General features: G+C 65.2%; 56 protein-coding genes, 2 tRNA genes and 1 pseudogene (1 of these 59 running past the window's edge). 23 read left to right on the forward strand and 36 right to left on the reverse strand.

All coding sequences use genetic code 11. The features are described from left to right. Positions 1 to 117: 117 nt before the first annotated feature. The 3 genes from ASG67_RS05240 to ASG67_RS05250 form a co-directional block, all read right to left on the reverse strand. Positions 118 to 822, reverse strand: coding sequence for a hypothetical protein (locus ASG67_RS05240; RefSeq protein WP_156460662.1), 705 nt, complete (start codon positions 820 to 822; stop codon positions 118 to 120). A 77-nt stretch (positions 823 to 899) separates the two neighbouring features. After that, the gene (locus ASG67_RS05245; RefSeq protein ID WP_321163527.1) at positions 900 to 2,504 is read right to left on the reverse strand and encodes a site-specific integrase; all 1,605 of its coding nucleotides are present in this window, start codon (positions 2,502 to 2,504) and stop codon (positions 900 to 902) included. Next, positions 2,501 to 2,574: transfer RNA gene (locus ASG67_RS05250), tRNA-Gly, on the reverse strand. Before ASG67_RS05250 ends, ASG67_RS05245 begins: the two co-directional genes overlap by 4 nt. Positions 2,575 to 2,704: 130 nt before the next feature. Here ASG67_RS05250 and ASG67_RS05255 point away from each other — a divergent pair. The 8 genes from ASG67_RS05255 to ASG67_RS05290 all read left to right on the forward strand — a co-directional run bounded on the left by ASG67_RS05255 (position 2,705) and on the right by ASG67_RS05290 (position 12,350). Next, on the forward strand, positions 2,705 to 3,538 hold the full coding sequence (locus tag ASG67_RS05255; RefSeq protein WP_235535058.1) for an ImuA family protein: 834 nt from the start codon (positions 2,705 to 2,707) through the stop codon (positions 3,536 to 3,538). Continuing rightward, a complete protein-coding gene (locus ASG67_RS05260; protein ID WP_056526830.1) occupies positions 3,498 to 4,994 on the forward strand; it encodes a Y-family DNA polymerase in 1,497 nt (498 codons plus the stop codon). Before ASG67_RS05255 ends, ASG67_RS05260 begins: the two co-directional genes overlap by 41 nt. Beyond that, entirely contained in the window at positions 4,945 to 8,331 is a 3,387-nt protein-coding gene (locus ASG67_RS05265; RefSeq protein ID WP_200940731.1) for an error-prone DNA polymerase, read from the forward strand. The genes ASG67_RS05260 and ASG67_RS05265 overlap by 50 nt, the downstream gene beginning before the upstream one ends. 81 nt (positions 8,332 to 8,412) lie before the next feature. Continuing rightward, entirely contained in the window at positions 8,413 to 9,306 is an 894-nt protein-coding gene (locus tag ASG67_RS05270; protein ID WP_056526609.1) for a tetratricopeptide repeat protein, read from the forward strand. Continuing rightward, positions 9,303 to 9,941, forward strand: a complete 639-nt coding sequence (locus ASG67_RS05275) for an LON peptidase substrate-binding domain-containing protein (protein WP_056526610.1) — start codon at positions 9,303 to 9,305, stop codon at positions 9,939 to 9,941. Before ASG67_RS05270 ends, ASG67_RS05275 begins: the two co-directional genes overlap by 4 nt. 11 nt (positions 9,942 to 9,952) lie before the next feature. Continuing rightward, the gene (locus ASG67_RS05280) at positions 9,953 to 10,138 is read left to right on the forward strand and encodes a Trm112 family protein (RefSeq protein WP_056526612.1); all 186 of its coding nucleotides are present in this window, start codon (positions 9,953 to 9,955) and stop codon (positions 10,136 to 10,138) included. A gap of 107 nt (positions 10,139 to 10,245) precedes the next feature. Then, positions 10,246 to 11,994 (forward strand): hypothetical protein, encoded by a 1,749-nt coding sequence (locus ASG67_RS05285; RefSeq protein ID WP_156460663.1) that lies wholly within the window; start codon positions 10,246 to 10,248, stop codon positions 11,992 to 11,994. After that, a complete protein-coding gene (locus tag ASG67_RS05290) occupies positions 11,994 to 12,350 on the forward strand; it encodes a hypothetical protein (protein ID WP_156460664.1) in 357 nt (118 codons plus the stop codon). The genes ASG67_RS05285 and ASG67_RS05290 overlap by 1 nt, the downstream gene beginning before the upstream one ends. 12 nt (positions 12,351 to 12,362) lie before the next feature. Here ASG67_RS05290 and ASG67_RS05295 read toward each other — a convergent pair whose 3' ends face one another. Together ASG67_RS05295 and ASG67_RS05300 are read right to left on the reverse strand one after the other, a co-directional pair. Then, positions 12,363 to 12,713 (reverse strand): PilZ domain-containing protein, encoded by a 351-nt coding sequence (locus ASG67_RS05295; RefSeq protein ID WP_056526620.1) that lies wholly within the window; start codon positions 12,711 to 12,713, stop codon positions 12,363 to 12,365. Positions 12,714 to 12,780: 67 nt separating this feature from the next. After that, complete coding sequence (locus ASG67_RS05300) at positions 12,781 to 13,995, reverse strand: UbiH/UbiF/VisC/COQ6 family ubiquinone biosynthesis hydroxylase (protein WP_056526623.1); 1,215 nt, start codon at positions 13,993 to 13,995, stop codon at positions 12,781 to 12,783. A 156-nt stretch (positions 13,996 to 14,151) separates the two neighbouring features. On the opposite strand from ASG67_RS05300, the gene ASG67_RS05305 reads away from it, so the two are divergent. The 5 genes from ASG67_RS05305 to ribA all read left to right on the forward strand — a co-directional run bounded on the left by ASG67_RS05305 (position 14,152) and on the right by ribA (position 20,788). Further along, positions 14,152 to 16,482 (forward strand): DNA translocase FtsK, encoded by a 2,331-nt coding sequence (locus ASG67_RS05305; RefSeq protein WP_056526627.1) that lies wholly within the window; start codon positions 14,152 to 14,154, stop codon positions 16,480 to 16,482. 47 nt (positions 16,483 to 16,529) lie between these two features. Then, the gene (locus ASG67_RS05310; RefSeq protein ID WP_056526833.1) at positions 16,530 to 17,996 is read left to right on the forward strand and encodes a carbohydrate porin; all 1,467 of its coding nucleotides are present in this window, start codon (positions 16,530 to 16,532) and stop codon (positions 17,994 to 17,996) included. 80 nt (positions 17,997 to 18,076) lie between these two features. Further along, positions 18,077 to 18,685 (forward strand): LolA family protein, encoded by a 609-nt coding sequence (locus tag ASG67_RS05315; protein ID WP_056526631.1) that lies wholly within the window; start codon positions 18,077 to 18,079, stop codon positions 18,683 to 18,685. Between the two features lie 262 nt (positions 18,686 to 18,947). After that, positions 18,948 to 19,730: an exodeoxyribonuclease III gene (locus tag ASG67_RS05320; RefSeq protein ID WP_056526633.1), complete on the forward strand. Its 783-nt coding sequence runs from the start codon at positions 18,948 to 18,950 to the stop codon at positions 19,728 to 19,730. A 35-nt stretch (positions 19,731 to 19,765) separates the two neighbouring features. Continuing rightward, positions 19,766 to 20,788, forward strand: a complete 1,023-nt coding sequence (gene ribA / locus ASG67_RS05325; RefSeq protein WP_056526836.1) for a GTP cyclohydrolase II — start codon at positions 19,766 to 19,768, stop codon at positions 20,786 to 20,788. Between the two features lie 13 nt (positions 20,789 to 20,801). Here ribA and ASG67_RS05330 read toward each other — a convergent pair whose 3' ends face one another. Genes ASG67_RS05330 through ASG67_RS05415 form a run of 18 tightly spaced genes read right to left on the reverse strand, consistent with a single transcriptional unit; the run spans position 20,802 to position 36,463 of the window. Beyond that, complete coding sequence (locus ASG67_RS05330) at positions 20,802 to 21,203, reverse strand: flagellar protein FliS (RefSeq protein WP_056526635.1); 402 nt, start codon at positions 21,201 to 21,203, stop codon at positions 20,802 to 20,804. Next, entirely contained in the window at positions 21,203 to 22,645 is a 1,443-nt protein-coding gene (gene fliD / locus ASG67_RS05335) for a flagellar filament capping protein FliD (protein ID WP_056526638.1), read from the reverse strand. Before fliD ends, ASG67_RS05330 begins: the two co-directional genes overlap by 1 nt. Before the next feature lie 47 nt (positions 22,646 to 22,692). Then, a complete protein-coding gene (locus ASG67_RS05340; RefSeq protein ID WP_056526643.1) occupies positions 22,693 to 23,823 on the reverse strand; it encodes a flagellar biosynthesis protein FlhB in 1,131 nt (376 codons plus the stop codon). Continuing rightward, positions 23,823 to 24,596 carry a flagellar biosynthetic protein FliR gene (gene fliR / locus ASG67_RS05345; protein WP_056526646.1) on the reverse strand — a complete coding sequence of 258 codons (774 nt, stop codon included), beginning with the start codon at positions 24,594 to 24,596 and terminating at the stop codon, positions 23,823 to 23,825. Before fliR ends, ASG67_RS05340 begins: the two co-directional genes overlap by 1 nt. Before the next feature lie 6 nt (positions 24,597 to 24,602). After that, complete coding sequence (gene fliQ / locus ASG67_RS05350) at positions 24,603 to 24,872, reverse strand: flagellar biosynthesis protein FliQ (RefSeq protein WP_056526649.1); 270 nt, start codon at positions 24,870 to 24,872, stop codon at positions 24,603 to 24,605. 4 nt (positions 24,873 to 24,876) lie between these two features. After that, on the reverse strand, positions 24,877 to 25,758 hold the full coding sequence (fliP, locus tag ASG67_RS05355) for a flagellar type III secretion system pore protein FliP (protein WP_056526652.1): 882 nt from the start codon (positions 25,756 to 25,758) through the stop codon (positions 24,877 to 24,879). Then, positions 25,755 to 26,009, reverse strand: a complete 255-nt coding sequence (locus ASG67_RS05360) for a flagellar biosynthetic protein FliO (RefSeq protein ID WP_056526653.1) — start codon at positions 26,007 to 26,009, stop codon at positions 25,755 to 25,757. The genes fliP and ASG67_RS05360 overlap by 4 nt, the downstream gene beginning before the upstream one ends. A gap of 5 nt (positions 26,010 to 26,014) precedes the next feature. Next, positions 26,015 to 26,317 (reverse strand): flagellar motor switch protein FliN, encoded by a 303-nt coding sequence (gene fliN / locus ASG67_RS05365; protein WP_056526655.1) that lies wholly within the window; start codon positions 26,315 to 26,317, stop codon positions 26,015 to 26,017. Next, positions 26,314 to 27,183, reverse strand: coding sequence for a FliM/FliN family flagellar motor switch protein (locus tag ASG67_RS05370; RefSeq protein ID WP_235535059.1), 870 nt, complete (start codon positions 27,181 to 27,183; stop codon positions 26,314 to 26,316). Before ASG67_RS05370 ends, fliN begins: the two co-directional genes overlap by 4 nt. A 54-nt stretch (positions 27,184 to 27,237) precedes the next feature. Beyond that, a complete protein-coding gene (gene fliL, locus ASG67_RS05375) occupies positions 27,238 to 27,891 on the reverse strand; it encodes a flagellar basal body-associated protein FliL (protein ID WP_056526662.1) in 654 nt (217 codons plus the stop codon). 14 nt (positions 27,892 to 27,905) lie between these two features. Beyond that, a complete protein-coding gene (locus tag ASG67_RS05380) occupies positions 27,906 to 29,684 on the reverse strand; it encodes a flagellar hook-length control protein FliK (RefSeq protein WP_082543330.1) in 1,779 nt (592 codons plus the stop codon). Positions 29,685 to 29,724: 40 nt separating this feature from the next. Continuing rightward, the gene (locus ASG67_RS05385) at positions 29,725 to 30,147 is read right to left on the reverse strand and encodes a hypothetical protein (protein ID WP_056526669.1); all 423 of its coding nucleotides are present in this window, start codon (positions 30,145 to 30,147) and stop codon (positions 29,725 to 29,727) included. After that, positions 30,144 to 31,463 (reverse strand): FliI/YscN family ATPase, encoded by a 1,320-nt coding sequence (locus tag ASG67_RS05390; RefSeq protein ID WP_056526672.1) that lies wholly within the window; start codon positions 31,461 to 31,463, stop codon positions 30,144 to 30,146. The genes ASG67_RS05385 and ASG67_RS05390 overlap by 4 nt, the downstream gene beginning before the upstream one ends. Then, a complete protein-coding gene (locus ASG67_RS05395) occupies positions 31,463 to 32,164 on the reverse strand; it encodes a flagellar biosynthesis protein FliH (protein ID WP_056526675.1) in 702 nt (233 codons plus the stop codon). Before ASG67_RS05395 ends, ASG67_RS05390 begins: the two co-directional genes overlap by 1 nt. Continuing rightward, the gene (gene fliG / locus ASG67_RS05400; RefSeq protein WP_056526839.1) at positions 32,157 to 33,149 is read right to left on the reverse strand and encodes a flagellar motor switch protein FliG; all 993 of its coding nucleotides are present in this window, start codon (positions 33,147 to 33,149) and stop codon (positions 32,157 to 32,159) included. Before fliG ends, ASG67_RS05395 begins: the two co-directional genes overlap by 8 nt. A gap of 11 nt (positions 33,150 to 33,160) precedes the next feature. Continuing rightward, a complete protein-coding gene (gene fliF / locus ASG67_RS05405) occupies positions 33,161 to 34,822 on the reverse strand; it encodes a flagellar basal-body MS-ring/collar protein FliF (RefSeq protein WP_056526678.1) in 1,662 nt (553 codons plus the stop codon). Positions 34,823 to 34,826: 4 nt separating this feature from the next. After that, positions 34,827 to 35,183: a flagellar hook-basal body complex protein FliE gene (gene fliE, locus ASG67_RS05410; protein ID WP_056526681.1), complete on the reverse strand. Its 357-nt coding sequence runs from the start codon at positions 35,181 to 35,183 to the stop codon at positions 34,827 to 34,829. Further along, positions 35,180 to 36,463 carry a sigma-54 interaction domain-containing protein gene (locus ASG67_RS05415; protein ID WP_056526683.1) on the reverse strand — a complete coding sequence of 428 codons (1,284 nt, stop codon included), beginning with the start codon at positions 36,461 to 36,463 and terminating at the stop codon, positions 35,180 to 35,182. The genes fliE and ASG67_RS05415 overlap by 4 nt, the downstream gene beginning before the upstream one ends. Positions 36,464 to 36,739: 276 nt before the next feature. On the opposite strand from ASG67_RS05415, the gene ASG67_RS05420 reads away from it, so the two are divergent. Further along, positions 36,740 to 37,567 carry a flagellin gene (locus ASG67_RS05420; RefSeq protein WP_056526686.1) on the forward strand — a complete coding sequence of 276 codons (828 nt, stop codon included), beginning with the start codon at positions 36,740 to 36,742 and terminating at the stop codon, positions 37,565 to 37,567. Between the two features lie 99 nt (positions 37,568 to 37,666). Here ASG67_RS05420 and nhaA read toward each other — a convergent pair whose 3' ends face one another. From nhaA to dapB, 4 genes are all read right to left on the reverse strand, one after another. Then, the gene (nhaA, locus tag ASG67_RS05425) at positions 37,667 to 38,857 is read right to left on the reverse strand and encodes a Na+/H+ antiporter NhaA (RefSeq protein WP_056526842.1); all 1,191 of its coding nucleotides are present in this window, start codon (positions 38,855 to 38,857) and stop codon (positions 37,667 to 37,669) included. Positions 38,858 to 38,920: 63 nt separating this feature from the next. Next, positions 38,921 to 38,997, reverse strand: a tRNA-Arg gene (locus ASG67_RS05430). Positions 38,998 to 39,043: 46 nt separating this feature from the next. Next, positions 39,044 to 39,709 carry an endonuclease III gene (gene nth / locus ASG67_RS05435; protein ID WP_056526689.1) on the reverse strand — a complete coding sequence of 222 codons (666 nt, stop codon included), beginning with the start codon at positions 39,707 to 39,709 and terminating at the stop codon, positions 39,044 to 39,046. 10 nt (positions 39,710 to 39,719) lie between these two features. Then, positions 39,720 to 40,448 (reverse strand): 4-hydroxy-tetrahydrodipicolinate reductase, encoded by a 729-nt coding sequence (gene dapB, locus ASG67_RS05440; protein ID WP_056526692.1) that lies wholly within the window; start codon positions 40,446 to 40,448, stop codon positions 39,720 to 39,722. A 226-nt stretch (positions 40,449 to 40,674) separates the two neighbouring features. Between dapB and ASG67_RS19350 the strand changes: the two genes are divergently transcribed. Then, complete coding sequence (locus tag ASG67_RS19350) at positions 40,675 to 41,103, forward strand: RagB/SusD family nutrient uptake outer membrane protein (protein WP_235535060.1); 429 nt, start codon at positions 40,675 to 40,677, stop codon at positions 41,101 to 41,103. 27 nt (positions 41,104 to 41,130) lie between these two features. Then, positions 41,131 to 41,934, forward strand: a complete 804-nt coding sequence (locus ASG67_RS05445) for a hypothetical protein (protein WP_235535061.1) — start codon at positions 41,131 to 41,133, stop codon at positions 41,932 to 41,934. Positions 41,935 to 42,207: 273 nt separating this feature from the next. Here ASG67_RS05445 and ASG67_RS05450 read toward each other — a convergent pair whose 3' ends face one another. Continuing rightward, positions 42,208 to 43,119: a helix-turn-helix domain-containing protein gene (locus tag ASG67_RS05450; RefSeq protein WP_156460665.1), complete on the reverse strand. Its 912-nt coding sequence runs from the start codon at positions 43,117 to 43,119 to the stop codon at positions 42,208 to 42,210. A 642-nt stretch (positions 43,120 to 43,761) separates the two neighbouring features. On the opposite strand from ASG67_RS05450, the pseudogene ASG67_RS19780 reads away from it, so the two are divergent. After that, positions 43,762 to 43,875 (forward strand): annotated as a pseudogene (locus tag ASG67_RS19780) (PEPxxWA-CTERM sorting domain-containing protein); the annotation flags it as partial. Positions 43,876 to 44,205: 330 nt separating this feature from the next. Then, on the forward strand, positions 44,206 to 44,559 hold the full coding sequence (locus ASG67_RS05460; RefSeq protein ID WP_056526701.1) for a hypothetical protein: 354 nt from the start codon (positions 44,206 to 44,208) through the stop codon (positions 44,557 to 44,559). A 65-nt stretch (positions 44,560 to 44,624) separates the two neighbouring features. Here ASG67_RS05460 and ASG67_RS05465 read toward each other — a convergent pair whose 3' ends face one another. Further along, the gene (locus tag ASG67_RS05465) at positions 44,625 to 45,122 is read right to left on the reverse strand and encodes a hypothetical protein (RefSeq protein WP_056526704.1); all 498 of its coding nucleotides are present in this window, start codon (positions 45,120 to 45,122) and stop codon (positions 44,625 to 44,627) included. A gap of 35 nt (positions 45,123 to 45,157) precedes the next feature. Here ASG67_RS05465 and ASG67_RS05470 point away from each other — a divergent pair, with 35 nt between their 5' ends. Continuing rightward, the gene (locus tag ASG67_RS05470) at positions 45,158 to 45,895 is read left to right on the forward strand and encodes an NAD-dependent deacylase (protein WP_056526707.1); all 738 of its coding nucleotides are present in this window, start codon (positions 45,158 to 45,160) and stop codon (positions 45,893 to 45,895) included. Positions 45,896 to 45,982: 87 nt separating this feature from the next. Here the strand turns inward: ASG67_RS05470 and era are convergent, their stop codons facing one another. The 3 genes from era to lepB are packed head-to-tail and all read right to left on the reverse strand — an operon-like array spanning position 45,983 to position 48,422. Next, a complete protein-coding gene (era, locus tag ASG67_RS05475) occupies positions 45,983 to 46,921 on the reverse strand; it encodes a GTPase Era (RefSeq protein ID WP_056526710.1) in 939 nt (312 codons plus the stop codon). Next, positions 46,918 to 47,586 carry a ribonuclease III gene (gene rnc / locus ASG67_RS05480; protein WP_056526844.1) on the reverse strand — a complete coding sequence of 223 codons (669 nt, stop codon included), beginning with the start codon at positions 47,584 to 47,586 and terminating at the stop codon, positions 46,918 to 46,920. The genes era and rnc overlap by 4 nt, the downstream gene beginning before the upstream one ends. Then, positions 47,583 to 48,422, reverse strand: a complete 840-nt coding sequence (gene lepB / locus ASG67_RS05485; protein ID WP_056526847.1) for a signal peptidase I — start codon at positions 48,420 to 48,422, stop codon at positions 47,583 to 47,585. Before lepB ends, rnc begins: the two co-directional genes overlap by 4 nt. A gap of 154 nt (positions 48,423 to 48,576) precedes the next feature. On the opposite strand from lepB, the gene pgi reads away from it, so the two are divergent. The 3 genes from pgi to ASG67_RS18750 all read left to right on the forward strand — a co-directional run bounded on the left by pgi (position 48,577) and on the right by ASG67_RS18750 (position 50,800). Next, positions 48,577 to 50,067, forward strand: coding sequence for a glucose-6-phosphate isomerase (pgi, locus tag ASG67_RS05490; RefSeq protein WP_056526712.1), 1,491 nt, complete (start codon positions 48,577 to 48,579; stop codon positions 50,065 to 50,067). Next, positions 50,067 to 50,465, forward strand: a complete 399-nt coding sequence (locus tag ASG67_RS05495) for a DUF4174 domain-containing protein (RefSeq protein ID WP_056526715.1) — start codon at positions 50,067 to 50,069, stop codon at positions 50,463 to 50,465. The genes pgi and ASG67_RS05495 overlap by 1 nt, the downstream gene beginning before the upstream one ends. A gap of 182 nt (positions 50,466 to 50,647) precedes the next feature. Next, positions 50,648 to 50,800 (forward strand): hypothetical protein, encoded by a 153-nt coding sequence (locus tag ASG67_RS18750; protein ID WP_156460667.1) that lies wholly within the window; start codon positions 50,648 to 50,650, stop codon positions 50,798 to 50,800. Here the strand turns inward: ASG67_RS18750 and ASG67_RS05500 are convergent. Continuing rightward, entirely contained in the window at positions 50,797 to 51,453 is a 657-nt protein-coding gene (locus ASG67_RS05500) for a PAS domain-containing protein (protein WP_056526718.1), read from the reverse strand. The genes ASG67_RS18750 and ASG67_RS05500 overlap by 4 nt on opposite strands. 191 nt (positions 51,454 to 51,644) lie before the next feature. Between ASG67_RS05500 and gorA the strand changes: the two genes are divergently transcribed. Continuing rightward, entirely contained in the window at positions 51,645 to 52,994 is a 1,350-nt protein-coding gene (gene gorA / locus ASG67_RS05505; RefSeq protein ID WP_056526722.1) for a glutathione-disulfide reductase, read from the forward strand. 200 nt (positions 52,995 to 53,194) lie between these two features. Here gorA and rarD read toward each other — a convergent pair whose 3' ends face one another. The 3 genes from rarD to ASG67_RS05520 form a co-directional block, all read right to left on the reverse strand. Then, positions 53,195 to 54,064 carry an EamA family transporter RarD gene (rarD, locus tag ASG67_RS05510; RefSeq protein ID WP_056526725.1) on the reverse strand — a complete coding sequence of 290 codons (870 nt, stop codon included), beginning with the start codon at positions 54,062 to 54,064 and terminating at the stop codon, positions 53,195 to 53,197. Between the two features lie 61 nt (positions 54,065 to 54,125). Continuing rightward, positions 54,126 to 54,338, reverse strand: a complete 213-nt coding sequence (locus tag ASG67_RS05515; RefSeq protein WP_056526727.1) for a hypothetical protein — start codon at positions 54,336 to 54,338, stop codon at positions 54,126 to 54,128. A gap of 21 nt (positions 54,339 to 54,359) precedes the next feature. Then, positions 54,360 to 55,661: the 3' portion of a dihydrolipoamide acetyltransferase family protein gene (locus ASG67_RS05520; RefSeq protein WP_056526730.1), read on the reverse strand. Its footprint extends 45 nt past the window's final position; the window shows 1,302 of its 1,347 coding nt (coding positions 46-1,347); its start codon lies beyond the right edge, outside the window — the gene reads right to left on this strand; its stop codon occupies positions 54,360 to 54,362.

Genomic DNA, 55,661 nt, shown 5'->3' on the forward strand with positions numbered 1-55,661 from the left:
TCGCCCGCTCCAGCCGTTTCCAACCCGTTGGAAACGCGCATAAAACCGTCGCACAGACGGTCCAGCACCAAGATCGTCTCCACTGACCGTCTACACAATGATGCCGGTCGAGGTGTCTCAACCCCCTGCCGCAGCCTCCTTCGGATCGGGCATGTCGACAGCCGTCGCCATCAGCCGCAGCGCTAAGCCCACGACTCGATTGATCTCATTTATAACAGTGATGGCGTATGGCGCTTCAGCCTCTTCGACAACTATGCCCTGCTTAAAATGTAGAATGCTGGGCATCGGGATCACATCGCCATCCGAAATCGAGCGGAACCAGATATTGATATCGGAATCGTCTGGAACAATGTCGGCAACATTATTATCGTGATCGATTGCCACCTTCATTGGGAACTGACGAAACACCGTCGTCAAAAGCAGCCTGTGCTTATCCTGATTACTAAGTAGTCGCAGGATATTGAGCCAAGGATCGCCACAGCGGCGTGCTTCTTCAATCATCGCGAGCGCATGTGGGAAGATGTTGCCGAGCGATGCTTTTTCTCGCTCCTTCTTCGAAAGGGGCGTCTCTCTTGTCCCGAAGGGAAACTGAGTTCGACTAAGATCGGCCCCATCATTGCCAAACTCCACGAGAGAACATGTCGCATAGTCGAGCGAAGCGCGGAGATTGTGAACGACATCACCCAGTATCAAGCTGATGTCCGCAGGCGGCAGTTCCTTGATTCTGATTCGGACCATCCCCTCGTCGAGGTCCGCCGACTGCTCGGGTTCCCACGGGTGGGTGGCGTCATACGCTTGGATCGCTTCGGATAGTGCCACCATGTGCGTCTGCGCTCGGCGATGCTTCGCCAAGGCCCCAATAAATCTCGATGGAAGAACCATCCGCTGAAATTGGATGCTCATGGAGAAAGGCGCAAGGAGTTCAAGGTTCCACCGTGCCGCGCCACCGCATTCAAAACAGCGAGATGATCGAACGAGATATCCTTGTAGCGAACCAAGTTTAGAGCTTCGGCAAGCGACTGCACGCTAAATCCGTTTCCGTAGTTGTCAGCGACTGCCGTGCCTTTGCCATCGGTCGTCCAGCCGCCGAGTAGAAGCGCAACATCGCGGTCGATCTTCGCCTCACGCAGACCGTCGCGGAAGTTGTGGCGGAAGGAGTGGAAGCAGGTCAGCGGCGCGGCAGCACCGGCGTTTTCGAGGAAGCGGGTGAACCATCTCGATATGGCGGTAGAGCGGTAGCCCAGATGCCCGAACGGAAGCTCCGGAAACAGATTGGTCTCGCCGCATAGGCGCTGGGATTCAGCGAATGCCAAAAAACCGCATCGGATCAGTTCGTCGTGGACCGGGACGGTGCGCTCGCTGGCGTTTGTCTTCACGCGCTTCTCATCGCCAGTCTGGCTGAGCCCGGAGGCCACGCGGAAGCACGGAATGCTGTCGATCACCCGAATGTCGGAGACCTCAAGCTGGCAAATCTCATTGAGCCGCAGGCCGCTGAACAATGCGATCAGCGGCACCCAGAATCGGGCGCGGCGAGGGCGCTGGTCGCCGGGGATGGCGTATCCGTTCGCGTCATCTCGGCACCCGGTGTAGATAGGGGCGTCGAAGATGCGGCGTAGCTGGTCAGTTGAGAAGGGGTTGCGCTTGTCGCGTTTCTTCACCGGGTCGGGGAGCTTCAGCCCCTTTAACGGATTACGATCGAGATAGCCCTCGTTCATCGCCCAGTTCATCACACCGCCGAACCGATTGATGTAGGCGTTGAGGTTCGCGGTGCTGATTACGCGGCGCTCGCCCTTCGCCTTGGCGGCATCGATCACCTCAGTGATCGACATGTCTGGAAAGCGCTGATGTGCGCTTTTCGGCATCTCGCGCAGGAGTGCCACGAAGTCGCGACATCCCTCGCGTGTGATCCCACTGAGCGGCGTCTCCTCACCAAACACCTCAATGACCCATTTCCGGGTCGTGGCGTGCGCGATCTGGGTGCGCTTACTCCATTGATGCTTCGGGTCCGCGATGAAGCGATCGTAGACATCGCCGATGGTGCGGGTGCTCGACGGCGAGAGCGGCGCTGGCGGCTGCGGAGCAGCCGGAGCTAACGGGTTCGAAACCGATGAATCGCTGACCGGTGTAGCAAGCAGCACGATATCGATGACGCTGCCGGTCGAGCAGCGCGCCTTCTCGAACAGAGCTTCGACCTCTGCCGCCACCCGGTGGATTCGCCGGAGCGCCATCGAATAGCTGTCCGTTTCGAGCGACCGCCAGACCTCGCCGCCTTCCCAGATCGTCAGGAGGTCGGTCGGCACTCGTCGTCGGTAGTGGAAGATGCCACGCTTCGAGCAGAGGCCAATCGGTCGATTGTGGAGACGCCTTGTGTAGACGCCCTGACGACGATTCCCTGAGCGTTCACTAACAGTTGAGACACCTCGACCGGCATCATTGTGTAGACGGTCAGTGGAGACGATCTTGGTGCTGGACCGTCTGTGCGACGGTTTTATGCGCGTTTCCAACGGGAAGGGATTCGAACCCTCGACCCCAACCTTGGCAAGGTTGTGCTCTACCCCTGAGCTACGCCCGCTCTGGCGCCGTAGCCGGTCGGAACCGGCTGGGTGAGGCGGGCCATTAGCAGCGGGTTTTCAGGGCTGCAAGCGGCAAACGAAGGAAAATTCAGGATTGGCTAATCCGGAATGAGAACATTACAAGAACGATAGTGAGCGAGTCGCCTGCCCTTTCCCCTGCCGGACCGCCGGTGCCGGCTCTTGATGGGTCCCGGATGCTGATCGCCCGGTTGCGTTGGGAGGTAGCCGGCACCGGGACGACGCAGACGGATGATCGCGCTGCCGATGCCTGGCTGACGACGGGGCTCGCCCCTGCCCAGCTACATGAAATCTACGCGGCGGAGGCGGCGGACGGCACCGCTGCGATCGGCTTCGCGGTGGCACTGGCGCTGGCCGCCGGGGCGCTGCCCGTCCTGTGGGTTCGGACCGAGAAGGACGAGCGGCAGGCGGGGCGGTTGCATGCCGGCGGTCTCGCCGAACTCGGCCTACCACCCGATTCGATCGTGCTGGTGGTGGCGGCGGACGAGGCGGCGTTGCTGCGCGTCGCGGCGGATGCCGCGCGGTGCAGCGGCCTCGGCATGCTGCTGGTCGAAAGTCGCGGCCGCGCGCCGGGGCTGGACCTCACCGCGACCCGTCGACTGATGCTGGCGGCCGAAGCATCGGGAGTGACGGTGCTGAGCGTGCGTATCGATGCCGCCCCGGTGCCCAGCGCGGCCGCCACCCGCTGGGGCGTGGCGGCGATGCCGTCCGTGCCGCTGGAGGCGGAGGCGCCAGGTCTGCCCGCCTTCGACGTCGAATCCTTGCGTAGACGCGGCGGCCCCGCCGGGGCGCGTTGCCGTGTGGAGTGGAACCGTGAAAACCGATCCTTCGATCCCTGCCCGATCCAGCCAGCCGCCCAAACGGCGCTGGCTGGCTCTGGTCTTCCCCTGGTTGCCGGTGGAGCGGCTGCGCGCGACGCGCCCGCATCTGTTCGTCGGTCGGGGTGAAAGCCCACTCGCCTTCGTCGAGACGGTGGGTAACGCGGTGCGGCTCGCCGCGCTCGACCGATCGGCGTTGCAGGCTGGGCTGAAACCCGGCCTGACGCTGGCCGACGCCCGCGCGCAGGTGCCCGAACTGGAGGTGTTCGACGGCGATCCCCATGCCGATCTCGACTGGCTGGAACGGCTGGCGGACGGCTGTGCACGCTATACGCCGACGGTGGTGCTGTATCCGCCCGATGCGCTGTTGCTCGACATCGCCGGCTGTACGCATGCGTTCGAGGGGGAGCGGCCGCTGGCCGTGGATGTCGAGGGGCGGCTGGCACGCCGCGGCGTGCTGGCCCGCCATGCGTTCGGCGATACGCCAGAGGTCGCGCATGCGCTCGCCCGCTTCGCCGGCGCGCCCGCCCCTGACGAACAACGCGCTGTGCGCCGCCTGCCGGTGGCGGCATTGGGGCTGGATGCCGATGACGGCATCGCCCTGACGCGGGCGGGGTTGAAGACGGTGGGCGACGTGATGGCCCGTCCGCTCGCCACCATCGCCGCGCGGTTCGGGGAAGAGGCGGCGATGGCGGTCCGCCGCCTGTCGGGCGATGCCCGCGCGCCCGTCGTCGCGCGCAAGGTCGCGGTGCCGGTGGTGGTCGAACGCCGCTTCGCCGAACCCGTCGGCCGCACCGATTTCGCGTTGCAGGTGATCGCCGATCTGGTCGCCGACGCCGCGGCCCTGCTCGAAAAACGTGGCGAGGGCGGCCGCCGCTGGGAGGCGAAGCTGTTCCGCGCCGATGGCCAGATCCAGCAATTGCGGATCGAGACCGGTCGCCCGACCCGCGATCCCGCCGTGCTGATGCGGCTGTTCGCGGAGCGGATCGACGGTCTCGCCGATCCGCTCGACCCCGGTTTCGGGTACGACCTGATCCGGCTGGCGGTGGTGTTGGCCGAACGGCTCGACACCAGCCAGTTGCGGCTGGAGGGCGGCGAGAGCGGCGACGGCACGCAGGCGGGTGAGGTCGCCGCGCTGGTCGACCGCCTCTCCACCCGGCTTGGCCGGGGCCGGGTACGCCGCTTCGCCAGCCGCGACAGCCATATTCCCGAACAGGCCGAACTGATGCTGCCCGCCGCCGCACCGCCTGCCGCCGGCGAATGGCCCGCGACCGAGCCGGGGGAGCCGCCGCTCCGCCCGATCTACCTCTTCGATCCGCCGCAGCCGATCGATACGATCGCCGCCGAAACGCCGGACGGTCCCCCTGCCCGGTTCCGCTGGCGTCGCACTGTTCACGACGTCGCCCGCGCCGAGGGACCGGAGCGGATCGCGGGCGAATGGTGGCGCCGGCACGACGCCGCGATCCCGACCCGCGATTATTTCCGCGTCGAGGATCAGCGCGGCCGGCGCTTCTGGATCTTCCGCCACGGTCTTTATGTCGAAAGCGAAAGCCCGCGCTGGTACGTCCACGGGCTGTTCGCATGACGTGACCGGCTTTACCGAACTCGTCGCGGCCACCGCCTTTTCGTTCCTCGATGGCGCCAGCCAGCCGGACGACATGGTCGGCCGCGCGGTCGAGCTTGGCCATGCCGGCATCGGCATCGCCGATCGCAACACCGTGTCGGGCGTGGTGCGCGCCTACGCCGCCCTGCAACGTGCGAATGTGGGTTTGCTGGGCGCGGGTTTGCCGGCGGTCGATTTCAAGCTGGCGGTCGGCGCGCGGCTGGTGTTCGCGGATGGCACGCCGGACATCGTCGCCTATCCCTCGACCAGAACGGGCTGGGGCCGGCTGACGCGCCTGCTGACCGTGGGCAACCGCCGTTCGCTGAAGGGCGGCTGCATCCTTGGCCTCGGCGATCTGATCGCCCTCCACCAGGACCTGTTGTTGATCGTGCTGCCCGAATCGACCGATCGTGGTGCCGCCCCGGTTTCGGGTGTCGACCTGCCCCCGCCCCGCGCCGATCCCGGCCTCGCCTCGACGCTCGCCGCCCTGAAGCGGCTCGACCCCACGGCAGTCTGGCTCGGCGTGACGATGCCGCGTGGTGGTCGCGACCGGCGGCGACTGGCACGACTGGCGCGCATGGCAGCGTCGGCGGACGTGCCGCTGCTCGCGACCTGCGACGCGCTCTATGCCTATCCGGACGACCGCGACCTGCACGATATCGTTACGTGCATCCGCGAGGGGCTGACGATCCAGCGCGCCGGCCGCCGCCTTGCCGCCAATGGCGAACGCCACCTGAAGGACGAGGCGGAGATGCAGCGCCTGTTCCGCGACCAGCCGGCGGCGGTGGTGGAAAGCGCCCGCCTGCTCGCCCGCATCGGTTTCTCGCTCGATCAGTTGAAATACGAATATCCGCATGAACCGGTGCCGGCGGGCTGGAAACCGCAGGACTGGCTGGAACATTTGGTCTGGCAAGCAGCACTGGATCGCTACGGCGAGCATGTGCCCGAAAAGGTGATGCGCCTCCTCAACGATGAGTTCCGTCTGATCGAGGCCAAGGCGTACGCCTATTACTTCCTGACGGTCCACGATGTGGTCCGTTTTGCCCGCGATTGCGATCCGCCGATCCTTTGCCAGGGGCGTGGCTCGGCGGCCAATTCGGTCGTCTGCTATCTGCTCGGCATCACTTCGGTCGATCCGATGAAGTATGACCTGCTCTTCTCGCGCTTCGTGTCGAACGAACGCGACGAGCCGCCCGACATCGACGTCGATTTCGAACATGAACGGCGCGAGGAGGTGATGCAGTATATTTATCGCCGTTATGGCCGTGACCGCGCCGCCATCGCCGCCACCGTGATCCATTATCGTCCGCGCAGCACCGTGCGCGAGATCGGTCGCGCGCTTGGCCTGAGCGAGGATGTGACGCAGCGGCTCACCAGCACCGTATGGGGAAGCTTCTCCGATAGGTTCGGCGAGGAGAGGTTCCACGAGACCGGCTATGCGCTAGCCAACCCGGAAATGGCCCGGCTGCATGGTCTGGTGAACCGGCTGCTGAAGTTTCCCCGCCATCTGTCGCAGCATGTCGGCGGCTTCGTACTTACCCAGGGGCGGCTGGACGAGATGGTGCCGATCCACAACGGCGCGATGGTCGATCGCACCTTCATCGAATGGGACAAGGACGATATCGACGTTCTCGGCCTGATGAAGGTCGATATCCTTGCCCTCGGTATGCTGACCTGCATCCGCAAGGCGTTCGACCTGATGGAGGCGAACAGCCTCGGCCGCCCGGCGCTCGACAATGTCGCGGTCGATGAGGACGACCGCGTGTACGACATGCTGTGCAAAGGCGACAGCATCGGCGTGTTTCAGGTCGAAAGCCGCGCTCAGATCAACATGCTGCCGCGTCTGAAGCCGCGCCGACTTTACGATCTTGTGGTTCAAGTCGCAATCGTTCGCCCGGGGCCGATCGAGGGTGATATGGTCCATCCATATCTGCGCCGCCGCGCCGGCAAGGAAAAGGTGGTCTTTCCCGCCCCTGATCCAAACCATGGCCCGCCCGACGAACTGCAACAGCTGCTCCGCTTTACCTATGGCGTACCGCTGTTTCAGGAACAGGCGATGAAACTGGCGATCGTCGCGGCCGGTTTCTCGCCGGAGGAAGCCAATCAGTTACGCCGTGCCATGGCGACGTTCCGCAACGTCGGCGGCATGGAAGATTTTCAGGCAAGACTTGTGGGGGGCATGGTTCGCCGAGGTTATCCGCGCGACTTTGCCGAACGCTGTTACAAACAGATCGAGGGGTTCGGCTCTTACGGTTTCCCCGAAAGTCATGCGCTGTCGTTTGCGCGGCTGGTGTATGTTTCTTCCTGGCTGAAATGTTTTCACCCGGCGGTCTTCGGCTGCGCCATCCTCAATTCACAACCGATGGGGTTTTACGCACCGGCCCAGTTGGTGCGTGATGCGGAAGAACATGGTGTCACCGTGCTGCCCGTCGATGTGAATCACAGCGGATGGGATAACAGCCTTCAATCCGGGGAGAATCTAGACCTCCGCCTCGGCTTCCGTCAGGTCGAGGGTTTTCGCGGCGACTGGGCCGACAAGATAGCTGCCAACGCCCCCTACATCTCCATCGAAGACCTCGCCCGCCGTGCCACGCTCCCGCCCCGTGCGCTGGCGTTGCTCGCCGATGCCGACGCCTGCCGCTCGCTGGGGCGGGACCGCCGCACCGCCGGCTGGGAAGTGCGCCGCACGCCGCCCGCACAACTCCCGCTGTTCGCCGCCGCCGATGCGCCTGAACTGGGTGTTGAACCCGATGCCGCGCTGCCAATGATGCCGTTGTCGGAACAGGTCGCCGCGGATTATCAGACCACGCGCCTGTCGCTGAAGGATCACCCGATGACCTTCCTGCGCCCGCTGTTTCGATCCGAGGGTGTGCTGTCCAGCGCCGAGGCCGCCGCCACGAAGGACGGCCGCCGCGCCAGCGTCGCCGGCATCGTCCTCGTCCGCCAGCGCCCCGGCAAGGGCAACGCGATCTTTGTGACGATCGAGGACGAGACGGGGATCACCAACGCGCTGATGTGGGCGCGCGATTTCGAGGCGAACCGGCGCGCCGTCATGGCATCGCGCCTGATGGTGTTGCACGGTACGATCCAGCGCAGCGAGGAAGGCGTCACCCACCTGATGACGACGCGGGTCGACGATCGCAGCCACGAACTGGCCCGCCTATCGAGCGATTACGCCACCGATCCGCAACCGCTGCCCGTCGATGGCATCCTGAAACCGCATTACAGCCGCAGCCGCGATCCCCGCCATGCCGAACCTCAACGCCCCGGCCATCCGCGCGATGTCCGCGTCCTGCCGAAATCGCGGGACTTCCATTAAGACGGCGCTGGCATTGACAGACGCGCCGCCCCACATAGCGTTTCGCAAGTATAACGGGAGCATCACTTGGCCACCTTGGGAATGTCGCCTGCCGAGAAGGAAGCGGTGACCACGTTCCGTCGCGACGTCGTCGAACCGTCGATGACCAGTCTCGTCATCATCGATTTCTGGGCCGAATGGTGCGGGCCGTGCAAGGCGCTGACGCCGGTGCTGGAAAAGGTCGCCGCCGCCTATGCCGATAAGGGTGTCGTGCTGGCTAAGGTCGATACCGACCAGAACCAGTTCATCGCCAGCCAATTCCAGATCAAGTCCATCCCCACCGTCTATGCGATGTTCCAGGGCCAGTTGGTCGCCGACCTGACGCCCGCACGTACCGAAAGTGCGTTGCGCACAATGATCGATCAGTTGTTGAAGCAATTGCCGATCCAGTCCGCCGCCGCCGATCAGGAAGCCGAACTGGAACCGTTGATCGCGATGGGTGAGGAAATCCTGGCCGAGGGCGATGCCCCCCGCGCGCTGGGGGTCTTCGACCAGTTGACCGAGATGGCACCCGATCATCCCGCCGTCCTGTCCGGCCGCATCCGCGCGCTGGTCGCCGCAGGCATGCATGACGAGGCGGATGCCGCGATCGCCGCCCTGCCCGCAGACTTGAAGGATGCCGGCATCGATCGTGCCCGCGCCGCACTGGAACTCGCTCGCTCCGCCCCGCCGGTGGACGATTATTCGGCGCTGGCCGCCGAAGTTACCGCCCAGCCGCACGACCACGACAAACGGTTCGAACTCGCCAACGCCCAGATGGCGGCCGGCGATCGTGACGCCGCTGCCGACAACCTCCTCCACATCATCGCCCAGGATCGCAGCTGGAACGAAGATGCCGCCCGCACCCAGTTGCTGAAACTATTCGAGGTCGTCGGCCTGATGGATCCATGGGTATCAACTCAGCGGCGGCGACTGTCCGCGATCCTGTTCGGATGACGACCACCCGCCTCTCGATCTTCCCGCTGCCTGGCGCGTTGCTGTTCCCCGGCATGCACCTGCCCCTGCACATATTCGAGCCGCGCTATCAAGCGCTGGTCGGAGACTCGATGGCGCGCGACCGGCGGATCGGCATGATCCAGCCTCGCATCCAGCCGCACGACAACCCCGAGACGGGCGATCCCGATCGGCCAGCGCTGTATGACATGGGTTGTGTCGGCAAGATTGCGGAGGTTGAGGCACTTGAAGACGGCCGCTACAATCTGATCCTCGAAGGGCTGTCGTTGTTCCGCGTCATCCGCGAACTCGACGTCACCACCTCGTTCCGGCAGGTCGAGGCCGAACTGGTAGCCGGCGCCGGCAGCGACACGCTGTCGCTCGGCCGCCGTTCGTCGCTGGAAATGGAATCGCGCCGCTTCGCCGATATGCAGGGTTACGCGGTCGATTGGGATGCGGTCGGCCGGCTCGACGACGAAAGCCTCGTCAACGGCATCGCCCAGATCGCCCCGTTCGACGTCGCCGCCAAACAGGCGCTCCTAGAGGCGCCCGACATCGAAATCCGCGCCGAGCTGACGATCCAGTTGATGCAGTTCTTCGGCCGCCATGACGGCGAAAACCGCGTGACGCTCCAGTAAGTGATGAACAAATGATCGATGCTTGGCTTCTAGATCGACTGGTCTGCCCCGCTACCCGCACACCCCTTCGCCATGACGAAGGCGCCGGCGAACTGATCTCCGATGCCGCCGGCCTCGCCTATCCCATTCGCGACGGCATACCCGTGATGTTGATTGAGGAAGCGCGGCGCATCGAACCCGATCAGCGCGCTCCCTAAGTCAGCGTTAACCAAATCGAGAACTAGCTGTCGCACAAGGCGGCATGGTTCGACTGCTTTTCCTTGTTCCGATAATCAACCGGTTGCGCGTCTGGCGGAATCCGCTGATGCTTGTTCTGCTGCCGATGCTCATCAAGCTACCGCTGCTGACCGGCCTGCTCGTTGTCGACCCGGCGAAGCGATACACCGGACTTACCGTGGCCGGCGATCATGGCTGGTGGCCGGGAGGTGCCACTATCGATCCCAACATCGCCTATACCAGCCATGCCCTCGGCTCCTATGCCGTACAACAAGTGCTCGTCGGGCGTCTGCCTTGGTGGAATCCGTATGAAGGCGTAGGCACGCCATTGGCGGCCGAAATGCAGGCCGCCGCGCTTTTTCCGCTCACGCTACTGCTGGCCCTGCCGAATGGGCAGTTGATTTTTCATCTGACACTTCAGATCATCGCAGGCTTAGCTACCTATGGCCTGTTGCGTGAGATGCGGATCGGTCGTTCGGCAGCACTCGCCGCAGCGGTCATGTTCGAATTCAATGGCGTGTTCGCATGGCTCGCCAATGCAGTCGTCAATCCGATCCCGTTCCTGCCTTTGATGCTGTGGGGAATCGAGCGCCTACGCCGGTCCGACGGCATCGGTCAGCGAGCGGGCGTAACGATGATCGCCGCTGGTCTTGCCGCGTCTCTCTATGCGGGTTTTCCAGAGACCGCCTATTTAAATGCGCTGTTCGTACTATGCTGGGCGCTGGTCCGCCTGTATTCTGCCAGTGGCGATCGTATAGGCCTGCTGTGGCGGATCGCCATGCCCACCGCCGCCGGCCTGCTGATCGCCGCGCCGATCCTGGTCGCGTTCCTCGGTTATCTGCCGCATGCGCAGGTCGGTCTGCACGACAACAGCGCCGGCCATTACGCTCATCTTGCGCCATCCTATCTGGTCATGATCGCGGTGCCCTATTTCATGGGCGGCATTTTTGTAACCCAGCCGGATTTCTGGGGATCGGTGGGTGGTTATTCCGGCCTGTTGCTGCTGGTGCTCGCCGGGGCGGGGCTGGTCGGTCGCGAGCAACGGGCTTTGCGTTGCATGATTGCGGGCTGGATCATCGTCGCACTGGCGCTCACTTTTGGTGCTGCTTGGCTCTTCGCCGTCATCAAGATCGTTCCCGGCTTTAAAGAAGCGGCAATTTATCGTTACCTGCCTGCGTCATGGCTGATGGGCCTCAGCATCCTCGCCGCTTTCGGCCTTGACGATCTGAGCCAGTCCCGGATCAAGGCACTGACCATTTCTACCGGTGGCGCCGTCGCCATCGTGGTGACGCTATGGGTATTGGCAAAACCGGTGATCGGACATCTTCCCCATGATCCGTTCGCTTGGCTAGCCTGCTTCGTCCAGTTGTCGCTGCTAGCCGCCTTCATCCGGTTCGTGTTGATTGCCCCCACAGACCATCTTGCCCGCGCCCGCGTCGCCGCGACGCTTGCAGCGGCGGAAGCAATGTTTCTTTTCCTGCTGCCCGTTCTCGCCCATCCGCGCCGGATCGAGGTAGTGGACGGCGGTATCGCTTTCATGCAGACGCACCTCGGTCAGCAGCGATTCGTTAGCTTCGGACCGATCGCGCCTAATTACGGCAGCTATTACGGTATCGCGCAGGTCAATCATAACGATCTGCCTATCCCCGCCGCATGGACCAACTTCGTCCAGCGTCGACTCGATCCTGGGATGGATCCGATCCTATTCCTGCTCCATCCAGTATCGCCACCTTCGCCACACATCGATCAGCATATTCCGCCATCGGCGTGCGCTTTGTTGTCGCGCCTGTCGACATGCCGGTCCCGGGCTTTCGAGCGGCCTACACTGACGCGCTGATGACCATCTATCGGTTGCCCGGCACCCGCCCATACTGGTCCGCGCCCGGATGCGTGATCGACAAGACGGCGCGCACGGAGGCGATGACGATCTGCGATCGCCCCGCTCGACTCACACGTCTGGAACTGATGATGCCGGGCTGGACCGCCACGGTGAATGGCATCGCCGTACCGGTGTCGAAGACCGACGAGATATTCCAGTCGATCGCACTTCCCGCCGGGCGGGCGGCTGTTTCATTCGATTATGCGCCACCGCATATCCGTGGCGCCGCCAACGCCGCGCTTGTGGGACTGCTGCTGTTTCTCGGTCAGTTGATGACTATCGCTCGGTCACGGCGGACGATGACGGCCGCTTGATCCAACGCCCCGTCAGTTACGCACGCGATAGGCGTGGTTGACGTCAACCATCCAGCCGGACTTGACTGTCGTCCCGGTACCGCGCGGCTTGCGCGCCGCTTCCAGATCGATCGCCAAGTGGAACCGCAGGCCCGCCAGTTGCGGTGTCGTCCACATCACTTCCGCCGCCAACTGATCCAGCGTCCCCATCGACACATAGACCGTCTGGCCCTTGCGGATATCATTCTGATTATCCACGCAGGCGCCGTGCAACGACAGGTTACGCACCCGCCGCTCGACGATAATTCCGTCTTCCAACAGCACCGCCGCGCGGATGATGACGCTGCTGCGCTTGTCGCGCCCGTGCAGGGGATCGTCGGTCATAGTTTGTCCGTGCCGTAAAAAGCCTATCGTTCGATTAACCGCCTTGCCGCCGTGGCGTTTGATCCAATCATACAATCATTCCTTGTAGCAATTTGGGCAGATTTCCACTTTCGCCCCGCGCCTCGGCCATGAATCGCGCTTTCAGCGGCGGGATTGCGTTGACCGCCGAGATTCCGACTCGCCGCACCGCACTAGCGGTGCGGCCCGGGATACCGAACAGCCGCGTCAGGGTATCGGTGGCGACCGATACCGCCAGCGTATCGAGCCCACGCCACCGCTCGTACCGCGACAACAGTTGCGCATCGCCCATGTCCAACCCCAGCCGCTTGCCCTCGACCAACACTTCGGCCAGCGCCGCGACGTCGCGAAAACCCAGGTTCAGCCCTTGCCCAGCGATCGGATGGATGCCGTGCGCTGCGTCGCCAACCATCACCAGCCGCTCCGCCGTGACCCGCGCGGCATGGTGGAAGCCGAGTGGATAGCTCGCCCGGGGGCTGGGCGCGGACAGCGCACCCAGAAACCCGCCCATCCGCTTCTCCGCCTCGGCGAGGAAACCGCGATCGGATAATTTGGCCAGCCCCGGTCCGTGTTCTGCATGGACCGACCAGACTATCGCCGATCGATGCCCGATCTCGTCATCAATGAGCGGCAACAGCGCGAACGGTCCGGCCGGATAGAAGATTTCGAACGCCACATTGTCGTGCGGCCGTTCGTGATGAAAAGCACCGACGATCGCGGCATGGTCGTATTTCCATTGCGCGATGTTGATGCCCGCCGCCTTGCGCGTCGGCGAGTTACGCCCCTCCGCCACGACCAGCAATCCGGCGCGCACCGTCGATCCATCGTCCAGCGTAGCGACCACGCCGTGCGGCCCGCGATCGACCGTCGTCGCCCGCGTCTTCATCCGCAGGTCGACATGCGGGGCCGCCGTCGCCGCATCGAACAGCGCCCGCCGGATCAGCTTGTTCTCGTACATCACGCCCAGCGCGCCGTCATCGGCATCGGGCACGAAATCGAGCGCCCCAGGCTCCAGCCCGTCGCTGACCCGTATCTGCGCGATCGGGCAGCCTTGTCCGGCGATCCGGTCGCTGAGGCCGATCGCCGCCAGCATCCGCCCGCTAGCACTCGCCACCGCCGAGGCACGGCCGTCGAAGCCCGGCGCCAGCGTCACTGCCGGATCGGCGGGATCGATCACCGTCGATGAAAGTCCATGCGCGTCCAGCGCCAGTGCCAGCGTGGCCCCGACCAGTCCGCCGCCGAGGATGATGACGTCAGTATCCATGCGAAGCGTCCTACCCCGGCCATACCGACCTGCCAAACATTCCGGCGAGTTTTTCGGACGGCCTGTTCCCGAATTGTGCCGGCAACTTGACGGGAGTAACGCGAAAGCCGATGATTCCGCTCAACGGATTCAGGACATTTTCGAAGGACGAGGGCGATGGCCAGCCAGGCGCAGCCGGCGTTGTGGCGCGAGACGGTGAAGGCAGGAGCGGTACGGAGCGGGGCGCTGATCGCCGCGGCGACGCTCTTCGTCGTCACGCTGGCGCTCGCCTTGTCGCTCGCGAGCTATCATCCCGGCGATCCGGCGATCAACACCGCCTCGGGCCAGGCTGCGGCGAACCTGCTTGGGCTGCCGGGCGCGTGGATCGCGGACCTGTTGCTGTCGCTGTTCGGACCGGCGGTCGCGCTGTTGCTGCCGGTCGGCCCAATCGTCGCCTCCCGCCTGTGGCGCGACCTGCCGCCGGGGCGCTGGCTGCGGATGCTGGCCGGCACCGCGCTAGGCGTGGCGCTGATGGCTAGTGCGCTGGCGTTCATCTCGACCTCCGCCGTACTGGCGCTCCCTGCCGGCTGGGGCGGCGTGATCGGCATCGCCGTCGCCGGCGCGGCGCGCTGGGCGCTTGGGTTCATCGGTGAACCCGTCACCGAGATGTGGGGCGCGCGCGGTATTGGTCTCGTAGCCGGCGTCGCGGGTGCGATCGTCTGGGGACGGAGCCTTGGCGTCAATCTCGGTGATCGCACATGGGTGCGGCGCCGCGCGCGAGTGATCGACGAAGATGGCCAGTATATCGATGATGACGACAGCGAAGAAGACAGCGCCGTCGACCCGCTTGACCGGGAACCGCTCGACCTGAAGCGCCGGCCGGTCACGCCGCGTGCCGTGGCGGAGCCCGACACCCGTCCCGCGCCGGTGATCGCCGAGCGTCAGGTCGCGCCCGCCCCGGCCCCGGCGAAACGCCAGCAACAGCTGGACCTGCGCGACAATTACGTGCTGCCCGGTCTCGACTTGCTGGTTCCCGCCCCGCCCTCGACCGCCGGCGCGATCGACAAGGCCGGGTTGGAACGCAACGCCCGCCTGCTCGAAAATGTGCTCGACGATTTCCACGTGAAGGGATCGATCATCGAGGTGCGACCCGGCCCGGTCGTGACGATGTACGAACTGGAACCCGCGCCCGGCATCAAGGCCAGCCGCGTCATCGCGCTGGCCGACGATATCGCCCGCAACATGTCCGCGATCTCCGCCCGCGTCGCGGTGATCCCCGGCCGCAACGTGATCGGCATCGAACTGCCCAACGCCAAGCGCGAATCGGTGTCGTTCCACGAAATGGTCGCCTCGCAGCATTTCGAGGATCAGGCAGCGCAATTGCCGATCATTCTCGGCAAGAACATCGCCGGCGATCCCGTCATCACCGATCTGGCGCCGATGCCGCATCTACTAGTCGCCGGCACCACTGGGTCGGGCAAGTCGGTCGGCCTCAATTGCATGATTCTGTCGTTGCTGTACCGGCTGACGCCCAACCAGTGCCGCATGATCATGATCGATCCCAAGATGCTCGAACTCATCATGTACGATGACATTCCGCACCTGTTGTCGCCCGTCGTCACCGATCCGGCCAAGGCGGTGCGCGCGCTGAAATGGGCGGTCGAGACGATGGAGGATCGTTATCGGCAGATGTCATCGGTCGGCGTCCGCAACCTCGCCGGCTTTAACGACAAGGTCCGCGCCGCTCGCGCCAAGGGCCAGCCGCTCGGCCGCAAGGTGCAGACCGGCTACAATCAGGAAACCGGCGCGCCGATCTACGAGGAGGAGAAGCTCGAATACGATCCCTTGCCGCAGATCGTGGTGATCGTCGACGAGCTGGCCGATCTGATGATGACCGCCGGCAAGGAGGTGGAATTCCTGATCCAGCGGCTGGCGCAGAAGGCACGCGCGGCCGGCATCCACCTCATCATGGCGACGCAGCGCCCCTCGGTCGACGTTATCACCGGCGTCATCAAGGCCAATCTGCCGACCCGGATCAGCTTCCACGTCACCAGCAAGATCGATTCGCGCACTATTCTGGGCGAACAGGGTGCCGAACAGCTGCTGGGCAAGGGCGACATGCTCTATATGCCCGGCGGCAAGGGTATCGTCCGCGTCCACGGTCCCTTCATGAGCGACGACGAGGTCCGCGCTGTCGCCGACCACTGGCGCGGCCAGGGTCAGCCCGACTACATCTCCTCCGTCACCGAGGAACCGGCGGAGAGCTTCGCGCTGGAAGGCGCACCGACCGGCGAGGACTCGGCCGAGGACCAGCAATATCGCGCGGCGATCCAGCTGGTCTGCGAAAGCCAGAAGGCATCGACCAGCTGGCTGCAGCGCCAGTTGCGTATCGGCTATAACTCGGCGGCCCGCCTGATCGAAAAGATGGAGAAGGACGGCATCGTCGGCCGCCCCGACCATGTTGGCCGGCGCGAGGTGTTGCGCGATACCGACGGCCACGCGATCTGATCCGAAATTCTCCGCCCCGCCCGTTGTGTGGGGCGGCGCAGATTTTCATGCCCATCCCGGAACCCGATCGCGTGTCGGGATATCTACCGTGCGGGGATGGACTGTCTATCATTTCGCTACTATCGAGCCTTGCGGGCGTCGCGCTCGCGGCTGCACCCGCTTCTTCTCAAGATACACCGCCGGCATCGGGACAGGCATCACCCGTCGGCTCGCAAGCGGACACGCAATCGCAGCCGCGAACTGGTGCCGGCGAGGCCGCTCCCGCTCCCGAGGACACGCCCTCCGCCCTCACCGCCGATACGCGTCGCCCACCGCCACCGGGCTTGATCGGCGATTGGCTCGATATCCGCACCCGCCTCGCCCGTCGCGGTATCGGCCTGACCGCCCGGTATGCGTCCGAAAGCGCCTATAATTTCGCAGGCGGCGATCGGAAGCTGTTCCGCGAGACGGGGCAGCTCGACGCCGGCATGCTGCTCGATCTCGACAAGGTGATCGGGCTGAAGGGTGGCGCGTTTCAGGGCACGATCACGTGGCGGCGTGGCAAGAACCTGACCGACGAGGCGGGTCTCGGCGTCCTGCAACAGGTGCAGGAGGTCTATGGCCGCGGCCAGACGGTGCGCGTCACGCAATTATGGTACGAACAGGTGCTGACTGATCGGCTTGAGATAAAGCTGGGCCTCACCAATCCGGGCGAGGATTTCGCCGCCTTTTCGTGCCAGTTCATGAACCTCAGCTTCTGCGGGGCGCAGCCGGGCAATCTGGCCGGCGACTATTGGTACAACTGGCCGGTCAGCCAGCTCGGCGCCCGGTTGCGCCTGAAGCTCGACGACGAACGCTACATCGCCGGCGCGGTGTATCAGATCAATCCCCGCAACCTGACCGACAATCTCTTCGTCGCGCATGTCGATGGCGGCACCGGCGTACTGGTGCCCGTGGAAGCCGGATGGGTACGGGCGGGTGCGGGTGGCCGGATCGGGTCGTACAAGGCCGGCGGCTGGATCGGCACCGCCAACGGCGACGATGTGCTGCTCGACGTGAACCGGCGGCCGATCGCGATCACCGGCCTGTCGCCGCTGCAACGCGGATCGCGCTACGGTGTCTATATCAACGTCGAACAACAGCTGACCGGCCGCGCGCGCGACGGCAAGGCACAGACCGGTCTCAGCGTATTCGCCAATGTGACGCAGACGGATCGGCGGACCAGCATCACCGACAACCAGATCTCGATCGGCCTCTTCTATCGCGGACTGGCCCCACGCTTGCGGGGCGAAGTGCTGGGTATCGGTCTGGCCCGGACCAACGTGAACGGCCGCGTGGCGCGGGGCCAGCGGCTGGACCCCGTGCGGCCGGCCGTGCAGGACTCGGCTGAATATGCGGCCGAAGTCTATTATTCGATCCAGCCGCTGGAGGGACTGGAGCTACGTCCCAATATCCAGTGGATCCACCAGCCCGGTGGCATCAGGACCGCGAATGACGTCGGTGTCGTCGGCCTAAAGGCGGCGGTCACGCTGTAACGCACCCGATATCCCATCGTCGGGGTTCAGGGCGCATTCAATGCGGGCGCGCGATATCGTCCGCCGCACAGGAGTTCCGCATGTTTCGTTACGTTCCCCTCGCCGCCCTCGTGATCGTCGCCGCCCCCGCGACTGCGCAACAGGGTGATCTCGCCGCCGTGCAGCGGCACTTGCAGGGCGTGACGACGATGACTGCCGCTTTCTCGCAGACCGACCGCACCGGCAAGGTGCTCACCGGCACGCTGACATGGAAGCAGCCGGGCAATATCCGCTTCCAGTACGAAAAGGGCGTCCCTCTGCTGATCGTGGCGGAGGGTGGCGCGCTGACGTTCATCGATTACTCGGTGCGGCAGGTGCAGCGCTGGCCGATCCGCAATTCGCCGCTCGGCGTCCTGCTCGACCCCAAGCGCGATATCACGCGCTTCGCGAAACTGGTGCCCGGCGGTGCCGACGACCGGATCGTCTCGGTTGCGGCGCGCGATCCCCAGCATCCGGAATATGGCACGATCACACTGGTCTTCGTGCGCAATCCCGCTGCGCCCGCCGGGCTGATGCTGCAAGGATGGGTGGCGCTCGACAGCCAGAACAACCGCACCACGATCCGCCTGTCGAATCAGCGGTTCGGCGTCCCGGTCGCGGCGAACGCCTTCAAATGGAACGATCCGCGTCGCAGCACGGCGCGCAACTGACGCAACGGTTCGCTTCGTCGCGTTCGCTCGTGAAAATGGGGGTTTGTTCCTGACCATTCATCTGACCGCAAGGTTTGGTCTTCTAGGACCGGTCTCGCGGATATGGGGCGTCCGGGATTTCCCCCCTGTTGCTCGGATGAGCACCATGTCCTGCCTGCGTGACGAACGCTGAGTTGGCCCTTGCTCCATGCCCCCGGAGTGAGGGCCTTTCTCGTTGGGCCGGTTCTTGTGACGGCCGCCGCCGCCCGCTACGGGCAAAGCCGTGAAGATCGTATCCTGGAACATCAATTCGGTGCGCTTCCGCATCGAGATCGTGGAAAAATTCCTGCGTGAGGTGCGGCCCGATGTGCTGTGCCTTCAGGAAACCAAGGTCGTCGATCAGGATTTTCCTCGCGCCGCGTTCAAGGCGCTTGGGTATGACCGGATCATCGTCCACGGCCAACGGATGCACCACGGCGTTGCCATCGTCTCGCGCGTGCCGTTGATCGAGGACGACCGCTTCGACTGGCAGGCCAATCAAGAGGCGCGCCATGTCGGCGTCCGCCTGCCCAACGGTGTTCGGCTGGAGAACGTCTATGTCCCCGCCGGCGGCGACGTCCCCGATCGCGAGGTGAATCCGAAGTTCGGCCAGAAACTGGATTTCATCGATCGGATGACGCGCTGGTCCGAAACGCTGGCTGGTCCCACCATTCTGACCGGCGATTTCAACATCGCGCCGCTAGAAAGCGATGTGTGGAGCCACAAGCAATTGCTCGACGTCGTCAGCCACACCCCGATCGAGGTCACCGCGCTGAACGGCTTGCAGGCGTCGAACGATTGGGTCGATCTCGGCCGCCACTTCCATCCCGCCCCCGCCCGCCTGTTCACCTGGTGGAGCTACCGTGCCAAGGACTGGGCGATGTCCGATCGCGGTCGTCGGCTCGATCATATGTGGGCAACCGCCGACGTGGCCGCACAGGCAACCCGGCACGAGGTGTTCGAGCCATGCCGCAGTTGGTTGAAACCGTCCGACCATATCCCGATCATGACCGAGTTCGACTGGTGAAGGCCGCGCGCGATGTCGCGCGAGCGATCGACGCGATGCGCCGGGGCTGGCCGATTGCGATCGACGCGCTGGGCGAGGACCGGCTGGTGCTCCTGGCGGTGGAGACCGCCGACGCGGTTCGGCTCGGCACATTCGCCCCGGCGGGGAAATGCCCCGTGCTGATCTCCAGCGGCCGCGCGGCGACGTTGAAGCTGACTAACCAGCTGGCCGCCGCCGACCCCGATCTGCCCGTCGTGATCGAACCGACGCCGTGGCTCGACTTCCCGACCGCGACGGCGCTGGCCGATCCGCAACTCGACCTCGCGACCCCGCTGAAAGGTCCGTTTCGCAGCATCGCCGTGGTCCAGCCTCTCGCAGCACTCGCGGCGGTTCGCCTGGCGCGCATCGCCGGCCTGCTGCCCGCCTATTTCATCCACGGTATCGAACCGGAAGTGACGATCACGCCTGATGCGATCGACCGGCATCAGAGCGCCAGTGCGCTGATGCTCGCTACCCGCGCGCGCTTGCCCGTCGCCGGTGCCGAGGATGCGGAGATCGTCGCTTTTCGCTCACCCGACAGCGGCGACGAGCATGTCGCGCTGGTCATCGGCCAGCCGGACGGCGCGCCGCCGCTCGTGCGCCTGCACAGCGAATGCCTGACCGGCGATGTGCTCGGCAGCCTGAAATGCGATTGCGGCCCGCAATTGCACGCCGCGATCCACGCGATCGCCGACAGCGGCTGGGGTATCCTGCTCTATCTGCGACAAGAGGGGCGCGGCATCGGCCTCGTCAATAAACTACGCGCGTACCAGCTACAGGATCAGGGGTTCGACACCGTCGACGCAAACACCCGGCTGGGCTTCGCGGTCGACGCCCGCGATTTCGGCGTCGCCGCGCGGATGCTGCAATTACTGGGGCAGGACCGGGTCCGGTTGCTCACCAACAACCTCGCCAAGGTCGCAGCGCTGGAAGCGGCCGGCGTGACGGTCGTCGAACGCGTGCCACACAGCCTGCCCGCCAACCCCCACAACGAACGCTACCTGGCCACCAAACGCGACCGCACGGGCCACCAGTTATGACACGCTCCTAAGCTTAGGCTGCCATTGCGGTGGCCCAGACCGCGGCGATCTCGGCCAGCGTATCGGCCGTTTCCCGGAAGGGCGCCGCGCTGTCGCCGACCGACGAATCGATCACCGTCCGCCGCGCGCCGGCATACAGCCGCGCCAGCGTCTTCGACACCTCACCGCCGCGCTCGTGATCCAACCCCGATTCCAGCGCGAACAGGATGGCGGTCGCCCGTGTCACCCGCTCGCTCTTCACCCGGAAATTGCGCTGTTCGGCCGCATGGGCCGCGGCGCGCAGGGCGGCGACCAGTTCGCTGTAGAGCAACTGCACCAGTTGCGGCCCGCTTGCCGCCTGCGCCGTCCGGCCGGCAGCATCGATTTCGCGATAGGTCGACCATGGGTCGCGCAGCAGGGTAGATGCATAGGCCATCAGGAGTCGCTCTTGTTCCACGCCGCGATCTGCTGCGTGAGGAAGGTCTGGGTCGATTTATAGGCAGCGACGCGGGCATCCATCGTCGCATATTGCTGCGTTAGTCGCGTCGACATCGCGGTTGCTGCATCGCTGATCTTGCTCTTGGCGGTCGACAGATCGGTCTGTTGCTTGGTGTAACGGGTGGTCAGCGCATCGAGGCCGGACGTCTTGCTGGTCAGCGTCGTCGCCACCGCCGACAACGCCGCCGATATGCCACCGTTGCTGGCTCCGGCCCCGTCCGCGAACAGCGCCTCGACGCTGGCCGGGTCCTTCGCGATCGCCGCGGTCAGCCGGGCGGTGTTCAGCGATAGCGTGCCGTCGCGATTGGTTGATACGCCGATATCCGCCAGCGTCTGCGGCCCGCCCGTGGTCGATGTCGCCAGCACCGTCGTCGTCAACCGCCCCATCGTCCGCGCCATGCCGGACGCCGCGCTGTCCGACTTCAGCACCCCACTGGTGATGTTCGTCTCTTCGTTGATGACACCCAGCAACTCGTTGAACGTCGCCACGAAATCCGACGCCGCCTGCGACAGCGACGCGCTCGGCGCGCTCGTGCCCAGCGTCACCGGCGTTGTCGATGCGGCCATCAGGTCCAGCTTCACGCCCGACACCAGATCGCTGACCGTGTTGCTCGACCGCGTGAACCGCGCCCCGTCCAGCAGCATCACCGCGTCCTGCGCAGCGGTGCCCACCGTCGTACCGGTGGCATTCGCGTCGACCGACAGCGACGACAGGCTGAGGCCGCTGCCGCCGGTGTCGCTGCCCGCGATCTCGAACGCCTGGGTGGCGCCCGTCGCGCCCTTGATCGTCAGCCGCTGGCCGTCGCCATCCTTGACCAGCGCGGTCTTCAGACCGGTCTGCGCGGTGATCTGCGCCGCGATCTGCGCCAGCGTCGCGCCGTCGGCAACGTCGATCGCGACCGACTTGTTCGGCGACAGCGTAGTGGTGCCGCCGGCATCGGTCGTATAGCTGCCGATGTTGACGGATAGCGTACCCGCCCGGAACCCGGCCGTCGCCGATACCGGTACCTTGGTCGTCGCCGCCTGTGCGCCCGCCAGTTGCTGGACGGTCAGTTGCGCGGACAGCCCCGCCACCTTGCCGCCCGCCAGCGACGACACGGCCACGACGCCGGCATTGGAACTGGTCGGCTGCGTCGCCAGCGTACCGCCCTTCACCAGCGACTTGAGCGCGGCGTCGAAGCCGCTGATGCCGCTTTTCAGCTTGGCGATGCCGGAAATCTGGGCGGTGAGCGTATCCGACTTGGCAGTGAACTGGCTGTTCTTGGCGGCATATTGCGCCTCGACCAGCGATGCGACCAGCGCCTTGGTATCGACGCCCGACCCGGCACCCAGCGCCGTGGTGATCGATGTCGTACTGCTCACTGCCGTCGTGGTCGCCATCACCGGTCCTTATACTATCCCCTGAAACGGCCGCCCCCGCCGGATATTTAGGTTATTTTCATCCCGTTCTCGTCGAACCGCGCGGTGGGCGGCACCTCGATCGGCGGCTGCGCGGTGCCGCCCGCCGCCGCGTTCAGGCCGAACACGAACGCCAGCACGGCCGCGATCGACAGATACAGGTCGTCGCGCACCTCCTGCCCCTCGCGGCTGGTGTAATAGACCGCACGGGCGAGCGCCGGATATTCCAGCACCGGCACTGCGACCTCACCCGCGATCTCGCGGATCGCCAGCGCCGTCGCACCGCGCCCCTTGGCCACGACCACCGGCACCTGATCGCGACCGCGGTCATAGCGCAGCGCGACGGCGAAATGGGTCGGGTTGGTCAGGATGACATGCGCCTCCGCCACCGCCTTGCGCGCACCGCCCGACAGGATCGCACGCTGGCGGGCGCGAATATGGCCCTTCGCTTCGGGCGAGCCCTCGCTCTCCTTATGCTCGTCCTTGATTTCCTGCTTACTCATGCGCAGCTTGCCCAGCCGCTGGAGGATCTGGATCGGCACGTCGATCCCGGCGATCACGACCAGCCCTACCGCCATCGCGATCAGGATGCCGGTAAAGGTATCGCCGACATAGCGCAGGGCCTGCGGCAAGTTGGACGATGACAGCCCCAGCGTCGCCCGCGTGGCATGCATCAGCATGTACGCCCCGATGCTGCCGAGCAGCACCATCTTCAGCAGCGATTTACCCAGTTCGATCCAGCCGTTGCTCCCGAAGACGCGCTTCAGGCCAGCGGCCGGGTTGATGCGGCTCCCCTTGGGCGCGATCAGGCTGCCGTTGAAACCGAAACTGCCCAGCATCGCGCCGCTGACCAGCGCCGCGGCAAAGCTGATTCCCAGCAGCGACAGGATCGCCGGCGCCAGTCGCCATCCCGCCTCCATCAACGGCCGCCATGGCGAGAAGTCCTCGACATCCGCCCGCCCGAACTGAAAACTGGCCGCCATCACTTCCTTGCACGCCGCCAGCAGCGATGGCCCCATGAACGCCACCCAGGCGACGCCCGCCAGCACGACGAGCGCGGTGGCGAGGTCGCGCGAGCGCAGGACGTTGCCGTCCTCCTCCGCTTTTTGCCGGCGCTTGGGTGTTGGGGCTTCTGTCTTTTCGCCGAACTCGTCCGCCATCAGCCGAGCACCAGCGTCTGCACGGCGGCCAGGCTTTCGCTCACGATGACCAGCATGTAATCCCCCATCGCCGGAAACGCGATCGCCAGCGCGATGACACCGACGGCAAGGCTGGCGGGCAAGCCGACCGAGAACAGGTTCAGGGCCGGTGCCGCCCGGCTCATCATGCCGACCACGATGTTCAGGCACAGCAACAGGAACCCGACCGGCAGCGCCAGCAGCAGTCCGGCAAGAAATGCATAGCCGCCGAAGAACGCGATCGCTTTCAACCGCTCGGTGCCTAGCCATGCGGCGCCGGGCGGCAGCGCGTCGTAGCTCTTCACCAGCATGTCGACGAGGACGAGGTGGCCGTCGACCGACAGGAACAACAGCGTCAGCATGATCGAGAAGAACTGGCCCAGCGCGGGCGAGGACCGCCCGTTCTGCGGATCGATCGACGAGGCGAAGCCGATGCCCATCGATCCGCCGATCAATTCGCTGGCGATCAACGGCGCGGCGAACGCGGTCTGGAGGATGAAGCCCATCGCGAACCCCACCAGCGCCTCCGCCGCGATCGACACGAAGGTCGCAACCGCAAACACGCTGGGCGGCGGCACGATCGGATGCGCCGCCAGCACGAGCAGGCCGATCGCACCGGTCAGCGACACGCGCACGATCACCGGCAGCGCAACCGCCCCGAACACGGGTGCCGCCATGAACGCCGCGCCGATGCGGACCATCACGAAGATCAGCGCCCAGAGCTGCGGCTCGATGGCGAGGCCGAAGCCCAGCATGGCGACTTATTTCACCAGATCGGGGATGCGTTCGAAGATGCTGATCGTGAAATCACTGAGCAGCCCTAGGATCAGGCTGCCGAAGATCACGATCGACAACGCGACGACGATCAGCTTGGGTACGAAGGTCAGCGTCTGCTCGTTGATCGACGTCGCCGCCTGTACCATGCCCAAAATCAGCCCGGCCAGCAGCGCCGGCACCAGGATCGGGGCGGAGGCGAGCGCCAGCACCCACATCGTCTGGTTGGCGATCGTGAGGAAATAATCGGCGTCCATGACGTCAGACGGCGAACGAATTGGCGAGGCTGCCCATGGTCAGCGCCCAGCCATCGACCAGCACGAACAGCAACAGCTTGAACGGCAGCGAGATGATCGTCGGCGACAGCATCGCCATGCCCAGACTCATCAGCACGGTGGCGACCACCAGATCGATGACGATGAACGGCAGGAAGATCAGGAAACCGATCTGGAACGCGGTCTTCAGTTCCGACGTGATGAACGCGGGCAGCAGCACCGCGAACGGAATGTCGTCGGGCGATGCATAGGGGCCGGACTTCGCCATCTCGGCGAACATCGTCACGTCCTTGATCCGCGTCTGCTTGGTCATGAACTGGTGGAGCGGCGCACCGGCGGTCGCGATCATCTGCGTGCCGGCCAGTTGGCCCGCAGCATAGGGCTGGATCGCGGTCGTGTTGATCTGGCTGATGGTGGGCGCCATCACGAACAGCGACAGGAACAGCGACAGGCCGATCAGCACCTGATTGGGCGGGGTCTGTTGCAGGCCCAGCGCCTGACGCAGCACCGACAGCACGATGATGATCCGGGTGAAGCTGGTCATCATCAACAGGATGCCCGGCAGGATCGTGAGCAGGCCCATGATGATGAGGACCTGCAACGACAGCGACAGTGGTGCCGACTGGCCCTGCTGGCCGCCGAGCTGGCCCAGTGCGCGGTCCACCGCGTCACCGACGCCAGGGCCAGCGGGCGCGGCCGGCACCGCCGGTGCGACCTGCGCCAGTGCAGGCGCCGCGACGACCAGCGCCAGCATGATCGCCATCAATATCCAGATCAACCGCGCTGCCCCGCCCCGGTCGGCCGCGGCCGTCTCCGACGGCTGGATCAGCGCCGGTCCCGACCCCTTTCGCGTCACCGAGATGCTCATGCGTCGACCTTATCGATCAACGTCACCCCGCCGCGTCCCACCGACACCAGCAGGCGCTTACCCTCGAAATCCAGTACCGCCAGCCGTAGGCCAGGCGAAATCATCATCGTCTCGCGCACATTGACCAGCCGCGTCGCCTGCTTGCCTGGCATCCGCGATTCCAGGCGCCGCCAGAGATAGAGGCACCCGATCATCAACCCGCATACCAGCGGCAACAGAATGACGAGTTTCAGGATGTAGGACCACAGCATGACGGTCAGCCGCGTCCGATGCCGGACTTGTCGGGCGAGACGAGTTCGGTCATGCGCACGCCGAAGCGGTCGCCCACCGTCACTACCTCACCACGCCCGATCAGCGTGCCGTTGACGAACACGTCGAGCAATTCACCTGCCTGCCGGTCGAGTTCGATCACGCTCCCCTCACCCAGCGCCAGCAGTTCGCGCAGGCTGAGGTTGGTCGAGCCGATCTCGACGGTGAGTTTCACATCGACATCCTGCAGCAGCCGGAAATTGGCGGCAACAGGGGTGTCGACCGGGAAACCGCCGGTCATGTCGTTCATGCTTGGAATCCTTCGTCGGGTTGGGCGAGCGAGGTAAGGCGGATGGCGGCGCGGCCGTTGGCGGTGCCAACGGTGCCGCAGCCGAGCCGGTCGCGGCCGACCATCACCGGCACATCGGGGGCGATGGTGATGGGGATCACGTCACCCTCCTTCAGGTCCATCAACAGGCTGAGCGACACCACGGGTTCGGCCAGCACGGAACGGACGGGGAAACGGACCGCCATCGTCGCGCGGGCCAGATTGGTCCGCCACACGGGGTCGGGTTCCGCCTTGTCCAGCACCTTGCCGGTCAGGCTGGCGCCGTGAGGTTTCAGCGCGGCGACGGGATAGAGGATGTCGACGAACGATGGCCGCTCACCGGTGGCCAGACCCAGCCGGGTGACGATCACCGCGTCGTCGCCGTCGATATCGGCGGCCTGTTCGGGCTTGCCGGGCGCAAAGGCGACGCGGGTCAGCGGCTCCCAGGCGGCTCCCAGCGGTCCAGCGATCATCGTGCCGAGCCGTGCGACCATGGCATCGGCGGCGGGCGAGAATTCGGTCGGCAACTGCGCCGGCGCCGCCCCTGACCCGCCAAAGAACAGGTCGAGCAGTTCCAGCACGAACCGGCCGTCGAACACGCACCACGCCTGAGCGCCGTTGGGCGTCATTGCCAGCGGCAGCCACCCGGTCAGCGCGTCGCCGCGTTCCACCCGGTAATCGGCGAACCGCTGTACGCTCAGCGGCTCGGCGAAGGACCGCACCTCCTGCCGCAACAACCCTTCCCACACCGGTCGCATCCCCCGCGCGAGCCGCGCGGCCAGATGTTGCATGGTGTGGAGATCACCGAACGGATTGAGTTTGGTCGTACCGAGCGCGGCCGCCGTCACGGGCTCACGCTCGCGGGCTCGGCGATCACGGTTCGGAGGGGCGTTAACCATTCCTCACTGAACAACGAAACTGGTAAAGTAAACGTTACCGATCCCGCCAAAACCCTCTTTTTGCTGAAGCGTCGCGTTGATCGCCTTGACCAGCCGGGCCTGCAACTGGCGCTTGCCGTCGGCGCTGAACACCTGATCCTCAGTGGTGTCGCCCAGCGTCATCAGCACTGCCGACCGGACGGCGATGTCGTTGGTCTTCAGGTTCTGGATCACCTTGTCGTCATAGGATGTCGACACCGCCACGCCGACCTGGATGAAATGCATCGAATCCTGAAGGTTCGACGTGAACTCCTTGTCCATCGCATAGTAGTTGGAGGCATATTTGTCGCCGCCCTGCCCTTCCGGCGTCGGCGTCCCCTTATGGTCGGTACCGGTCGCCGCCTCGGCATCGTCGCCGCTGCCATGGCCCTCGCCACCCTCACCTCCTTCGCCGCCCTCGGCGGCGCCATGCTTCTGCTCGCTTTTGGGGACTAGCTTGGGGCCGTTGTCGACCTTGGCATGGGCATCCTTGCCGCCGCCGATCATGCCGGACTGTGCGGCATAGACGCCGGCGCCGACGCCACCGCCGATCAACACGATCAGGGCGGCGGCGCCCATCAGCAATTTCTTTTTGCCGCCCTTTTTCGGGGGGCCAGCGTCATCCTTGGCGTCGCTCATCGATGCTTTCCTGTTCAGGCGATACGGGTGTCGTCATCGGCCGCCGTATCGGCGGTCGTGGCGCGGGTGGTGTTGGCAGTGGCGCGGCGCGGTTCGGCGCTCTGCGGCGTGGGAGGGGGGCGATGCTGGCCCTGCCCGGTCGTGCCGGCATCGACGCCCGCGCCGACCGATGTCTGGCCCAGTCGCAGACCGCGTTGTTCGGCCGCTTCGGCAAGGCGTGGCTGCGCCTCCTGCAAAAGTGCGCGGGTCTGGGCCTGATCCGCGGTGAAGCGGACATGGAGCGTATCACCCTCCTGCCGAACCCCGACCTCGATCGCCCCCAGCGCATCGGGGACGACGCGTATGCGTGTATCGACCGCATCCGCGGCATCGCGCAGTAACTCGATCCGGTCGAGCATGGCGTGCGGCCAGCGATGATCGGCCAGATCCAGCGGCGGCCCCCCCGCTGCCATCGCCACAGGCAGGACGGACGACGGTGTGCGGTCGATACCGCCAATGGGGGCCGTCGGCGTGTCCATCGCGATCGGCTTGGGCGTGTCAGTCGTCTGTTCGGTCAGACCAGCCGCCATCCGCGCCGCACTGAACACGATGCCGGCGGGCGCCGGCGCGGCTGGCACGAACGGCGGCGGCGATGTGTTCTCGCGGTCGATCACCTCGTCCGAGCGAACCTTCGGGGTGGGCGCAGGTCCCGGCGTCGGTATATCGAATGACGGCGTTGACGTGGCATCGAGCCCAGTCGCGAGGTTCGTGGGCGCAACGGGCAACGGCTGCCCCGCCACCACCGCCGGCGAAATCTGCCACGCGGCAGGCAGCGGTATCGATAGCGATGCCGCCATCGGAGGTTCGATCGATTGAGCGGCTGCCGGCGATACATCTAGACGCTGGTAGTTGGTTGCCAGTATCGCCCTGGTCGGCGCTGCGGCTGCCAGTGTTTGGATAGAGACGATCCCTGTCGAAGGGGAAGTCGGGCTCCGATAGCTAGCCGCCGGCTCAATAGCAGCGAGCGCGGGCGTTCCTGGCGTGGCTACAGTCGTCACCGAAGTACTGACCGGCACCCTTAGGGGAAGCGAGGCTGTTCCAACCAGGGGCTCGGTCATGGCCGTTACTGGCTGTTGCGTCCCGTCGTCGGAACGTGACGTAGTGACAGCAGCGTTGATCGGCTCGACCGAAGGCGTCGGCATCACGGGAACGGTCTGATCGAACTGCGCCCGATCGGCGGGCGCGACGGACGGCGGTGTGATGGCAGGCAAACTTGAACCGGCAAACGCGGCCGCCATGGTCGTGGTCCGCGTGGCCAGGGCCATGCTGCCAATCGAAGCTTTCGACGTAATATCGGCGGCAATTGTGGGGATAGTCGGCACACCAACGGACGCCGGCATGAATGCCGCCAGTGCCGCCCTCGGATCGACCGGCATTCCGTCCGGGAGAGCAACGGGTGAGAGCGCACCGTCCTCGCCCTGTCCCCGCCGGTCAATCGAGGTAAGCGTGGTCGGAACCGTGCTGCCGATCGAAACGACCGGCGCCGCATCGGTCGGCGGAGTGGGCGCCGCAACAGGCACCGGCATGAACGCGGCTAGCGCCGCCCATGGATCGAACGACATCGCCTCCGGCAGGGCCGCCGGCAAGAGCTTGCCGTCCTTGCCATCCTCCTGCCGGTCATCTGTGACGAGCGCGCCATCGCCCACATTTTCCACCTCACCCGGCAGCGCGAACACCGCCAAGCCCAATACCGACATGGACGGTGCACGCGGGGCGCTGGCTGCGGTGGGGGTCGTGGTGGCGGGCTGGATCATGAAGCGGTCGGATCTCAATGCGATGGTGTAGACCTGTCCTTCAGCAAGGATCGTGCCGTTTGCCTTTGGAAACCGCGGGCAGGTCCTCCAGCGCCCGCATCGCCTTCGCGAGATCGAGGCGCCGCGCGCCGTCGAGCAGCTTTTCGACGGCGGTCTGGTCGCGCTTGGCCGCGCGAGTCGCTTCTTCGGCCGCCATGGCCCGCTGGCCGGCTATGCGAACGCGGCTAGCCGCGGCGTCGGCGGAGAGCTGAAGACGCTCCCGATAGAAGGCACTGGCAGACAGATGCTGTGCCGCCAGCACCTCGGCCGTCGGCGCGACCGCATCGACCAGTGCGGCGATCCGGTCCGTCAGCGCCGTCTCGCTCGCGAGCGTGTCATGGTGACGCATCTCGTCAGCGCGGGCGAGGCCGAGCTGCAATGTTCGCACGCGGTGGATGCGCGCGAGCGTCGCCGCGCGCGTCATCCTTCGCCGAACACGCCGACCAACTCGGCGGCAGCGACCGACAGCGGCACGACCTCGTCCGCATCCTGGCGGATGTAATCGGTGATGGCGGGGTGGCAGGCGATGGCGGCATCGATCGCCGGGTCTGCGCCGGGACGATAGGCACCCATCAGCACCAGATCGCGATTTTCCTCATACGTCGCCAGATGCCGGCGCAGCACACGGGCGGCGCGAACATGCTCGCGCCCGACGATGTCGGTCATCACCCGGCTGACCGAGGGGCCGACGTCGATCGCCGGATATACGCCGCGTTCCGCCAGCGCCCGGCTGAGCACGATGTGACCATCGAGGATCGACCGGGCGGAATCAACGACCGGATCGTTGCCGTCGTCGCCATCTGCCAGCACGGTGTAGATGGCGGTGATCGATCCAGATCCTTGTGCATCGGCGCCGGCACGTTCGATCAGGTTGGGCAGCATCGCGATGGCAGACGGTGGATAGCCCCGCGCCGACGCCGGCTCGCCCAGCGCCAGTCCGATCTCTCGACCGGCATGGGCGACGCGGGTCAGCGAATCCATGATGAGCAGCACGCGCTTGCCCTCGGCGCGAAACGCCTCGGCGATGGCGTGGGTGCGGAGTGCCCCACGGATGCGCAGCACCGGCGAATGATTGGCCGGCACTGCGACCACGACGGAGCGTGCCCGTGCCTCGCCTGCGACCTTGGTATCGAGGAAATCGGCGACTTCGCGCGATCGCTCGCCGATCAAGCCAATGACCACCACATCGGCCTTGGCCGCGCGAACCATCATGCCGAGCAGCACCGACTTGCCGACGCCCGATCCGGCCATGATGCCGATCCGCTGCCCCTGCCCCACGGTCAGCAATCCGTTGATCGCGCGAACGCCGACGTCGAGCGGCTCGAGCACACGACCGCGATCGAGCGGCCCCTGCAACTTGCCCGCCAGTGGCCAGCGACCGGCACCACGGATCGGGCCGAGGCCATCGATCGGCCGGCCCGCGCCATCGACGACGCGACCGAGCAGCGCCGCCCCCACCTCCGCCTCGCCGGGCGCACCGACCGGCCGGACGGGCGCCCTGGGCAACAGCGCGGCGGGACCGCCCAGATTCATCATCAGCGTGCGTTCGCCGCGAAAGCCGATGACCTCCGCCTCTACCGCATCGCCGACCCGGCATACGGTGCCGACCGGCAACGACAGCCCGACCGCCTCCATCAGCAATCCGTCATAGGAGGCCAGGCGGCCCGACACGGAGGCGGTCGGCCGGAAATCGGCATTCGCCAGCGTGCCGAGATAATCGGCGGTGAAGCGGTTCAGCATCAGGCGGGTAGAGGCACGCGGTCGATCGCAGCGGCCAGTTGTTCCAGCCACAGCGCCGGCCCGTCCTCGACCACGGTCGATGCGCTTTCCAGCACGAAGGCACCCCGCGCGACATTGGCGTCGCCGACCGCAAACACCGTCCCCGGCAACCGCCCCTCGATCAGCACGACATCGTCGGGATGGAGGCGAAGGAGCGCCGACTCGGCCCCGTCCGCCAGCATTTCGGTGGCGATCTGGACGCGCGCGTGAAGGCGATCGGCGGCGACGCCGACATCGCCGACGATGCGGGTGACGAGCATCAGCACCGTCTGGCGCAGTTGTGCCGCAACCTGCTCACGGTCGATCCGGTCGCTGCCCAGCGCAGCGGCGACACCCGCCGTCAGCGCCTCGTCGCGCGCGCGCGTCGCGGTGGCCGCTGCCGCCGCTGCGGCCAGACCCTCGGCGTAGCCGGCGGCATGCGCGGTTTCCAGCGGATCGACGAAGCACGACTGATCGAGGCTGGCGTCCAGCGGATTCCAGCCGGCGGTCGGGTTCTCGCCCGGATTGGCGGGGCTGAAGTGGCGCGGTTCCACCATCGTCGTTGCCGACCGGGTGCGCGGATCGCTCGGCGCGAAACCGGCGGGCGGCGCAAAGGCGGCCTGCAGGATATGGGTAGCCGCGCTGTGGCGTGCGGCGAAGCCGGCGACGAAACCCTCAGACATAATCGTCCTCGCCCGCCCCCATCTGGATCGTGCCGTCCTTCGCCAGACCGCGCGCGATCGCGATCATCGCCTTTTGCGCTTCCAGCACTTCGGCGAGCTTCATCGGCCCGCGTGCCTCCATCTCGTCGCGGATGCCGTCGGCGGCGCGCGCCGACATGCAACCCAGGAAGCGAGCGCGGATCGTTTCGTCGACGCCCTTCAGCGCCTTGGTCAGGATTTCGCCATCGACGTTGCGGATCACGGTGCCGAGATTCTTGTCGTCCATCTCCAGCAGGTTGTCGAAGACGAACATCGCCTCCTCGATCTGCTTGGCGACCTCGCGGTCGATCTTGAATAGTTTCGGCATGACCCGCTGTTCGGTCGCCTTGCGGGCGCCGGACAGGATCTTCGCGGCCTCGCGCGTGCCGCCCAGCGTCACGGCGGCGGCGCTGGCCGATCCGGTCCGCTGCGCCAGCAGGGTCTTCAACGTATCGACCGCCTCCGGTGTGATCGGCCCCAGCTTGGCGATGCGGTGCAGGATATCAGGCTGGGCGGTATCGGGCAGCAGCTCCAGCACCTGTCCACCGATCGACGGATCGAGATTGGCGATCAGCACGGCGGCAATCTGCGGATGCTCCTTCTCGATCATCGCGGCGATATCGGTCGCGTCCATCCAGTCGAGCAGTTCCAGCTCGCACGCCGCTTCGGCCGGTGTTATCCGCGCGAGCACGCTCTCCGCCTTTTCGGCACCCAGCGCACGGTTCATTACCGCTTCCACCTGCGGACGCGGGTCGAACGAAATGCCGGTCCGCTCGCGAGCACGGCCGACGAAATCGTCCAGCACGTCCTCGACCTCCTGTTCCGACACGTCGGCGACGTTGAACATCGCCGCGCCGAGCTGGCGTACCTCGTCCGGCTCCAGTTTCTGGAGGATGGCTGCCGCCTCTTCCTCGCCGACGATCATCATCAGCACGGCTGCGCGTTCGATGCCGGTATAGGTCCGCATCGCGAGTGCGCTCACTTGGCGTCGGCCTTTATCATGTCGCGCACGGCCAGCGCGGCGCGGGCAGGATTATCACGCGTGAAGCCGCGGACCGCACCGATCCGCTCGTCATAGCCACGGCTGTTTTCCAGCTGATCAAGGCTGACGGGCGGCGCGACCATCGGCATGCCATCGGGACCGGGCAGCCCGACACCGGCGACCGCCGGCACGGTGGCATCCTCGCGCTTCTTCATCAGGCCCTTGGCCAGCGGCCGGACGCCCAGGAACAGCACGAGCAGCGCGATGAGGATCGCGGTGCCGTTGCGGGCGAGCACCGGCAGCCACGCATTGTCGTACCACTTGGTCGTGTCGGCCGTGTCGGTGGCGCCTGCGAACTTGCGGCTTATGACCGTCACCTGATCCTGCCGCTGCTGGTCGTATCCGACCGCGCTCTTCACCAGATCGGTCAGCTGAGTGATTTCCATCTGCGTGCGGCGGCCCTTGTCCGGATCGCGCAGCACCACCGCCACCGACAACCGCTTGACCGATCCCGGCGCGGCCCGCGTCACCGAAACCTCACGGCCCAGATCATAGGCGCGCTGATAGCTGTCGGTTTGCTTGGCGGGATCGGGCGAGGCGGCACCGGCGACGGGCTGCGGTCCACCGCTCGCGCCGACTGCAGGCGTTGGCACCTGCAAGGTGCTGGCCGGCGGCGGCGTGTTCGAAAGCGCACCCGGAATGCCGCCCGGCCCGCCGCCATCCTTCTGATTTCCGGTCCACGCACCGGTCTCGGCACGCAACGTACCCTGCTTGTCATAGCTTTCGCGCGTCGCCTGCGTCTCGTCGAGATTGACGTCCGCCTGCACTTCCGCCGAGAAATTGCCGGCACCCAGCAATGGCGTGAGCAACTGCGTCAATTGCTGGCGATACTTGTCCTCGACCCGCGCCTGGAACGCGATGCGCTCGTCCCCCATCGCCCCCGCCGCGTCACGGCCGCCGGGACGGGTCAGCAAGGCGCCGGCCTGATCGACAATCGTGACGGCATCGGGCTTCATCCCCGGCACCGACGAGGCGACCAGATTGATGATCGACGACACCTGCGCCTCGCTCAGCGTCCGGCCGGCGCCCAGCTTGACGATCACCGACGCCGATGGCGCGGCCCGGTCCCGCACGAAGACGGAGGCTTCCGGCATCGCGAGATGGACGCGCGCCTCCACCACCGAATCGATATCCTGGATCGAGCGGGCGAGTTCGGTCTCACGCGCCTGACGCAGGCGTTCGCCCTCCACCGCGCGGCTGACTCCCATCGGCAATTGATCGAGGATCGCATATCCGCCGGGTGCCGCCTTGGGCAGGCCCTGCCCGGCAAGCAACATGCGCGCCCGGCTGTAATCGTCCTCACCCACGGTCAGCGCGCCGGTGGCGTCATCGACATGCGCGGCGATATTCGCCTGCTCGAGGCTCTGGACGACAGCTGCCTTGTCGGCATCGGCGAGGCCGGAGAACAGCGTCTTCTGCGTTGGCGTGGACAGGCTCATCCAGGCAAGCGCAGCGGCACCGATCAACCCGACAAGCAGCGCCATCGGGGCCGAGCGACGGACCGCCGGCTGGGCCATGACGCCGCGGATCTGCTGGAGCGGATTGGCGAAACGCTCGGGGGTACCCGACGCGATAGTGGTGGTCAGGGCGGTGCTCATCGGATCAGACCGGCATGCTCATGATGTCCTTGTAGGCGGACAGCAGCTTGTTCCTGACCTGCAGGGTCGCCTCGAACCCCACGCTCGCCTGCTGGCGGGCCAGCATCACCTTGGCGATGTCGACCGTCTCGCCACGTTCGTAACTTTCCGACAGCTTGGCCGCCTGGTTCTGCCCCTCGTTGACGCTTTTCAGCGCACCGTCGAGCGTATCGGCGAAGCTGGTCGGCTGCGCTGAAACAGCGCCGGACGACGAGTTTGCGCTGGCGCGCCCCAGCGCCTGGTTGCGCTCCAGTATCTGGGCGCGAAGCTGCATGACGCGGTCGATTCCCATCGCCCCGCCGACACCATCAATGCCGCTCATGCCGATGCCACCCGGGCGAGATCATCACCCTGTTCGCGCGCCTTGGCCAGTCGATAACGCAGCGTGCGTTCGGAGATGCCGAGGCGACGCGCGGTCTCGATGCGGCTGCCGTTACAGGCGGCCAGCGTGTCGCGGATCGCCTGGAACTCGCTCATCTGCACCACATTGCCCAGCGTCTCGGCCGGCATCGCGCTGATTGCGGGCAGGCTGTGCTGGAAGGACAGGGCGACGGGGCGATCGAACAGAACGTGGCTGCGGTCGATCATGTCGCCCCCGGCGAACAGCAGGGCGCGCTGCACCACATTCTCCAGCTCGCGGACATTGCCCGGCCAATCGTGCCGCATCAGCGCGTCCAGCGCATCGCGAGTGGGCCACGGCACGACGGCACGGTTGCCGGCATGGCGCAGGATCATCGTCGCGACGAGCGCGGGGATGTCGTCGGCCCGCTCGGCCAGCGATTTGGTCGACAACGGGAAGACGGCGAGACGGTAATAGAGATCCGCCCGGAACCGGCCCGCCGCCACTTCGGCCTGCAGGTCGCGATTGGCGCAGGCGATCACGCGCACGTCGATCGGCTGCGGCACGGAGGCGCCGATCGGCACTACCTCGCGCTCCTGCAACACGCGCAGCAGCTTCGACTGGAGCGCCAGCGGCATCTCGGCGATCTCGTCGAGCAGGATGGTGCCGCCATCGGCCGCGCGGAAGAACCCCTCCCCGCCCGACGATGCGCCGGTGAAGGCGCCCTTCTGATGGCCGAACAGCAGCGCTTCAAGCATCGTTTCGGGAAGTGCCGCGCAGTTGATCGCGATGAACGGCTTGGCCGAACGCGTGGAATTGGCGTGGATCGACCGGGCGAGCACTTCCTTGCCCGTGCCGGTCGGCCCGTTGATGAGGACGGTGATGTCCGCCTGCGCCACCCGCTCGGCCAGCGCGAACAGCGCCAGCGTTTCCGGATCGGCTGCGGTCGGCAGATCGGGCCCACCGACCAGCGCCCGGACAAAGGCGTTGCCGACGGCGGCATCGGCCGGGCCGAACACGACACGATGCGGTGCACCGTCGCGGCCCGGCACGATGGCAGGGTTGGAGGCGAAGGCGCCGGTGCCGACGACCACGGTACGGGCCGGCATCGTCACCGGCTCCCCCTCGGTCACCAGAAACAGGTCGCCCAGCTTTGGTGCGGCGGTCGTGGCCGATCCGATTTCGAAACCCTGGGCGCGCAGGGACGATACCAGCGCGTATCGCTGCTCCATCATCATTGCGGAAGGAAAGATCGTACGCATGCAAAGCCCCTTGGACACTGGGCACTTATTGCCGGGTGCAGGGTAAACGCCGGGTAAACCCCAGCGAATATTTTCCGCCTGCGCGTACGACGTGCTCGTGGCGCGTCATACGCGCGCGTAAGGCGTTCTGAGCACCGGCGAAGCAATCGACGACCGTTGGCGAGGCCGGCAATTTTTTCCCTTAAGCCCGGTGCCGGGCGGTCGTTCCTTGCTGTGACGGCTCGGCCCTCCGCTCTCGGGGGCGGCGGGGAAGCCGTAAACCTGTGGAGATCAACCATGACCGTTATCGCGACCAACACCTCGGCCCTGCGCGCCGCCAACGCTTCGATGACTGCCAACGCCTCGCTGTCCACCGCGATGGAGCGGCTGTCGACGGGCAAGCGTATCAATTCCGCCAAGGACGATGCCGCCGGCCTCGCGATCGCCCAGTCGATGACCGCCTCGATTCGCGGCATGAACCAGGCCGTCCGCAACGCCAATGACGGTATCTCGCTGGCGCAGACCGCCGAAGGCGCGCTGGGCGAAGTGACCAACATGCTGCAGCGTATCCGCGAACTGGCGGTTCAGTCGGCATCGGGTACCTATGGCGACACCAACGACCGCGTGAACCTGAACGCCGAAGTCACCGAACTGAAGGCACAGATCACTAGCGTCCTGTCGACCACCGAGTTCAACGGCACCAAGATCTTCAATTCCGGCACCACCGGCTACACCGCCCGCACGGCGGCGATCAGCATCCAGGTCGGTTCGGAAGCGACCGACAAGGTCGATCTGAACATTGGCGCACCGGCCGATCTGGGCGCCGCCACCGTCGACACCGCCGCCAATTCGACGATTGCGCTGGGCAATGTCGACACGATGCTCGATTCGGTCGCCACGGCCCGCGCCAAGCTGGGCGCCGGCCAGAGCCGCCTGCAGTCGGTGGTCAACAACCTGACCAGCAACGTCACCAACCTGTCCGACGCGCGCAGCCGGATCGAGGACGCTGATTTCTCGGCCGAGACGACCAACCTCGCCAAGGCGCAGATCCTGAGCCAGGCATCGACCGCGATGCTCGCCCAGGCGAACCAGTCGCAGCAGTCGGTGCTGAAGCTGCTCCAGTAATCCAGCCTCCGGCGTCGGCACCGGCCCCCGAATGCGAGGGTGCCGGCGCCGGCCCTCCCTACCTCTCGTGAGGGAGGGCCAACGAACCCCGGCGATCCATCAGGCGGATCGCCGGGGTTCCGCGTTAGCCATCGGCGCCTGACGCAGCAGCAGGTATCCGGCGCCGCCTGCCAGCAGCGAACCAGCGAAGACCCCCAGCTTGACCGCCCCCATCGCGTCGCCGGCATCGGCGAACGCCAGGCCGCCGATGAACAGGCTCATGGTGAAACCGATGCCGCACAGCACCGCCATGCCGTGGACCTGACGCCAGTTCGCCCCCATCGGCATGTCCGCCCAACCCAGCCGCACCATCGCGACGATGGCCGTAAAGATGCCGAGTTGCTTGCCGATCAACAGGCCCGCCGCGATCCCCAGTGGCAGCGGCGCGACCGCATCGTGGATCGTCATGCCGGCAAAGGACACGCCGGCATTGGCGAACCCGAAGATGGGCACGATCAGGAACGTGATCCCCGGATGCAACCGCCGCGCGAGCCGATCGAGCGGCGATTCGGACGCGGCGACCTCTTTCATCGGGATCGTCAGCGCCACCGCGACGCCGGCCAGTGTGGCATGGACGCCCGATAACAGAACACCGTACCAGATGCCGACCCCGATCAGCATGTACGGCCACAGCGTTCGCACCCCGAAACGGTTGAGGACCATCAGCAACGCCACGCCCGCGCTGGCGGCCAGCAGCGGCAACAGCGCGATCTGCCCGGTGTAGAACAGGGCGATGACGACGATGGCGAGCAGATCGTCGATCACCGCGATCGCGGTCAGCAGGATCTTCAGCGAGACCGGAATGCGCGACCCCAACAGTGCCAGAATACCGAGCGCAAAGGCGATGTCGGTCGCCGCCGGGATTGCCCATCCCCGCCAGTTCGCCGGATCGCCGCCATTGATGCCAAGGTAAACCAGCGCCGGCACCACCATGCCGGCGAGCGCCGCCACCCCAGGCAAGACGCGCCGGTCCCACGACGCCAGATGCCCCGCGATCATCTCGCGCTTCACCTCCAACCCGATCATCAGGAAGAACAGCGCCATCAGGCCATCATTGATCCAGTGCAGGACGCCCATTCCGCCGACAGAGACGTGCAGCAGATGCTCATATTCCGCCGCCAGTGGCGAGTTGGCGACCAGGATCGCCGCCACCGCCGCCGCCATCAGGACGATCCCGCCCGACGCCTCTTCATGGATGCAGCGCCGGAAACCGCTGGCGATGGCGCGTTTCGACAAGAGCCGATTGTTCATGAAGTCCCCCTTGCCCACCGAACGATCGGCGAAGACTTTGGGGCGGACTTGCCGATGAAAGAATGGTGCACCCGGCAGAATTCGAATCTGCGACCTCTGCCTTCGGAGGGCAGCGCTCTATCCAGCTGAGCTACGGATGCGTGGGGGTCCGCGTAGCAAAGCGATGCGGCGGGCGCCAGAGGGTTTTCATGCATCGGCGGTGATCGGTGCCTTGGTCGGTGCCGGAGTCTTGGGCTTGAACGCGCACAGGTCGGCGACCAGGCAGCGCCAGCATTCGGGGCGGCGCGCCTTGCAGACATAGCGGCCGTGCAGGATCAGCCAGTGATGGGCGTGAAGGCGGAAGGGCTGCGGCGTCGCCTTATCCAGCTTCAGCTCGACCGCCAGCGGCGTCTTACCGCGGGCCAGCCCGGTGCGGTTGCCGACACGGAAGATGTGCGTGTCGACGGCAAAGGTTTCCGCCCCGAACGCCACGTTCATGACCACGTTGGCGGTCTTGCGCCCGACGCCGGGCAGGCGCTCCAGGGCATCGCGATCCGCGGGCACCTGACTGTCGAAATCGTCGATCAGCATCTGCGATAGGGCGATGACGTTCTTGGCCTTGCTGTTGAACAGGCCGATCGTGCGGATATGCTGTTTCAGCCCTTCTTCGCCCAGCGCCACCATCTTTTCCGGCGTATCCACGTCCTGAAACAGCAGCCGCGTCGCCTTGTTGACCGATACGTCGGTCGCCTGCGCGGACAGCGCGACCGCGACGACGAGGGTGAACGGGTTGCTGTAGGCCAGCTCCGTTTCCGGATGCGGGTCCGCCCCCGCCAGCCGGGCATAGAACTCGACCACGTCGGCACGCTTCACCGTCCTGCCCTCACAGGCCGAGCACGTCGCCCATGCGATACCGGCCCGCCGGCTGATCCACGAGCCATAACGCCGCCTTCACCGCACCGCGTGCGAACAGCGACCGGTCGTCGGCGCGGTGGTTGAGTTCGATCCGCTCGCCTTCGCCGGCGAAGATCACGCTGTGGTCGCCGATCACCGACCCGCCGCGCAGGGACGCCAGACCGATCGTGCCGTCCGAGCGCGCGCCGGTCAGCCCGCCGCGACCATCCACGCGCAGTTCCGACAGCGACACCCCACGCCCCGCCGCCGCCGCCTCACCCAGCAGCAGCGCGGTGCCGGAGGGGGCATCGACCTTATGCCGGTGGTGCATCTCAACCACCTCGATATCCCAGTCCGCACCGAGCTTCGCCGCCGCTTCGCGTACCAGCATGCCGAGCAGGGTCACGCCGAGCGAGGTGTTGCCCGTCTGAAGGATCGCCACGTCGCGGGCGACCTCATCGATCATGGCATGCTGTGCCGCCGATAGCCCGGTGGTGCCGATCACCAGCGGCGTCCCCGCCGTCTGCGCAGCGACCAAATGCGCGTCAAGCGCGGAGGCGGTGGAAAAATCGACCAGCACGTCCGCGGTCCGGGCCAGCGCCAGCGGATCGCCCCCGGCGTCACAGCCACCGGCCAGCACCGCACCCTGATCGACGATGGCGCCGGCGATGGCGCGGCCCATTCGTCCCGCGCTGCCATAGATGCCGATCGCGGTCATGCGTGGACCCCCCTGAGATCGCAGCCCGGAAAGTCACTAAAGTCACACCATCCTACACGCGCGCGATCGCGCGAGGGTTGCGGGCGGGCATGGAGAATGGTCGGTCGAGAAGATGCGGTCGGGCGGATCATGCTTTCCCTTTCGCATGGAAGCGGGGGCGTAGGACAGGTGGGAAATCGTGTTTGGCGATCGGGTTTTCGATGCCAGCGTAACGATGGCGTGCCCGATGCACAGATGGTCAATTACCGACATACAGGGCGATACAGTTGCATCGATCCAGACAAATTCGTTTGAAATGTCGATTGATCTCAATCACGTTCTCCCAAGCAAGGTCTGGATCGAGGTGAGGATGCTCGCGCTACTGTTGATGGTTCAAGCGGCGTCTTCGGACATCGTCATCACCGGAAAGCGCCTCTCTGAAGAGCATGCCATATGCGATCAGGGTCGCTGCACGCCGCTGCGAGATGCGGAGGTATCCATCGCCTATGCCGAGGCACAGTTTCGCGAGGGCAAATACCTGGACGCCAGGAACTCCCTTGCCGCTGCAGTGAACCGTAATCGCAATCATGCAAAGATTGCTCCGAAACCTGTCGCCGCATTGTACGAAGCCTATGCCACGGTCGCCCTTCACGAGGGCGATCAGGAAATCTACTAGCGTGCCGTAGGCAATCGCGTCCGTACGTTGCGCGACAACCTGCCCGTCAGCGATCCTGCGGTCGTTGCCGCCACACCAGCCCTAGGCGACATGTGGGTCAAGCTGCGTCATTATGGACAGGCCGATTCTTCCTATCAGGCGGCAGAGCGGCGCGCATTGGATGCGGGAGAGGACCGCGCCGCTTTGCTGGCGGCGATAAAACGAGTCTCGCTGTGCTTGGCGATTGGCCAGCGAGCGCGGGCGAGGCGAATGATCGACGAGATCGAGGCACGGCCCGTAGCAATCGATCCGGTCATGAAAGCCGTTATTGCCGTGATACGCTTTCGCATGGCCGCCCGTGACGCGAGCGACGCGGAGGTCGTGAAGCTGGCCGGGGAGATCAGGCAAAGCCAGGGGATGGAGCCTGCGCTGCTTTGGGCTCCGTCCTTTCCGACCGACGCGACGGTTGCCGCCAATACCGATGCGCGCAAATTCGGCCTGACAGACGCCTTTCCGAATCGAACCTCCGAGATCGGCGGCATCCAGTGGATCGATGTTGGCTTCTGGATTCGCCCCGATGGCCGCACAGCCGAGATGGAAGTTCTGCGCAGATCGAAAACGGCACCATGGAGCGAGCAGATGCTCGCACAAATCGGTGGTCGTCGTTATGCCTCATCGTCGCAAATGGCATCTGAGACGACAGCGGCCGCGATTAACGGCGTTTATAGGGTCGAGCGGATCACGCGGCGATCGACCTACGACACGCCGACCGGTAGCCTGATCCGGCGCCGGGTAACGGATGAAGGTTTTGAAATACTTGCCCTGACCGATACCGGCATTGCATTGAAATAGTCGTCATACGCCATGTCCGTCCCTTCGCATGGAAGCGGGGGCGCGGGACAGGGCGGAAATGGCGGCGGGAGGGGTTTTATGTCCCCGAACGGGCAAGCCAGCGCTTGGAAAGTTAGGCTAAGGTTAGGCGTAAACCGGCCCTATCGCCGGGGTGAACGATGATGGGAAAGAGCGAAGCGAGGGTGTCTTGCCAGCGGTATATCAAGACGGGGTTCTGTAGGACAGCGATCGGTGGCATCGCCCGATATAGGACCATCGCGGCGGCGCGGCGGTTCACAGGTCGGGATCGAGCGACGCGTAATCGGGCCGCCCCGCGATATAGAACCGTGCGGCGTCGGACGGATCGAACCCATAAGAGATCAGTTCTTCGATCCGCTTGCAGAAGTAATCGATGACCGCGCGCACGCCCTGGTCGATGCGTTCGTCCGCCAACTGGCTGGATACCAGCAGCCAGCCGCCGCGATCGTAGCGAACGACATCCAGCGCCTCCAGCGCCTTGCAGTGGCGATAGGCGGTGCCGTAACTGAGACCCGTCAGTGCCATGATCTGGCGCAGCGGGATCGGGCGCCTGATGTCGTCAGGGGTCGGTTGACAGGCATAGGCGTCGCTCAACGCGGGGTCTTCGGTGACGTGGCGCACGCTGGCGACGACGATGACGGTCCAGATCAGCCTGCTCGTCCAGTCAGTCACCGGCTCGGCGGCATATTCGAACGGGATCAGCCAAGCATCGAACGCGGCCAATAGGGTCATCTTGCGGAGCAACGGCGACGGCGCGCGGATCGGCGCGGGAAATGCCACGTCGTGGCTCATATCCTCGGCCAGGCGCACGAAGCTGTCATGCGCCAGTGTCATGAACCCGGTGGTGGCGGGAGCGAAGGCGGCGCTTATAGCCAAGGTGATCCCGCCCTCGACCTCGACGACCGCGCCCGTTTTCAGCAGGCCGCGAACATAGGCGTGCGTGGTAGTGTAGGGCCGGTGCAGCGAGGCGGCGATACGCCGGATCGACATCGACTGGACGGACGCGGCCGGTGCCCGAAACCGCTTACCGTCCACCCAGTCGTCCGCGCATCGCCGCACCAGCAGCGCGAAGACCGCGCCCCATTCGTGATGGCCGGGAAAGAGACGCACGGCAGCGATCGCGGCGGTCAGGTGTAGTTCGTTGCCGAGCCGAGACAACTTTCGCACGGGGAGTTCGCTGCTCATCGTCGATATCTCGGCACGCATCGTTGCATGTCCCGATTAGAGACGGTGAACGTGCGGTTGTCCAGATCGGATCACCAAGTCGTGGACAGCCTTGAAAGTTACTCTAACTGGTCTTCCCCACGAGCCCGCCGATGATCGGCTGGTGTACCGAATGGGGGGAATGAAATTATGAAGACGATCAAGTTGGCGATGGCGTTGGCGCTGCTGTGCCCGATGTCGGCCGAAGCCGCCGTGACAATTACGAACTATTCCTTTGCCGCTACGTTCGATTCCAGTCGCCCGGTTAACCTGATCGAGGGTACTTTATCGGCAAGCTATGATGATCAAAGCCGAACGCTATCGCTCACCGATTTCTATACTGAATTCAACGGTAAATCATTTTATTTCGACGAGGTAGGCGTCTTTGGCACCGGTTCCAGCTTTAATATTGTTGCCGTCAAATTTGACGGCGTCGAAAATCTTGCTGCGGATAGTGAGGATTTCATTGCCGGCTTCTCGGTTGCCAACGGGCTGCTGACCACGCTCAATTCATTCTCTTATTCATACAACGGTGCGGCCGGTGTGGGGCCAGCGAGTTCATTGACCACTACCCTTGCGGTCATTCCGGACGAGATCGAGGAAACGCCCGTAGCCGCCGTTCCCGAGCCTGCGACCTGGGCGATGATGCTGGTGGGTTTTGGCATGGTGGCTGGTGCGGCCCGCTATCGCCGTCGCGACACAAAGATCGCCTACGCCTGATCCAGGTTTTACTGATCTCACGAAGCGTATCAACGGTGGCATTACGGGGATTGCTGATCGTCAAGCGATATGGACGAAGGCACGGGCAGTCCTCGCCTGACCCCTAATCTACCGGTCAGTCCGCAACTGTGCTTGCAGCCGTTCGATAATTTCGGTGAGGAATGCAGCGCTTACAAAATCTTCGATCCGATCGGCGATGGCGAGCGCCTTCACGAGGGTCTCGTATAGCGACTGTATTTCCTCACGATCCGTCATCCACACTCTCACCACAAATCTGATATCGCGACTTATTCGCTTGCAATTATTTGAAACTGTCATTCAGATAGGCAGATGAACGACAGACCATCGGCGAGCGTGCATCACGCGAAGGTCGCGCAAAACCTTCTCTCGATGCGTGAACATAGGTCACGGTATTTCGGTTCGGAAATTTTCGATGAACACGCATGGACCATGTTGCTCCATCTGTTCGTGGAGCAATCGGCCCACCAGAAAACATCAGAAAGTCGGCTGTATCATTTAGTCGATGTGTCGCATATGGTTGGTAAACGCTGGCTGAACCATCTCGTTCAGATTCATCATGTTTCGGTCGATGACGATGAGGATGAGGTGACGCTCACCAGCACCGCGCTCGAACGCATGACGGCTTTCTTGGAGAGCGAGGCACTGTCGCGGAATCGGGATTGACAGTGACGGGCTGCACTCTCCTGACACAGCCGCTGGATCGAGTTTTCTACATTATCTGATCGGACTTAATCGAAAGGCTGTTCACCAAGCGTCCAGTCGAACACCTTGTCTTTTGAAAATATCTCCGCGCATTTTTGCCGATCAGCGGCGGGGTTCGGGATGCGGTAGTAGTGGACGATCTTGGCTACACGATCCGTCACCAGCCTGACCCGGTTGCAAGCGGTGACGGGTGGTTCACTCTCTGCCACCACCTGATCGGCCTTCCACGAAGTGATCGAATATGATTCGTTGTAGAGCATGACCTGACGGTAAGGGCCGAACGCTGATAGTTCGGCGATCTGGCACGCCTCACTGGTCTGGTTGCATGTCACATCGAGGAAGGTTGAGCCTTTCATATCCTCCCCGATCAGCGATCCTTGGCTATGGATGTAGCCGTTACCGTCATCGTAGAATGATGGTGTTGGCCACCTGATTGGGGCGTCATCCACACGCTTGATCAACCATGGGCCAACCCCTCCCACCAGCACCGTGGCCAACGCAAAACCGCCCGCGAATTGCTTCATTACGGTCCCCCAAACCTCTGTGTATCATCGCTGCCATGAACAAGCCGCGCAACATCGTTGTCCTGACCGGTGCGGGAGTTTCGGCCGAAAGCGGCCTACCCACCTTCCGCTCCAAATCTGGCGTAACCTATTGGGATGTAATTGAAGATTATCTTGGTCCAAAAAGTTATAGAGTTGAGGATGTCTGCACGCCCGAAGCGCTGGCGGGCGATCCGGTGCTCGTGCACCGTTTCTATGATGCGCGGCGGGCGGCGTTGGCGGGGGTGGCGCCGAATGCGGCGCATATCGCGCTGGCGCGGCTGGATGCGGCGTGGCCCGGCGAGTTGCTGATCGTCACGCAGAATGTGGATGACCTGCATGAGCGGGCTGGGGCGACGCGGCTGGTGCATATGCACGGCGAGTTGCGGTCGGCGCTGTGTGCGGCGTGCGGTGCGCGGCGGCCGCATGCGGGGGACCTGCCGCCGGGGAGTGTTTGCCCGGCCTGCGGGGCACCGGCGTTGCGGCCGGACATCGTGTTCTTTGGCGAGATGCCGTACCAGATGGCGCGGATCGAGGCGGCGGTGGCGGATGCCGATCTGTTCGTGTCGATCGGGACGTCCGGCGCGGTCTATCCGGCGGCGGGCTTCGTGCAGATGGCGGCGCATTATGGCGCGGCGACGCTGGAATTGAATCTGGAGCGGTCGGCGGGGAGTTCGTCGTTCGACGAGACGCGGCTGGGGCTGGCAGGGGTGTTGGTGCCGGCGTGGGTCGAGGAGGTCTTGGCAACGGGTTGAGTCAGGGATCCGGCCGCCCTCACCCTCCCCACCCGGCGTTGCCGGGCGGACCCCTTCCCTCTCCCGATGGGAGAGAGAGTTCGCATATTATTCCACCCAGTCGAGGCCGATGTCGCGGTAGAGCTGGCGGTCTTCGTCCCAGCCGGGTTTCACCTTCACGTGCAGGTACAGGTGCACCGGGCGATCGAGCACGGTGGCGAGTTCGGCGCGGGCGCGGGCGCCGATTTCCTTGATACGGGCGCCGCCCTTGCCCAGCACGATCGCGCGCTGGGTGGGGCGTTCAACAAGAACCTGCTGGTGGATCTCGACCGATCCGTCCGCGCGTTCCTCGAACTTCTCGGTTTCGACGGCGCTGGCATAGGGCAGCTCGGCATGGAGCTGGAGGTAGATCTGCTCGCGCGTCACCTCGGCGGCGAGCGCGCGTTCGGTGGCGTCGGAGACCTGATCCTCCGGATAATGCCACGGGCCGGGGGGCATCGCGTTCGCCAGCGCGGTCTTCAGTTCGGGCAGGCCGTCACCGGTCTGGGCGCTGACGAACCAGGTTTCGGCGAAATCGACCTGCGCGTTCAGGCGCTCGGCGTGGATCAGCAGCTTGGCCTTGTCCGCGAGATCGACCTTGTTGAGGATCAGGTGCTTGGGTTCGGGCCGGTCCTTCAGCGCCTCGGCGATGTCGGTCACCTTCGCGCCCAGTCCGCCCTTGGCATCGACGACCAGCGCCAGCACGTCGGCGCCCTCGGTGCCGCCCCAGGCGGCCGACACCATCGCGCGGTCGAAGCGGCGGCGTGGTTCGAAGATGCCGGGGGTGTCGACCAGGAGCAACTGGGCATCGCCCTCCATCGCGACACCGAGCAGGCGAGCGCGCGTGGTCTGCGCCTTGGGGCTGACGATCGCGACCTTCTGGCCAACGAGCGCGTTCACCAGGGTCGATTTGCCCGCGTTGGGCGCGCCGACGACGGCGACGAGGCCGCAGCGTTGCGGCGGTGTCGGCTGTTCGGGCCGCTGGTCGGGGATCGGTTGGTCGGTCATGTACTTACCTTTTCCAGCAGCGCCCGCGCGGCGGCGGTCTCCGCTTCCTGTTTGTTGCCGCCCGTCGCCTGCGCCGTGGCGAAGGTGCCGATCGCGACGCTGACGGTGAAGCGCGGCGCGTGGCCGGGGCCAGAGCGATCGACAATCGTGTATTCGGGCGGACGCCGGCCGGATGCCGCCGCCCATTCCTGCAGCGCCGATTTGGGATGCTGCGGCGCCTTGTCATGGCTTTGCACGCGGCCCGTCCAGGCGGCGCGGACGAAGGTGCGGGCGGCGTCGAGGCCGGCTTCGCGGTACCATGCGCCGATCAGCGCCTCCATCACGTCGCCCAGCACATTGTCACTGTCGATCGCGCCATCGTCGCGCGCCTGCTTGCCGAGGCGCAGATGATCGCGGACGCCGATCGTGCGCGCGACCTGCGCGCAGACCGCGCCGGTGACCAGCGCGTTGAAGCGTTTCGACAATTGCCCTTCGGGTTCGGTCGGGAACAGCTCCCACAGCCATTCCGCCACCAGCAGGCCGAGGACGCGGTCGCCGAGAAATTCGAGCCGTTCGTAATTGGCCGCCGCCTGGCTGCCATGCGTCATCGCCCGTTCGAACGGGGCGATATCGGCAGGCAGCCGGCCGAACGTGGCGGSGAGCCAGTCGGGAAAGGTCGCGCTCAGAAGCCCTCTCCGATCCGGTTCCAGCGGGCGGCGGACACCCAGGTCCACGGCTTCAGCCACTCGGCCGAACCATCGGTGGAGAAGAAGCCGACCATCGCTTTGCCCTCGATCCGCTCCAGCGGGATATAGCCCATACCGATCGGCGGCGCGAAGCGGCTGTCGGCGGAATCGTCGCGGTTGTCGCCCATCAGGAACACGTTGCCGGCCGGCACGGTATAGGTGCCGGTGTCGTCCGCCTCTGGAATGTCGCGCTGGTCGAGGACCGAATAGCTGCGGCCGCCGGGCAGCGTTTCGCGGTAACGGCGATAGCGGCAGATCGGCTGGCCGTTCAACACGTCCTGAAACTGCGTATCGCAGTGGCGCGTGTCGAAATTGGGGGTGAGCGGCAGCGTGAAATCGGCGATCCGCTGTTTGGGGATCGGCTTGCCGTTCAGGACGAGCTGGCCGCCGACCATCTGCACGGTGTCACCGGGCAGGCCGATGACGCGTTTGATGACATCGTGATCGCCGTGTGCGGGATCGGTGTCGCCGGGCGCGGGCTCCGGGCTGCGGAACACCACCACGTCGCCGCGCGCGGGCACCGAGGCAAGGATGCGGCCGGGGATGATCGGCAGGCCCCAGGGCAGCGACCAGCGCGAATAGCCGTAGTTCCATTTTGACACGAACAGATAGTCGCCGATCAGCAACCGGGGCAGCATCGATTCCGACGGGATCGAGAACGGCGCCAGGATGAAGCTGCGAAAGATCAGCACGACGAGCGCGAGCTTCAGGAGGAAACGGAGCGTCTCGCTCGTTTCCGAGCGGGCGGGTGCGGGTCCGGATGCGGATTTGGCCATGGATGGACCCATAACCGCGCTCGTGCGTCCTGAGTAGCCATCGGCGTGGGCGAATTGTGCGGATGGGGGACTTGCCCCCGGACGACTTCGCGATACAGCTATGCCGTGATCGGGTAATACCGATACAATACCACTCAATGGTCAGGATGTGAACATGAGCGACTGGTCCGCGATCGACGCGCTTCCCTCCCCCAAGCTAACCGAGCTGTTCGATGCCGATCCGGATCGGTTGGCGACGTTCAGCCTGGATGTGGCGGGCATCCATTTCGACTGGTCGAAGACGCATCTGACCAAGGAAGCGACCGAGGCGTTCGCGGCGCTGGCGAAGGCAAAGGATCTGGCCGGGAAGCGCGAGGAGATGTTCGGCGGCGAGCATGTGAACGTGACCGAGGACCGCCCGGTCGAACACACCGCCGAACGTGGCGAGGGCAATCCGGAAAGCGTCGCGCGGGCGCGGCAATATCGCGCCCGGATGCGGGCGTTGATCGACGCGATCGAGGCGGATGCGCTGGGGCCGATCCGCTCAATCCTGCATATCGGTATCGGTGGCTCTGCGCTCGGCCCGAACCTGATCGTCGATGCGCTGCACCGTGAAGACGCGCGGTACGAGGTCGAGATCGTGTCGAACGTCGATGGCGTCGCGCTGGAAGATGCGTTCGCGCGCTTCGATCCCGCGACGACGTTGCTGGTGATCGCGTCCAAGACGTTCACCACGACCGAGACGATGCTGAACGCCAATTCCGCGATCGGCTGGATGACCGAAAACGGCGTCGAGGACCCATATGGCCGGGTCATCGCGCTGACCGCGTCGCCGGAGAAGGCGATCGAATGGGGCGTGGACGAGACGCGCATCCTGCCATTTTCCGAAGGGGTCGGCGGGCGGTATTCGTTGTGGTCGTCGATCGGCTTCCCGGCTGCGCTCGCGCTGGGCTGGGACCAGTTCGAGGAGCTGCTGGAAGGTGCAGCCGAAATGGACCGGCATTTCCGGCTGGCCGCGCTGCACGAGAATGCACCGGCGATCGCTGCGTTCGCCGACCTGTACTACACGCAGGTACGCCATGCCGAGACGCGGGCGCCGTTTGCCTATGACCAGCGGCTGCGGTTGTTGCCGTCATATCTCCAGCAGCTGGAGATGGAGTCGAACGGCAAGTCGGTGACGATCGACGGCCAGCCGCTGGGCCGGCCGAGCGCGGCGATCACTTGGGGCGGGGTCGGCACCGATGCGCAGCACGCGGTGTTTCAGCTGCTGCACCAGGGCACGCATCTGGTGCCGGTCGAGTTCATCGCAGTGATCGAGGGGGGCGATACGCTGGCCGAGGATCATCACCGCCAGCTGCTGCTGAACGCCTTTGCGCAGGGCGCGGCACTGATGAAGGGCAAGCAGGTCGAGGACCCGGCGCGCAGCTATTCGGGCGATCGGCCGTCGTCGACGCTGTTGCTGGACGTGCTGGATGCGCGGACGCTGGGGGCGCTGATCGCGTTCTACGAGCACCGTGTGTTCGTGAACGGCGTGCTGCTGGGCATCAACAGCTTCGACCAGTTCGGGGTCGAGCTGGGCAAGGAGATGGCGAAGGCGGCGGATCAGGGCGGGCAGACGTTCGACCCCTCGACCACGGACCTGATCGCGCGGGCCGGGCTGGATTGATGCTGCCGGTGGCAGGTCTCGTGGCGCTGGCGATCGCGGCTCAAAGTGCGGGGATGGGCGTGGGCGACATGCGTGGCCAGCGTCGCGTCCTGATCATGAACGCCGCGACCGCCACCGACCCGCTGCTGATCGCGCAACGCCGGGCGCTGGCTGGTTGGCGAAAGGGCGCCGAGGACCGCGACGTCACCGTCGTCGAGGCGATCGGCGACCGTGTCACCGGCACGCGCGATGCCGCCACCGCGTTGCGCCGGACGTACCGCCTGCCAGCGGATCGTTTCGCCGTGGTGCTGATCGGCAAGGACGGTACCGTTGCGTTCCGCGCGACCGATCCGGTTCTGCCCGAGCAATTGCAAGGAACGATAGACGCGATGCCGATGCGCCGTGCTGGTGGTCGATGATCACCGACAGATCGTGTCACGCGCCGCACGGAGCAAGTTGATCCAGTCTGAAGATAAACCGCGATCGATCGAGTAATTGACGCGGTCGAATCCCGGTCCGGGGCAATAGTGCCGTCAGCCAAATCATTGCTAGCCCTAGCGTATTAATGATAGTGCGCGCTACCCTTTACGGAAAATGCTGAATGACGGACGAGCAAAGCAAATTTGAGATCGAGCGTGCCAGGACATTGCTTGCCGAAGCCCTGGAACTGCTTGATACCGCACAGTTAAGCGCGGCCGCCGCCTATGTCGCTCACGCCATCGGGATGATCGAGGATGGGGACGCCAGCTCCTAAGCGACGATCTGCGATCCCAGCAGCCGTTCGATTCTGGTCAGGCCGTCAGCCGTCAATTGAACAGCGCCGCGATCCCAGCTTGGCCGATCGATCCATCCGCGCGATTCAAGCGCCTTGATCCAGCGTTGGGTCAATGGCGTCGGTGACTCCAGACTATGGCCGATCGCGGCGATGCTGACGAGACGCCCCTCCGCCTCCGCCAGATAGGCGTCGAGCAGGATCGACCAGGCGTGATCGGCGAACAGGTCGTTGCCGAATTCGATCCGCCGCTGGACCATCAGATCGCTGACCCGCCGGGCCACGCGCCACAGACTTTCAGGACCCCGATCGACCGCACCCGGATTGACGAGGTGGATGGTCCCGATCAGCCGCCCGCCATCGCCACTGGCGAAACGCGAGACATGGACATCGCACCACACGGTTGATGCGTCGGCCCGGAGATATCGTTTGCGGACCAGCACCGGCCCACCACATACCCCGAGCGATTTTACATCGGCGACATTGCGGACGACATCGTCGGGATGGGTGAGATCGACATAGTTCATCCCCACCACCTCGGCGGAGGAACGTTGAAACAGATCGCACAGCGACCTGTCCATCGTCAGAATCCTGCCATCGGCATCCGAGACCGAATGGCCAACCAGTACTGACATCTCATTTCCCTGTTGCCCCACCGGAATAGGGCCGATCGGTGCGCGATGGCAAGTACGGCATGATCGATGCCCATTTTTTGGACATTTGGGCTGCCCGAGAGATGGCGGCAAGCCGGTAGCGAGCTGTCGGGGCGTCAAGCCTTGCCGATGCGGCGCCACCGCGCCACATGCCGGGGAACGGAAGGACCTTCATGCCCCAATATGATTACGACCTATTCGTCCTCGGCGCCGGTTCCGGTGGCACCCGCGCCAGCCGCGTCGCGGCAGCCCACGGTGCGCGCGTGGCGGTGGCGGAAGAATACCGGGTCGGCGGCACCTGTGTGATCCGCGGCTGCGTGCCCAAGAAGCTGCTGGTGTACGGCGCGCATTTCGCGGAGGATCTGCGCGATGCGAAGCATTTCGGCTGGGACGTCCCGTCGCCGTGCAGCTTTTCATGGAGCACGCTCCGCGACAACGTGATGGCGGAAGTCGATCGGATCAACGGCGCGTATATGCAGACGCTGAACAACAACCATGTCGAGATCATTCCACAGCGCGCGGTGGTGACGGGGCCGAACACCGTGCGCCTTGCCGACGGGACCGAGAAGACCGCCGAGCGCATCCTGGTCGCGGTCGGCGCGCATCCGGCGATCCCGGAATGCCCCGGCCACGAACATGGCATCACCTCCAACGAGGTGTTCGACCTGCCCGAACTGCCCCGGCGCATCCTAATCGCGGGTGGAGGGTATATCGCCAACGAGTTCGCCGGCATCTTCCACCAGTTCGGCAGCCATGTGATCCTCGCCAACCGCAGCCAGGAACTGCTGCGGGGGTATGACACGCAGATCCGCGACCGGCTGCTCCAGATCTCCACGATGAAGGGTATCGAGTTTCGCTTCGACGCCGCGTTCCGGGGGATCGACAAGAACGAGGATGGTTGCCTGACCGTCCATCTCGCTAATCACGAGCCCGTCGTGGTCGATTGCGTGCTGTTCGCGACCGGCCGCCGCCCCAATACCGAGGGGCTGGGATTGGCGGAGGCGGGCGTCGAGCTGGACGAACTGGGCGCAGTGAAGGTGGATGGCGAGAACCGGTCGACCTGCCCGTCGATCTACGCGATCGGCGACGTGACGAACCGTATCCAGCTAACCCCGGTGGCAATCCGCGAGGGGCAGGCCTTCGCCGACACCGTGTATGGCAACAATCCGACGACGGTGGATTATGGTTGCGTGCCCGCCGCCGTGTTCAGCCATCCACCGCTGGCGGGCGTGGGGATGACAGAGGCGGAGGCGAAGCAGAAGCTGGGATCGGTGAAGGTCTATTCGTCGGACTTCCGCCCGATGAAGAACGTGCTGGCGGGCCGCAACGAGCGGGCGTTGTACAAGATGGTGTGCGACGGCATCACTGGCCGGGTGGTCGGCATTCACATGATCGGGCCGGACGTGCCGGAGATCATCCAGGCGTGCGCGGTGGCGGTGAAGGCGGGGCTGACCAAGGCCGATTTCGATGCGACGGTGGCGCTGCATCCGTCGATGGCGGAAGAACTGGTGCTGATGCGGTAGGGCTAAGGCGCGGCCACGCCCGCGCCGGTCGTGCGACAGCACGAGCGCCCGACCCGGCCGGCGGATGGCCAAAGGCCAATCCGTCCGACGACGCGGCTTTGCCGCGGCGGGTTGCGGCGGTTAATCGTTGCGCGTGCAACAACACAGCGTGGCGCGCGTGGTTCTGGGTTGCCTCGCGGCGCTCGCAATGACGGATGGAGCTATGCCGCCCGCGCCCCCCGCCACGAATCCCACGCATATAGCGCGCACCCTGTCCAGATCGCGACGAACGTCACGATATGGATCGCGCGCAACGGCTCGCCGAACAACAGCACGGCCTCGGCAAATTGCAGCGTCGGCGCGATATACTGGAGCAGCCCCAGCGTCGCATAGCGTAGCCGCCGGGCCGCCGCAGCGAACAACAACAGCGGTGCAGCGGTGGCGGGGCCGGCGAGGATCAGCAGCCAGTCGAGCGAGCGCGTCTCGCCGAACGCCCCCTGCCCGGTCGCGCTGGCGTAAAGGATGACGGCAAGCGAAGCGGGGGCGAGCAGCATCGTCTCGACCGTCAGGCCACCGAGCGCGTCGATCTTCGCGACCTTGCGGATCAGACCGTACAGGCCGAAACTGGCCGCCAGTGCCAGCGATATCCCGATCGCGCCACCACCGACCACCGCCAGTGCGAGCACGCCGGCCGCGGCGATGCCGACCGCGATCTTCTGTACACGCGACACCCGCTCGCCCAGCACCGCGACGCCCAGCGCGACGTTGACCAGCGGATTGATGAAATAGCCGAGGCTCGCCTCCAGCACATGCGCGTGCTGGACGGACCAGATATAGACCAGCCAGTTGATCGCGATCAGCATGGCGCTGGCCATCAGCAAGAGGAGCGTGCGCCCGCGCACCGCCGCGCGGATTGCCGGCACCTTGCGCAGGACGATCACGGCGATGGCGAGCAACAACAGCGACCAGACGACGCGGTGGCTCAACACCTGCAACGCCGGCACGCCACCCAGCAGTTTCAGGTATAGCGGCAGCAGCCCCCACAAGACATAGGCGCCGACGCCCAGCCATAATCCCTTGCGCTCGATCATGCGCGCGCCATCGCCGGGCGGGCGCGGCGGTGCAACAAAGGATCGCTTTAGCGGCGGTTCGTCAGCCGACCATGCCCGACACGGTGATTTCAGCGCCGCGATCCACGATCTCGCCATTCACCATGCCGGTGATGTGGACGCGTGATCCCGGCTCGGCGATCAGCGTGCCATTTATCATGCCGGCGATTTCGGCGTCGGCTCCCGCGGGGACGATGGCGGTGCCGTTCACCATGCCGCGGAACCGGCCCTCGATCGTCACTGTGCCCTTATGCATGCCACGCATCGCTCGATCTCCTCAGTCCGCGAACAGCAGAACCGGCGTTTCGAGAAATCGTTTGACCGCCTGCACGTAACTGGCCGCGTCCCAACCATCGACGACGCGGTGATCGCAGCTGATCGACAGGTTCATCAACTTGGCGCGGACCACTTCGTCGCCCCCCATGCCGTTTGACCGGAAGACGGGGCGTTCGACGATGCGGTTGGGGCCGATGATCGCGACTTCGGGCCGGTTGATGACGGGCGTCGTCGCGATGCCGCCGAGCGGCCCGAGCGACGTGATCGTGATCGTGCCGCCGCCCATCTCGTCGGGCTTTAGCCGGTTGGCGCGGGCGGCCTCGGCCAGGCGGGTGATCTCGGTCGCCAGTTGCCAGACGTTGCGGTCCTGCGCATCGCGGATGACGGGGACGGTGAGGCCGGCATCGGTCTGCGTCGCCATGCCGAGATGGACGCGGCCGGCGCGCGTGACCACCCCCGCCTCGTCGTCGTAACGCGCGTTGAGCATCGGGAAATCGGGCAGCGTGCGGCAGATCGCGACGATCATCAGCGGCAGCATGGTCAGCTTGGGCCGCTGGCCACGGTTTGCATTCAAGTCGGCGCGCATCGCCTCCAGCGCGGTGACGTCGATCTCGTCGACATAGGTGAAGTGCGGGATTGCGCGCTTCGAGGCGGCCATGTTCTCGGCGATACGGCGACGCATGCCGATGACGCGGATTGCTTCGTCGGGGCGGGCACGGCTGGCACCGGGGGCGGTATAGCCCTGCCCGGCGCCGTAGCGGAGATACGCGTCGAGATCAGCGTGGCGGACACGATCGCCATCGGTCTTGACGGTGGCGAGGTCGATGCCGAGGCCGGCGGCGCGGGCGCGGACGGCGGGGGAGGCCAGGGCCTTCGGGTCGTCCGCGTGATGTCGCTGCGGTGTATCTGTGGGCGTGCCTTTTTGAGGTGCGACCGCACCATCGGGTTCGCCGGTCGCCTTTACCGTGGCAGGAAGGATTTCCTCCACGCCGGGGTTTTCGGCTTCGTATTGTTGCGCGACCTCTTCCTGATCGGCCGACAGGGGGGCAGCGTGCAGCTCTTCGGTCACTGGGCCAAGCGCGGGTGCCTCTTCGGCCGCGACATCGACGTCGGTCTCGATCACGACCAGCGCGGCGCCGATCGCGACCTGGTCGCCGACCTCACCGGCCAGTTCGACCACCGTGCCGGACACCGGCGATTCCATTTCGACCGTGGCTTTGTCGGTCATCATGTCGGCGATGTTCTGGTCTTCCTCGACCCGGTCACCGACGGCGACGTGCCAGGCGACGATCTCGGCCTCGGC

The organism is Sphingomonas sp. Leaf339 (genome assembly GCF_001426195.1).
Classification (GTDB): Bacteria; Pseudomonadota; Alphaproteobacteria; order Sphingomonadales; family Sphingomonadaceae; genus Sphingomonas.

Bases quoted from the DNA above. Each gene is read 5' to 3' on its own strand.
- rarD (WP_056526725.1), bottom strand. From the start codon at position 54,064: ATGATCGAGCGCAAGGGATTATGGCTGGGCGTCGGCGCCTATGTCTTG.
- ASG67_RS05340 (WP_056526643.1), bottom strand. From the start codon at position 23,823: ATGGCGGACGAGTTCGGCGAAAAGACAGAAGCCCCAACACCCAAGCGC.
- ribA (WP_056526836.1), top strand. From the start codon at position 19,766: ATGCGCCGGGGCTGGCCGATTGCGATCGACGCGCTGGGCGAGGACCGG.
- ASG67_RS05385 (WP_056526669.1), bottom strand. From the start codon at position 30,147: ATGACGCGCGCGGCGACGCTCGCGCGCATCCACCGCGTGCGAACATTG.
- ASG67_RS18750 (WP_156460667.1), top strand. From the start codon at position 50,648: ATGACGGACGAGCAAAGCAAATTTGAGATCGAGCGTGCCAGGACATTG.
- fliD (WP_056526638.1), bottom strand. From the start codon at position 22,645: ATGGCGACCACGACGGCAGTGAGCAGTACGACATCGATCACCACGGCG.
- dapB (WP_056526692.1), bottom strand. From the start codon at position 40,448: ATGACCGCGATCGGCATCTATGGCAGCGCGGGACGAATGGGCCGCGCC.
- fliR (WP_056526646.1), bottom strand. From the start codon at position 24,596: ATGCTGGGCTTCGGCCTCGCCATCGAGCCGCAGCTCTGGGCGCTGATC.
- ASG67_RS05310 (WP_056526833.1), top strand. From the start codon at position 16,530: ATGCCCATCCCGGAACCCGATCGCGTGTCGGGATATCTACCGTGCGGG.
- ASG67_RS05285 (WP_156460663.1), top strand. From the start codon at position 10,246: ATGCTTGTTCTGCTGCCGATGCTCATCAAGCTACCGCTGCTGACCGGC.
- ASG67_RS05300 (WP_056526623.1), bottom strand. From the start codon at position 13,995: ATGGATACTGACGTCATCATCCTCGGCGGCGGACTGGTCGGGGCCACG.
- ASG67_RS05295 (WP_056526620.1), bottom strand. From the start codon at position 12,713: ATGACCGACGATCCCCTGCACGGGCGCGACAAGCGCAGCAGCGTCATC.
- ASG67_RS05420 (WP_056526686.1), top strand. From the start codon at position 36,740: ATGACCGTTATCGCGACCAACACCTCGGCCCTGCGCGCCGCCAACGCT.
- pgi (WP_056526712.1), top strand. From the start codon at position 48,577: ATGAGCGACTGGTCCGCGATCGACGCGCTTCCCTCCCCCAAGCTAACC.
- ASG67_RS19350 (WP_235535060.1), top strand. From the start codon at position 40,675: ATGCACAGATGGTCAATTACCGACATACAGGGCGATACAGTTGCATCG.
- ASG67_RS05305 (WP_056526627.1), top strand. From the start codon at position 14,152: ATGGCCAGCCAGGCGCAGCCGGCGTTGTGGCGCGAGACGGTGAAGGCA.
- ASG67_RS05515 (WP_056526727.1), bottom strand. From the start codon at position 54,338: ATGCATAAGGGCACAGTGACGATCGAGGGCCGGTTCCGCGGCATGGTG.
- fliL (WP_056526662.1), bottom strand. From the start codon at position 27,891: ATGAGCGACGCCAAGGATGACGCTGGCCCCCCGAAAAAGGGCGGCAAA.
- fliN (WP_056526655.1), bottom strand. From the start codon at position 26,317: ATGAACGACATGACCGGCGGTTTCCCGGTCGACACCCCTGTTGCCGCC.
- ASG67_RS05290 (WP_156460664.1), top strand. From the start codon at position 11,994: ATGACCATCTATCGGTTGCCCGGCACCCGCCCATACTGGTCCGCGCCC.
- lepB (WP_056526847.1), bottom strand. From the start codon at position 48,422: ATGGCCAAATCCGCATCCGGACCCGCACCCGCCCGCTCGGAAACGAGC.
- ASG67_RS05495 (WP_056526715.1), top strand. From the start codon at position 50,067: ATGCTGCCGGTGGCAGGTCTCGTGGCGCTGGCGATCGCGGCTCAAAGT.
- ASG67_RS05360 (WP_056526653.1), bottom strand. From the start codon at position 26,009: ATGCTGTGGTCCTACATCCTGAAACTCGTCATTCTGTTGCCGCTGGTA.
- ASG67_RS05315 (WP_056526631.1), top strand. From the start codon at position 18,077: ATGTTTCGTTACGTTCCCCTCGCCGCCCTCGTGATCGTCGCCGCCCCC.
- ASG67_RS05465 (WP_056526704.1), bottom strand. From the start codon at position 45,122: ATGAAGCAATTCGCGGGCGGTTTTGCGTTGGCCACGGTGCTGGTGGGA.
- ASG67_RS05280 (WP_056526612.1), top strand. From the start codon at position 9,953: ATGATCGATGCTTGGCTTCTAGATCGACTGGTCTGCCCCGCTACCCGC.
- era (WP_056526710.1), bottom strand. From the start codon at position 46,921: ATGACCGACCAACCGATCCCCGACCAGCGGCCCGAACAGCCGACACCG.
- ASG67_RS05395 (WP_056526675.1), bottom strand. From the start codon at position 32,164: ATGTCTGAGGGTTTCGTCGCCGGCTTCGCCGCACGCCACAGCGCGGCT.
- ASG67_RS05275 (WP_056526610.1), top strand. From the start codon at position 9,303: ATGACGACCACCCGCCTCTCGATCTTCCCGCTGCCTGGCGCGTTGCTG.
- ASG67_RS05500 (WP_056526718.1), bottom strand. From the start codon at position 51,453: ATGTCAGTACTGGTTGGCCATTCGGTCTCGGATGCCGATGGCAGGATT.
- ASG67_RS05415 (WP_056526683.1), bottom strand. From the start codon at position 36,463: ATGCGTACGATCTTTCCTTCCGCAATGATGATGGAGCAGCGATACGCG.
- ASG67_RS05460 (WP_056526701.1), top strand. From the start codon at position 44,206: ATGAACGACAGACCATCGGCGAGCGTGCATCACGCGAAGGTCGCGCAA.
- fliE (WP_056526681.1), bottom strand. From the start codon at position 35,183: ATGAGCGGCATTGATGGTGTCGGCGGGGCGATGGGAATCGACCGCGTC.
- ASG67_RS05240 (WP_156460662.1), bottom strand. From the start codon at position 822: ATGGTGGCACTATCCGAAGCGATCCAAGCGTATGACGCCACCCACCCG.
- fliP (WP_056526652.1), bottom strand. From the start codon at position 25,758: ATGAGCATCTCGGTGACGCGAAAGGGGTCGGGACCGGCGCTGATCCAG.
- ASG67_RS05270 (WP_056526609.1), top strand. From the start codon at position 8,413: ATGTCGCCTGCCGAGAAGGAAGCGGTGACCACGTTCCGTCGCGACGTC.
- ASG67_RS05330 (WP_056526635.1), bottom strand. From the start codon at position 21,203: ATGGCCTATGCATCTACCCTGCTGCGCGACCCATGGTCGACCTATCGC.
- gorA (WP_056526722.1), top strand. From the start codon at position 51,645: ATGCCCCAATATGATTACGACCTATTCGTCCTCGGCGCCGGTTCCGGT.
- nhaA (WP_056526842.1), bottom strand. From the start codon at position 38,857: ATGAACAATCGGCTCTTGTCGAAACGCGCCATCGCCAGCGGTTTCCGG.
- ASG67_RS05470 (WP_056526707.1), top strand. From the start codon at position 45,158: ATGAACAAGCCGCGCAACATCGTTGTCCTGACCGGTGCGGGAGTTTCG.
- ASG67_RS05265 (WP_200940731.1), top strand. From the start codon at position 4,945: ATGTCGAAAGCGAAAGCCCGCGCTGGTACGTCCACGGGCTGTTCGCAT.
- fliG (WP_056526839.1), bottom strand. From the start codon at position 33,149: ATGCGGACCTATACCGGCATCGAACGCGCAGCCGTGCTGATGATGATC.
- ASG67_RS05390 (WP_056526672.1), bottom strand. From the start codon at position 31,463: ATGCTGAACCGCTTCACCGCCGATTATCTCGGCACGCTGGCGAATGCC.
- fliQ (WP_056526649.1), bottom strand. From the start codon at position 24,872: ATGGACGCCGATTATTTCCTCACGATCGCCAACCAGACGATGTGGGTG.
- ASG67_RS05380 (WP_082543330.1), bottom strand. From the start codon at position 29,684: ATGATCCAGCCCGCCACCACGACCCCCACCGCAGCCAGCGCCCCGCGT.
- fliF (WP_056526678.1), bottom strand. From the start codon at position 34,822: ATGAGCACCGCCCTGACCACCACTATCGCGTCGGGTACCCCCGAGCGT.